56 protein-coding genes, 2 pseudogenes and 1 riboswitch (1 of these 59 running past the window's edge) are annotated in these 57,671 nt (G+C 37.6%); of the genes and pseudogenes, 12 read left to right on the top strand and 46 right to left on the bottom strand.

Annotation, left to right across the window (positions count from 1 at the left end; translation table 11 throughout):
- A protein-coding gene (locus tag C8K15_RS15640) for a MurR/RpiR family transcriptional regulator (RefSeq protein WP_108587312.1) crosses the window boundary here: on the top strand, positions 1-276 show its end. It extends 585 nt beyond the left edge of the window; only the last 276 of its 861 coding nucleotides appear in the window; its start codon lies off the left edge, out of view; it ends in the stop codon at positions 274-276.
- An 870-nt stretch (positions 277-1,146) separates the two neighbouring features.
- Here C8K15_RS15640 and C8K15_RS20395 read toward each other — a convergent pair.
- The 13 genes from C8K15_RS20395 to C8K15_RS15570 all read right to left on the bottom strand — a co-directional run bounded on the left by C8K15_RS20395 (position 1,147) and on the right by C8K15_RS15570 (position 15,010).
- Positions 1,147-1,299: a hypothetical protein gene (locus tag C8K15_RS20395; RefSeq protein ID WP_158268335.1), complete on the bottom strand. Its 153-nt coding sequence runs from the start codon at positions 1,297-1,299 to the stop codon at positions 1,147-1,149.
- A 74-nt stretch (positions 1,300-1,373) separates the two neighbouring features.
- A complete protein-coding gene (locus tag C8K15_RS15630) occupies positions 1,374-2,096 on the bottom strand; it encodes a GntR family transcriptional regulator (protein ID WP_108587310.1) in 723 nt (240 codons plus the stop codon).
- Positions 2,086-2,841, bottom strand: a complete 756-nt coding sequence (gene nagB / locus C8K15_RS15625; protein WP_108587309.1) for a glucosamine-6-phosphate deaminase — start codon at positions 2,839-2,841, stop codon at positions 2,086-2,088. The genes C8K15_RS15630 and nagB overlap by 11 nt, the downstream gene beginning before the upstream one ends.
- Positions 2,832-4,007 carry an N-acetylglucosamine-6-phosphate deacetylase gene (gene nagA, locus C8K15_RS15620; protein WP_108587308.1) on the bottom strand — a complete coding sequence of 392 codons (1,176 nt, stop codon included), beginning with the start codon at positions 4,005-4,007 and terminating at the stop codon, positions 2,832-2,834. The genes nagB and nagA overlap by 10 nt, the downstream gene beginning before the upstream one ends.
- A gap of 66 nt (positions 4,008-4,073) precedes the next feature.
- Positions 4,074-5,978, bottom strand: a complete 1,905-nt coding sequence (gene nagE / locus C8K15_RS15615; protein ID WP_108587307.1) for an N-acetylglucosamine-specific PTS transporter subunit IIBC — start codon at positions 5,976-5,978, stop codon at positions 4,074-4,076.
- Positions 5,979-6,271: 293 nt separating this feature from the next.
- A complete protein-coding gene (locus C8K15_RS15610) occupies positions 6,272-6,568 on the bottom strand; it encodes a hypothetical protein (protein WP_108587306.1) in 297 nt (98 codons plus the stop codon).
- A gap of 1,300 nt (positions 6,569-7,868) precedes the next feature.
- Positions 7,869-9,056, bottom strand: coding sequence for an aspartate aminotransferase family protein (locus C8K15_RS15600; protein WP_108587305.1), 1,188 nt, complete (start codon positions 9,054-9,056; stop codon positions 7,869-7,871).
- On the bottom strand, positions 9,049-9,900 hold the full coding sequence (gene argB / locus C8K15_RS15595) for an acetylglutamate kinase (RefSeq protein WP_233260526.1): 852 nt from the start codon (positions 9,898-9,900) through the stop codon (positions 9,049-9,051). Before argB ends, C8K15_RS15600 begins: the two co-directional genes overlap by 8 nt.
- Positions 9,863-11,095 (bottom strand): bifunctional ornithine acetyltransferase/N-acetylglutamate synthase, encoded by a 1,233-nt coding sequence (gene argJ, locus C8K15_RS15590; protein WP_108587303.1) that lies wholly within the window; start codon positions 11,093-11,095, stop codon positions 9,863-9,865. The genes argB and argJ overlap by 38 nt, the downstream gene beginning before the upstream one ends.
- An 11-nt stretch (positions 11,096-11,106) precedes the next feature.
- Positions 11,107-12,144 (bottom strand): N-acetyl-gamma-glutamyl-phosphate reductase, encoded by a 1,038-nt coding sequence (argC, locus tag C8K15_RS15585; protein ID WP_108587302.1) that lies wholly within the window; start codon positions 12,142-12,144, stop codon positions 11,107-11,109.
- A 337-nt stretch (positions 12,145-12,481) separates the two neighbouring features.
- Complete coding sequence (locus C8K15_RS15580; RefSeq protein ID WP_108587301.1) at positions 12,482-12,769, bottom strand: hypothetical protein; 288 nt, start codon at positions 12,767-12,769, stop codon at positions 12,482-12,484.
- 151 nt (positions 12,770-12,920) lie between these two features.
- Positions 12,921-14,084 carry an MFS transporter gene (locus C8K15_RS15575; RefSeq protein WP_108587300.1) on the bottom strand — a complete coding sequence of 388 codons (1,164 nt, stop codon included), beginning with the start codon at positions 14,082-14,084 and terminating at the stop codon, positions 12,921-12,923.
- 98 nt (positions 14,085-14,182) lie between these two features.
- The gene (locus tag C8K15_RS15570; RefSeq protein ID WP_108587299.1) at positions 14,183-15,010 is read right to left on the bottom strand and encodes a MerR family transcriptional regulator; all 828 of its coding nucleotides are present in this window, start codon (positions 15,008-15,010) and stop codon (positions 14,183-14,185) included.
- Between the two features lie 295 nt (positions 15,011-15,305).
- Here C8K15_RS15570 and C8K15_RS15565 point away from each other — a divergent pair, with 295 nt between their 5' ends.
- Entirely contained in the window at positions 15,306-15,728 is a 423-nt protein-coding gene (locus C8K15_RS15565; RefSeq protein WP_108587298.1) for a hypothetical protein, read from the top strand.
- A 170-nt stretch (positions 15,729-15,898) separates the two neighbouring features.
- Here the strand turns inward: C8K15_RS15565 and C8K15_RS15560 are convergent, their stop codons facing one another.
- Positions 15,899-16,357, bottom strand: coding sequence for a putative iron-sulfur cluster-binding metallochaperone (locus C8K15_RS15560; RefSeq protein ID WP_108587297.1), 459 nt, complete (start codon positions 16,355-16,357; stop codon positions 15,899-15,901).
- A 314-nt stretch (positions 16,358-16,671) separates the two neighbouring features.
- On the opposite strand from C8K15_RS15560, the gene C8K15_RS15555 reads away from it, so the two are divergent.
- Both C8K15_RS15555 and C8K15_RS20900 read left to right on the top strand, forming a co-directional pair.
- Entirely contained in the window at positions 16,672-18,129 is a 1,458-nt protein-coding gene (locus tag C8K15_RS15555; RefSeq protein WP_199224126.1) for a flavin monoamine oxidase family protein, read from the top strand.
- Positions 18,130-18,348: 219 nt separating this feature from the next.
- Positions 18,349-18,578 (top strand): annotated as a pseudogene (locus C8K15_RS20900) (histidinol-phosphatase); the annotation flags it as partial.
- A 267-nt stretch (positions 18,579-18,845) separates the two neighbouring features.
- Here the strand turns inward: C8K15_RS20900 and eutH are convergent.
- From eutH to C8K15_RS15500, 9 genes and pseudogenes are all read right to left on the bottom strand, one after another.
- Positions 18,846-19,934: an ethanolamine utilization protein EutH gene (gene eutH / locus C8K15_RS15545; RefSeq protein ID WP_369973767.1), complete on the bottom strand. Its 1,089-nt coding sequence runs from the start codon at positions 19,932-19,934 to the stop codon at positions 18,846-18,848.
- A gap of 177 nt (positions 19,935-20,111) precedes the next feature.
- On the bottom strand, positions 20,112-20,861 hold the full coding sequence (locus C8K15_RS15535; protein WP_108587296.1) for an anti-sigma factor: 750 nt from the start codon (positions 20,859-20,861) through the stop codon (positions 20,112-20,114).
- Positions 20,851-21,435: an RNA polymerase sigma factor gene (locus C8K15_RS15530; protein WP_108587295.1), complete on the bottom strand. Its 585-nt coding sequence runs from the start codon at positions 21,433-21,435 to the stop codon at positions 20,851-20,853. The genes C8K15_RS15535 and C8K15_RS15530 overlap by 11 nt, the downstream gene beginning before the upstream one ends.
- A 317-nt stretch (positions 21,436-21,752) precedes the next feature.
- A pseudogene (locus C8K15_RS15525) lies at positions 21,753-22,076 on the bottom strand (COG4315 family predicted lipoprotein); the annotation flags it as partial.
- Complete coding sequence (locus C8K15_RS15520) at positions 22,063-22,203, bottom strand: hypothetical protein (RefSeq protein WP_369973766.1); 141 nt, start codon at positions 22,201-22,203, stop codon at positions 22,063-22,065. The gene C8K15_RS15520 and the pseudogene C8K15_RS15525, both read right to left, overlap by 14 nt.
- A gap of 353 nt (positions 22,204-22,556) precedes the next feature.
- Entirely contained in the window at positions 22,557-23,276 is a 720-nt protein-coding gene (locus tag C8K15_RS15515) for an ABC transporter ATP-binding protein (RefSeq protein WP_233260525.1), read from the bottom strand.
- A 13-nt stretch (positions 23,277-23,289) separates the two neighbouring features.
- The gene (locus C8K15_RS15510; RefSeq protein ID WP_199224125.1) at positions 23,290-24,054 is read right to left on the bottom strand and encodes an ABC transporter permease; all 765 of its coding nucleotides are present in this window, start codon (positions 24,052-24,054) and stop codon (positions 23,290-23,292) included.
- Positions 24,051-24,344 carry a thiamine-binding protein gene (locus tag C8K15_RS15505; RefSeq protein ID WP_108587291.1) on the bottom strand — a complete coding sequence of 98 codons (294 nt, stop codon included), beginning with the start codon at positions 24,342-24,344 and terminating at the stop codon, positions 24,051-24,053. Before C8K15_RS15505 ends, C8K15_RS15510 begins: the two co-directional genes overlap by 4 nt.
- A complete protein-coding gene (locus C8K15_RS15500; protein ID WP_108587290.1) occupies positions 24,345-25,352 on the bottom strand; it encodes an ABC transporter substrate-binding protein in 1,008 nt (335 codons plus the stop codon).
- A 228-nt stretch (positions 25,353-25,580) separates the two neighbouring features.
- Positions 25,581-25,690, bottom strand: a riboswitch (TPP riboswitch).
- Positions 25,691-26,045: 355 nt separating this feature from the next.
- Between C8K15_RS15500 and C8K15_RS21440 the strand changes: the two genes are divergently transcribed.
- A complete protein-coding gene (locus tag C8K15_RS21440; protein WP_369973768.1) occupies positions 26,046-26,327 on the top strand; it encodes a PAS domain-containing protein in 282 nt (93 codons plus the stop codon).
- Here C8K15_RS21440 and C8K15_RS15490 read toward each other — a convergent pair.
- From C8K15_RS15490 to C8K15_RS15440, 11 genes are all read right to left on the bottom strand, one after another.
- Positions 26,249-27,241: an NAD(P)-dependent alcohol dehydrogenase gene (locus C8K15_RS15490; protein WP_108587288.1), complete on the bottom strand. Its 993-nt coding sequence runs from the start codon at positions 27,239-27,241 to the stop codon at positions 26,249-26,251. The genes C8K15_RS21440 and C8K15_RS15490 overlap by 79 nt on opposite strands.
- A gap of 421 nt (positions 27,242-27,662) precedes the next feature.
- Complete coding sequence (locus tag C8K15_RS15485) at positions 27,663-28,529, bottom strand: hypothetical protein (RefSeq protein ID WP_108587287.1); 867 nt, start codon at positions 28,527-28,529, stop codon at positions 27,663-27,665.
- Positions 28,530-28,698: 169 nt separating this feature from the next.
- Entirely contained in the window at positions 28,699-28,989 is a 291-nt protein-coding gene (locus C8K15_RS15480; protein ID WP_108587286.1) for a hypothetical protein, read from the bottom strand.
- A 79-nt stretch (positions 28,990-29,068) separates the two neighbouring features.
- Positions 29,069-29,434: a YxiJ family protein gene (locus C8K15_RS15475; RefSeq protein ID WP_108587285.1), complete on the bottom strand. Its 366-nt coding sequence runs from the start codon at positions 29,432-29,434 to the stop codon at positions 29,069-29,071.
- A gap of 483 nt (positions 29,435-29,917) precedes the next feature.
- Positions 29,918-31,099 carry an NAD(P)-dependent malic enzyme gene (locus C8K15_RS15470; RefSeq protein ID WP_108587284.1) on the bottom strand — a complete coding sequence of 394 codons (1,182 nt, stop codon included), beginning with the start codon at positions 31,097-31,099 and terminating at the stop codon, positions 29,918-29,920.
- Between the two features lie 300 nt (positions 31,100-31,399).
- The gene (locus tag C8K15_RS15465; protein ID WP_108587283.1) at positions 31,400-32,914 is read right to left on the bottom strand and encodes a succinyl-CoA:acetate CoA-transferase ScpC; all 1,515 of its coding nucleotides are present in this window, start codon (positions 32,912-32,914) and stop codon (positions 31,400-31,402) included.
- Between the two features lie 125 nt (positions 32,915-33,039).
- Positions 33,040-33,684 (bottom strand): LytTR family transcriptional regulator DNA-binding domain-containing protein, encoded by a 645-nt coding sequence (locus tag C8K15_RS15460; RefSeq protein ID WP_108587282.1) that lies wholly within the window; start codon positions 33,682-33,684, stop codon positions 33,040-33,042.
- A 476-nt stretch (positions 33,685-34,160) separates the two neighbouring features.
- Positions 34,161-35,273 (bottom strand): o-succinylbenzoate synthase, encoded by a 1,113-nt coding sequence (gene menC / locus C8K15_RS15455; RefSeq protein ID WP_108587281.1) that lies wholly within the window; start codon positions 35,271-35,273, stop codon positions 34,161-34,163.
- Positions 35,274-35,293: 20 nt separating this feature from the next.
- Positions 35,294-36,112, bottom strand: a complete 819-nt coding sequence (locus C8K15_RS15450) for a GNAT family N-acetyltransferase (RefSeq protein ID WP_108587280.1) — start codon at positions 36,110-36,112, stop codon at positions 35,294-35,296.
- 4 nt (positions 36,113-36,116) lie between these two features.
- Positions 36,117-37,253: a M20 peptidase aminoacylase family protein gene (locus C8K15_RS15445; RefSeq protein WP_108587279.1), complete on the bottom strand. Its 1,137-nt coding sequence runs from the start codon at positions 37,251-37,253 to the stop codon at positions 36,117-36,119.
- Complete coding sequence (locus C8K15_RS15440; RefSeq protein ID WP_108587278.1) at positions 37,250-38,110, bottom strand: MurR/RpiR family transcriptional regulator; 861 nt, start codon at positions 38,108-38,110, stop codon at positions 37,250-37,252. Before C8K15_RS15440 ends, C8K15_RS15445 begins: the two co-directional genes overlap by 4 nt.
- A gap of 442 nt (positions 38,111-38,552) precedes the next feature.
- Here C8K15_RS15440 and C8K15_RS15435 point away from each other — a divergent pair, with 442 nt between their 5' ends.
- The 6 genes from C8K15_RS15435 (at position 38,553) to menC (C8K15_RS15410) (ending at position 45,292) form a co-directional block, all read left to right on the top strand.
- Positions 38,553-40,118, top strand: a complete 1,566-nt coding sequence (locus C8K15_RS15435) for an ABC transporter substrate-binding protein (RefSeq protein ID WP_233260524.1) — start codon at positions 38,553-38,555, stop codon at positions 40,116-40,118.
- A gap of 132 nt (positions 40,119-40,250) precedes the next feature.
- A complete protein-coding gene (locus C8K15_RS15430; RefSeq protein ID WP_108587277.1) occupies positions 40,251-41,201 on the top strand; it encodes an ABC transporter permease in 951 nt (316 codons plus the stop codon).
- A 16-nt stretch (positions 41,202-41,217) separates the two neighbouring features.
- The gene (locus tag C8K15_RS15425; protein ID WP_369973764.1) at positions 41,218-42,117 is read left to right on the top strand and encodes an ABC transporter permease; all 900 of its coding nucleotides are present in this window, start codon (positions 41,218-41,220) and stop codon (positions 42,115-42,117) included.
- 20 nt (positions 42,118-42,137) lie between these two features.
- Entirely contained in the window at positions 42,138-43,169 is a 1,032-nt protein-coding gene (locus C8K15_RS15420) for an ABC transporter ATP-binding protein (protein ID WP_108587276.1), read from the top strand.
- Positions 43,132-44,142, top strand: coding sequence for an ABC transporter ATP-binding protein (locus tag C8K15_RS15415; RefSeq protein ID WP_233260523.1), 1,011 nt, complete (start codon positions 43,132-43,134; stop codon positions 44,140-44,142). The genes C8K15_RS15420 and C8K15_RS15415 overlap by 38 nt, the downstream gene beginning before the upstream one ends.
- 19 nt (positions 44,143-44,161) lie before the next feature.
- Complete coding sequence (gene menC / locus C8K15_RS15410; RefSeq protein WP_108587275.1) at positions 44,162-45,292, top strand: o-succinylbenzoate synthase; 1,131 nt, start codon at positions 44,162-44,164, stop codon at positions 45,290-45,292.
- Between the two features lie 411 nt (positions 45,293-45,703).
- Here menC (C8K15_RS15410) and C8K15_RS15405 read toward each other — a convergent pair whose 3' ends face one another.
- The 4 genes from C8K15_RS15405 to C8K15_RS15390 all read right to left on the bottom strand — a co-directional run bounded on the left by C8K15_RS15405 (position 45,704) and on the right by C8K15_RS15390 (position 49,763).
- Entirely contained in the window at positions 45,704-46,120 is a 417-nt protein-coding gene (locus C8K15_RS15405) for a GNAT family N-acetyltransferase (RefSeq protein ID WP_233260522.1), read from the bottom strand.
- A 138-nt stretch (positions 46,121-46,258) separates the two neighbouring features.
- Positions 46,259-46,489: a hypothetical protein gene (locus tag C8K15_RS15400; protein WP_108587273.1), complete on the bottom strand. Its 231-nt coding sequence runs from the start codon at positions 46,487-46,489 to the stop codon at positions 46,259-46,261.
- Positions 46,490-46,807: 318 nt separating this feature from the next.
- Positions 46,808-47,632, bottom strand: coding sequence for an ATP-binding protein (locus C8K15_RS15395; RefSeq protein ID WP_233260521.1), 825 nt, complete (start codon positions 47,630-47,632; stop codon positions 46,808-46,810).
- 1,177 nt (positions 47,633-48,809) lie between these two features.
- A complete protein-coding gene (locus tag C8K15_RS15390) occupies positions 48,810-49,763 on the bottom strand; it encodes a N(5)-(carboxyethyl)ornithine synthase (protein WP_108587271.1) in 954 nt (317 codons plus the stop codon).
- Positions 49,764-51,001: 1,238 nt separating this feature from the next.
- Between C8K15_RS15390 and C8K15_RS15380 the strand changes: the two genes are divergently transcribed.
- A complete protein-coding gene (locus C8K15_RS15380; protein WP_108587269.1) occupies positions 51,002-51,352 on the top strand; it encodes a hypothetical protein in 351 nt (116 codons plus the stop codon).
- 278 nt (positions 51,353-51,630) lie between these two features.
- On the opposite strand, the gene C8K15_RS15375 is transcribed toward C8K15_RS15380, so the two are convergent.
- The 8 genes from C8K15_RS15375 to C8K15_RS15340 form a co-directional block, all read right to left on the bottom strand.
- Entirely contained in the window at positions 51,631-51,849 is a 219-nt protein-coding gene (locus C8K15_RS15375) for a helix-turn-helix domain-containing protein (RefSeq protein ID WP_108587268.1), read from the bottom strand.
- A 10-nt stretch (positions 51,850-51,859) separates the two neighbouring features.
- Entirely contained in the window at positions 51,860-52,339 is a 480-nt protein-coding gene (locus tag C8K15_RS15370) for a DUF2975 domain-containing protein (protein WP_146173666.1), read from the bottom strand.
- Between the two features lie 35 nt (positions 52,340-52,374).
- Complete coding sequence (locus C8K15_RS15365; protein WP_108587267.1) at positions 52,375-52,857, bottom strand: DUF2975 domain-containing protein; 483 nt, start codon at positions 52,855-52,857, stop codon at positions 52,375-52,377.
- An 872-nt stretch (positions 52,858-53,729) separates the two neighbouring features.
- Complete coding sequence (locus tag C8K15_RS15360; RefSeq protein ID WP_108587266.1) at positions 53,730-54,236, bottom strand: hypothetical protein; 507 nt, start codon at positions 54,234-54,236, stop codon at positions 53,730-53,732.
- Positions 54,237-54,603: 367 nt separating this feature from the next.
- Positions 54,604-55,062, bottom strand: coding sequence for a DIP1984 family protein (locus C8K15_RS15355; protein ID WP_108587265.1), 459 nt, complete (start codon positions 55,060-55,062; stop codon positions 54,604-54,606).
- A gap of 334 nt (positions 55,063-55,396) precedes the next feature.
- The gene (locus C8K15_RS15350; protein WP_108587264.1) at positions 55,397-56,140 is read right to left on the bottom strand and encodes a hypothetical protein; all 744 of its coding nucleotides are present in this window, start codon (positions 56,138-56,140) and stop codon (positions 55,397-55,399) included.
- A gap of 261 nt (positions 56,141-56,401) precedes the next feature.
- Positions 56,402-56,761, bottom strand: coding sequence for a hypothetical protein (locus C8K15_RS15345; RefSeq protein WP_108587263.1), 360 nt, complete (start codon positions 56,759-56,761; stop codon positions 56,402-56,404).
- Positions 56,762-56,825: 64 nt separating this feature from the next.
- Complete coding sequence (locus C8K15_RS15340) at positions 56,826-57,077, bottom strand: hypothetical protein (protein WP_108587262.1); 252 nt, start codon at positions 57,075-57,077, stop codon at positions 56,826-56,828.
- Between the last annotated feature and the right edge of the window lie 594 nt (positions 57,078-57,671).

Raw genomic sequence — 57,671 nt, 5'->3', positions numbered from 1 at the left:
AAAGAAGTTGTCGACATGTTAACCATTGCTAAAGAACGGAATGTTTGTTGCATTTTGCTTACTCAAAATGGTCCCTCACCTGCTCGCAGACTAGCTGATCTTGTTTTAACAATGTCTGAAGAAGAACATAATATCCGCATCGGCACCATGACAGCCCGTATTGTACAACTTGCGATTATTGATGCGTTGTTTGTAGGCTTATGCTCTAAACGCGGACAAGAAATTTATGAACGAATAATCGATACACATCAAGTGGTTCAACACTTAAAAAATTAAAGCTCTGTTAAATGATACTGTCGTCTATCGCCCATTTGCGCTAGCCGAACGTTTCGCATGAGCCAACAAGTATGAAAACCACATACTTGTGGGTCTCATTCTTCACGCTCTTGCGGCATGCTAGGCGCAAATGTACTCTTTCGTTTGTTCTTCAATATCAACAGCATTCTTTAATAATAGCTTTTCTATAGACTCCATTAAATTGTGTTTGAATAGTAAGGGAGCCGATTCCCTCTTTTTATCGCCCATTTGCGCTAGCCGAACGTTTCGCATGAGCCAACAAGTATGAAAACCACATACTTGTGGGTCTCATTCTTCACGCTCTTGCGGCATGCTAGGCGCAAATGTGCTTTTTCGTTTGTTCTTCAATATCAACAGCATTCTTTAATAATAGCTTTTCTATAAACTCCATTAAATTGTGTTTGAATAGTAAGGGAGCCGATTCCCTCTTTTTATGCACTCTGTCGTTTATTTTTGATATCAACAGCATTCCTAAACTTAGCAAAATAAAAAGCAGGAAGAGGCCGAAATAGCATCTTCGGGCGAACATCTACTTAAAGAAACCTTCTATTCTATAGTAATCCAAACCAAAATTACAGCGTGCTCCCAGGTTACAAGGGAGCGAAGGATGCACACCCGCCACAGGATCTACAAAAAGAGAGTTGGGCGAGTGACGCAGTCACAAGCCCATCTTCATTGTTCTCTAGAACATTGTGCAGCAGGTAAACCATCCTAACCGCACTGGAAACCTGTCATCCTCAGTGAATGGAATCAAGGTTTCAGTTAATACTCAAAAAAGGACACCAATTCACATGTGAATTGGTGTCCTTTTTTAATGCTATGCTAGCCTTCTTCTTGTTTATCCTAACATTAAAATAAATTCCGAATGAAAAGTATGATCATTCTTGGAATGAAAAATAAGATTCTCCAAGCTACTTCAAACATGACTGAATCTCGAATTTCATCGAATATCCACTTAAGAATACCCTCTTTTTTCTTTCTAATCTTTACTTCTTTTTTCATCTAATTAACTCCCGAATTAATAGTTCATTGTGATACATGGGTTCGACGACTTTATTCATCAACGATTCAGCCCATTACCTCCGAATCTCGCTAAGGAATTGATAACGATCTGCTCGATATGTGCTATGAACGATTTCAAAAGGGAGTCCGTTCGTTAAGTAACTAATCCGTTCGATAATTAAAATGGCGGACGGCATATTAATTTGAAGAAAATTCGAATCCTCTTTTGTTACTAACGCTGCTTCCATTCGCTGCATGGCATGACCAATCGTCATTTGTTTATCCTTTTCGATAAAGGAGTAAAGTGAGCCATTTAACGCATCTTTATTGAGTTTAGGAACCAGCTTCACAGGAAGATACGTCTTTTCAATAGCCATTGGTTTTTCGTCAGCATATCGAATTCGTTTAACGAGGAAAACCTCTTCCCCTTCACCTAACTTGAGCTTTTGTGCAATATCCAGCTCAGGAATCATTTTCTCAAAACCAACTAGTACGTTGCTCGGCGTCAATCCCCTCGCAAGCATATCTTCCGTAAAGCTCGTAAGTCCACTGAGAGGCTGTTCAACTTTTGGCGCTGCAACAAATGTTCCACGTCCTTTTTCCCGATAAAGTAGCCCACTATTCGCCAAATTCGTGATGGATTGACGTACAGTCATGCGACTAACACCAAACATTTCCGTTAACTCACGTTCGGAAGGGATGGCCGCTCCTATTGAAAATTCACCTTGTTGAATTCGGAGCTTTAAATGTTCTTCGATTTGGACATACATTGGTACTGGAGAATGTTTATCGAGCAACTTCTTCACTGCCTTTCTGGCTCACCAACTTGTATGCATCTTGGTCGACGATAAGCGTTACATCATCATGTGTCCACAGATGGGATGCTGGAAAATTCTCGCTAATATTTTCACTTAACAAGCGCTGAACCGATTCAGCTTTTCGTTTACCAGAAGCCAATACAAGAATTCTTCTGCTTTTTAATATTGATTGAATACCCATCGTTACCGCATGAGTCGGTACTTCTTCAAGCGAACCGAAAAAATGTGCGTTGTCTTTTCGAGTAGATTGAGCAAGTTCGACGACATGGGTTGTACTATTTGGATCCGATCCTGGCTCATTAAATCCGATATGACCGTTCGATCCAATTCCGAGTATTTGTAGATCGATTGGACCAAGGCTGTCAATCACTTGGTCGTAACGTTTGCATTCTTCTTTGACTGAGCTGGGCAGACTATCTGGGATTTGTATGTGTTCCATCGGGATATCGATATCTTTAAATAAGTTCTCATACATAAATGTATGGAAACTTCCTGGATGATTTTTATCTAGACCAAGATATTCATCCAAATTGATCGAGTGTATATGTTTGTAGGAAACTCCACGTCTTTTGTAACCTTCAATCAATTTCTCGTAAAGTCCAAGCGGTGTCGAACCTGTCGCAAGTCCAAGTATCGAACGGTCGCTTTTATAGATTTGCTCTTCTATTATACGTGCCGCCCGTTCACTCAGCTCAGAGTAATTTTCAACTAGGATTACTTCCATACTATCTCTTCCCTTGTATATGCTATATTGCCTCTGCAAATGGTCATTTGCACATTCCAGTTTTCATCAATGATGGTCAAATCCGCGTCTTTTCCAGGTTCGATCCTTCCTTTATTCGAAAGGCCAAGCTGTTTTGCCGCGTTTGTTGATGTCATTGCCACCATTTCAGATAATGTGCAACCAGTAGCGAACTTCATATTTTTCGTTGCAATTTCCATTGTCAAAACGCTTCCCGCGAGCGTTCCATCACCAAGACGCGCTTCATTATTGCTAACAAGGACATTTTGCCCACCTAAATCGTAAATTCCAGGTTGGAGCCCTTTCGCCCGCATCGCATCCGTGATTAGAATAATGCGTTGTGCTGTTTTTTGACGAAAGGCAAAGTCTAGTGCCTTCGGATGACTATGAATATAATCGGCGATCAGTTCAACCGTTAAATCATCTTCTAACAAAGATGCTCCAACTACACCTGGTTCTCTATGATGAAAAGGGCTCATTTGATTGTATAAATGCGTGACATGACGAGCACCAGCTTCAACCGCTTTGCTTATAATTTCCGCTGATGCATCCGAATGTCCAATTGATACAATTGCTCCGGTTTCATTAAGTTCTACGATAAAAGCTAGCCCATCCTCTATTTCAGGAGCAATCGTTACAAGTTTAATGCGGTTTCCACTTAGTTTTTGCCATTCCTTAAAAAGAGAAATAGAAGGTTTAACAATATGTTCGAGTGGTTGCGCACCAGCTCGGTCTGGCGAAATAAAAGGGCCTTCCAAGTGAACGCCTAGCATTTCTGCTTGATTGTCTTCCGCTTGAAAAAGACTGGCATTAATTAAGGCTTTTGAAATTGCGTTATTCGATTGTGTCATTGTCGTTGCCAAAAAACTGGTAGTGCCTTCGCAAGGAAGCGCGCTTGCCAATCCATTCAGTGCTTCCGGTGTCGCGTCCATTGCATCAAAACCGGAAGCACCATGAATGTGCACATCAATATATCCAGGAACGATAATCCACTTTCTACCATCATCATTAATTTGAATATCTGCCATTGTTTCTATAGAAGCTGCAACTTCTTTAATTTTGCCATTTTCTATATAAATGTCTCCAACAAAACTGTCCTTTGTTGAATCAGCAATTGTGAAATTTGAAATCATCATTGTATTGCTCATGAATTGTCACTCCTTGCAGAAAACCAGTATCGATATAAAAAGCTTTTCCTAGTTAATCTTTTGTCATTATTGGATTTTCACAATACCAGTATCTCCATGACGCTGGAATCCATTTTTTAATAAACTCAACTTTTCGGTAGTCAAGTTCGTAAAGATGATTGGAATAATAGACGAAGGTGCATTGGATTCAATATAAGCCAAATCGATTTTCAATAATGCATCTCCACGCTGAATTAACTGACCATCTTCGACGAGCAAGTCAAAACCTTGTCCTTTAAGTTTTACAGTGTCCACTCCGACGTGGATCAAAACTTCCACGCCCGTATCCGTTTCTAGACCAATCGCATGTTTGGTCGGGAAAATGCTGACGATTTTTCCGTCGACTGGAGAATAAACAGTATTTCCTGAAGGCACAATTCCAAACCCTTGGCCCATCATACCTTTTGCAAACACTTCGTCCGGTACTTCAGCTAGCGGAATGATTTTTCCGTCAATCGGCATCGCGAAATCTTTTTCTAAAATTTCTTTTACCATAATTGATTCTGTCGCCACATCGGACTCGATCGTTTTCTCTGGTACAGGGTTACCGTTCTTCATTCGTTTTTTCATCGCTTCCGCTAGAAACTCAACAGATGTACCTATAACAACTTGGACATTTGTTTTGTTGATTTTCATCAATCCCATTGCACCATGTCGTTTGAGTTCTTTATCATTAACTTGATCTGTGTCTTTTACTTGCAGACGAAGACGTGTCGTGCAGTAATCGATCGTTTGAATATTCTCGGTTCCACCAAGTGCAACAATCGTATGGTACGCTTTGTTGTCTGCTGCATTATTGCCATAGTCGACCGCACTGTCTTCCGTTTCATCATCATCTTCACGTCCCGGAGTCTTCAAGTCGAGTTTTATAATCAAGAAGTAGAAAACGACAAAGTAGATAACCCCCATGAAGAGTCCGATTAACAGCAAGATCAATGGATTTTGGGCAAGTCCGTAATTTAATACAAAGTCTATCGCGCCGGCAGAAAATCCGAATCCGTGCCGTACGTCCAACGCAAAAGCAATCATCATTGCTACACCTGTCAACAAAGCATGAACAACATATAAAAGAGGCGAAAGGAACATGAAGGAGAATTCGATTGGTTCCGTAATTCCTGTCAGAAACGCTGTAAAGGCAATACTGATAAACATACCACCAACAATGGCTTTTTTCTCTTTTTTAGCTGCCATATACATAGCTAGACAAGCGGCAGGGAGACCGAACATCATAATCGGGAAAAACCCGGCTAGGAAGGGACCAGCTGTTTTATCTCCATTTAGAAAGCGGTTGATTTCTCCGCGCACAACTTCTCCGTTTGCGTTCGTAAACGTTCCGAAATCAAACCAGACAACTGTGTTAATAACGTGGTGCAATCCTACCGGTATCAATAAGCGGTTCAAGAATCCGTAAGCGCCAACTCCTAGCATCCCTGCATTTAACACCCAATCGCCAGCAGCGTCAATTCCCTGCTGAACAGGCGGCCATAAATAGCCGAGCAATCCGGCCAAAATTGTCATCGCTACCGCTGTGATAATGGGTACGAATCGTCTTCCTCCAAAAAAGGCAAGAAAATCAGGCAGTTTTACATTATAAAATTTGTTATAGAGAAGTCCGGCGACTACACCTGAAATAATACCTGCGAAAACGCCCATGTTGATTGTTTCGTTAATCACGACAATTGATTTAGTTAATACGAGGTAAGCGACTGCACCCGCTAACGCAGCACCACCACCTCCATCATGGGCAAGCCCCATCGCAATCCCGATCGCAAATATAAGTGCAAGATTGTCAATAATCCCACTACCTGCAGCAGCAAGGAACGGACTATCCAGCATATCTGCTTGACCAAAACGTAAAAGTAATGCTGCCGCTGGGAGCGTGGCGATTGGGAACATCAAAGACTTCCCGATTTTCTGTAGAAAACTAAACATACTCATTTCACTCCTTTTTAATAGTCTTAATTTTCACTATATATAACAAAGGTATAGTTGTCTATACCAATTTGGGGGGTTTGAAAATGGAAGAAAGTCTGCCCTCCTTTCCTGTTCGCTGAACCTAATATAAGTTCAGTTCAAATTTAGCTTTCAACTACTTTCAATTCAATGATATGAATGAAACCTCTGATACATTCCTTTTACTGTAATATCTAAAGATCTGGATGTTTGTTTAATTTTATCCATAAAAAAAAGTCACACTCAATTGAATGTGACCGACTCTATAGTAGTTATACGTTATTCATTTCTTTACTTTTCAAACTGATAATTTTTTCATAGGATTGTTTAAATGAGTCTAATTCTTCACCTAAAGAATTAATATAGGGTATTGCTACTTCATAAAAACTAGTCAAATCTTGTTCCTTATTAGAATCCCATGTATTAGAGTCAGACTTACTACCAATTAATGCCTTAACTTCAGTTGTCAATTCTTTATTTCTCCTATCAATATCTTCAATTGAATCTGCAATATCACAAATTTCTTTATAAATTTCCTCATTGTTTTTAAACTTTTCTACTTTATTCAAATCAATCACCTCTCCTATCCTAGAGTCTCCAAAACGCAACATGTTTTCTACTTCAATTGCATTCTCTAGTCATCTACAATCCTCTTGCATTTTATCCGTCATCTTTTAATAATTTCTTTTTTGTGCAATACCTATTTAATGAGGAGAAAGCGACCAAGATATTTAAAACCATTATTACTGATTTGGGCTGTAGCCAACATCCTTTTCTGTTGGTGACATCCTTCGTTCGGATGTTTAGAATATCTCGATTCCAACTTGGAGTGCAATTTTTCCAACTTGGCTCTCAGATTTTCCAACTTGGCTGCCCTTTTTTTCAACTTGACTCTCATATTTTCCAACTGAGCAATCGCTCACCAAAAATTTCAACAGAAAAGCCCACTAAGCGATAGCGTGTGGGTCCATTCAAGAACTAATAGTTCAAGATCTTTATTACTGATTTTGGCTGTAGCCAAAATCCTTTTCTGTTAGTGACATCCTCGTTCTTGTTTTGATTCCAACTTGGAGCGCAATTTTTCCAACTTGGTCATCAAATTTTCCAACTTGGCTGCCCTTTTTTCCAACTTGACTCTCTTATTTTCCAACTGAGCAATCGCTCAGCCAAAAGATCCCAACTGAAAAATCCACTAAGCGAAAGCGTGTGGGGACATTCAAGAACATATAGTTCAAAGTCGTTATTACTGATTTTGGCTGTAGCCAAAATCCTTTTCTGTTAGTGACATCCTCGTTCTTGTTTTGATTCCAACTTGGAGCGCAATTTTTCCAACTTGGCTCTCTTATTTTCCAACTGAGCAATCGCTCAGCCAAAAATCTCAACAGAAAAGCCCTCTAAGCGATAGCGTGTGGGTCCATTCAAGAACTTATAGTTCAATATCTTTATTACTGATTTTGGCTGTAGCCAAAATCCTTTTCTGTTAGTGACATCCTCGTTCTTGTTTTGATTCCAACTTGGAGTGCAATTTTTCCAACTTGGCTCTCAGATTTTCCAACTTGGCTGCCCTTTTTTCCAACTTGACTCTCTTATTTTCCAACTGAGCAATCGCTCACCAAAAATCTCAACAGAAAAGCCCACTAAGCGATAGCGTGTGGGTCCATTCAAGAACATATAGTTCAAAGTCACTGATTTTGGCTGTAGCCAAAATCCTTTTCTGTTAGTGACATCCTCGTTCTTGTTTCCCATCATTTTACTATTAAAACTAAACTCCTCATTCTTACAATTAAAAATGATAATCCGCAAAAAATGCACATAACAAAAGAGGAGCTAAGTGACTCGTCACTTAACTCCTCTTCGCTTCCTATTTAGTTACTCCCCTGAAAGAACATTCTCTAAAGTTTTCACAAATAAATCAACTTCGTCTTTTGACGCGTTTAATGGCGGTAGTATCCGTAACACATGTTCTCCAGCTGTCAGTGTTAGTACCTTTTCAGCCAATAACTTCTTAACTACATCAAGTGCACTTCCTTCAAATACGACTCCTACTAATAGGCCTAAACCTCTGACTTCCTTTATTTGAGGATAATCTTTCTGTAATTCTTCCAATTTCTCAACTAAATAGCTTCCAAGTTTTTGAGCATCTTGGGCGATTTGATTTTCGACTATATATTGGACTGTGGCAAGACCCGCGCTTGTTGCTAAAGGATTGCCTCCAAAGGTGCTGCCGTGACTTCCAGGGTTAAAAGCTTGAGCTACTTCATTTGACGCGATAAGTGCACCGATTGGAAAACCCGATCCAAGTCCTTTTGCAAGTGAGACAATATCAGGGATGATTCCATATTGTTGATATGCGAATAATGAGCCCGTTCTGCCCATGCCAGTCTGTATTTCATCAATCATTAGTAATAAATCATTCTGCTTACAGATTTCCGCCAGCTTCAAGACCCACTCTTTATTTGCCGGAATTACGCCACCTTCTCCTTGGACGAGTTCTAGCAATACTCCACAAGCTTCAATTGTTTCTAACACTTTCAAATCCTCAAAGCTGTTAAATTCTAAATGTTGAAATCCTTCTACTAAAGGAGCAAAACCTTGTTGAAGCTTCTCTTGTCCAGTTGCGGATAAGGCAGCTAGTGTCCGACCATGAAAGGAATGTTTAAAGGTAATGATTTTGCGGCTATCTTTCCCGCGCATCTCCGCATGCTTTCGGGCAAGTTTTATCAGAGCTTCATTGGCTTCTGTTCCGCTATTGCAGAAAAAAACCTGATCGCCAAAGCTGTTGTAAATTAGCAACTTCGCAAGCTTTTCTTGAGAAGGAATATGATAGAGGTTCGAGCAATGCCATAATAATGACAGTTGTTCCTGGACCTTGTCATGTACATAGCCAGGAACATGACCCAAATTACACGTAGCGATTCCAGAGGTGAAATCCAAGTATTTGTCTTCTTTTTCATCCCAGATAAAGCTACCCTTCCCTTTCACCATCGTGACTGGGAATCTCGTATATGTATTCATCACGGGCGATTGTTCTACAGAAAGCGTCAGGTGATTAGACATGGAACAGCTCCTTATCTTTAACTAGTTTTGTACCTATACTTTCTTCATTACAATAATGGGTTAACCCATTTTCTTGGCGGCCGTCCATGATAACAACTTCCTTAACCCCTTTGTTCAAAGCATCTTTTGCACCATTTACTTTAGGGATCATTCCGCCGGTAATTGTACCATTGTCTATTAGTACATTGATTTCATCGATGGATAGAGATGAGATGGTTTGTTTCACACCGTCAATCTCTTTATATATGCCAGGAATGTCACTCATTAACACCAATGGACACATTAACTTACCTGCAATCTCAGCCGCAGCTGTATCGGCATTGATGTTGAATCGTTGCCCACCTTTATCCATTCCGACGGGTGATACTACTGGAATATAGTTCATGTAGCACAACTGTTTGAGCCATGTTTCATTTACTGATATCACATCCCCTACATATCCTAGCTTCGAATCGGCCTGCTCTGCTTCTAAAAGCCAGCCATCGATCCCACTGAGTCCAACTGCTTGCCCACCTGCCTGTAAGATACTGCGAGTGATTGATTTGTTTATTTTGCCGCTAAGCGCCATTTCAATCACGTCTAGCATTTCATCAGTCGTGACCCTCAGTCCATTTTCAAAAACAGAAGGAATAGCTAATTCATCGAGCAGACTGGTAATTAATTTGCCACCACCGTGGACGATAATCGGCATGTATTTCCCCGACGCTTGTATGTCACACAACTCTTGATAAAAAGACGCTGGCACCTCGTCGATTACACTGCCACCACACTTTATAACTAGAAACTCCACTAATAAAAACCTCCTTTTAAGTCCGATAAGATGCATTAATTCGAACGTAGTCATACGTCAAATCGCAGCCCCACGCTACTGCTTTTTCATTGCCCTCATGTAAGTCGACAACAATTTTCACTTGTTCGTTCTCAAGATATGTTTTAGCCATTTCCTCACTAAACTCTTGAGGTAAGCCGTTCTTAACGACTGTTATTGGGCCAATTTTCACCGTAACTTTTAATGGATCGATCTTTTTTCCGCTATACCCGACTGCACAAATGATTCTTCCCCAGTTCGCGTCACTGCCAAAGATTGCTGTTTTCACCAAGCTCGAACCAACTATTGACTTACTGATTACTTCAGCCGTCTCTTTTTCAAGCGCACCCGTAACCTCCACTTCGATTAGCTTTGTCGCTCCTTCACCGTCTCGTGCGATTTTTTTTGCAAGTTCCTCACAGACCATTTTCAGCGCAGACATGAAGCCATTCCATTGTGGATGATCAGGGGATAATTCATTATTTTCCGCAAGACCATTTGCCAAAATTAACACCATATCGTTCGTACTCGTGTCACCATCTACGGTAATCATATTAAAGCTGTGGTTGGTGATTTCTTTTAATGCCATTTGTAAGGTATCCGGTGCGATAGCCGCATCAGTTGTAACAAAACCAAGCATAGTGGCCATATTCGGATGAATCATTCCAGAACCTTTTGCAGCTCCACCAATAATCACTTTTTTTCCATCAATTTCCAGACTAACGGCCAGGTGTTTGACAGTAGTATCAGTTGTTAAAATCGCTTTTTCAAAATGACCAGACTGATTATTCGTGATATCAATTTGCTTAATCCCATTATGAATTTTGTCGATCGGCAACTGTTGTCCGATAACGCCTGTCGAAGTCACTGCAACATAATGTTGAGGAATTCCGAGTGACAAGGAAAAATGATCTCTCATTTCAAGTGCGTTTTTCATTCCTTCCTCCCCAGTGCACGCATTCGCATTACCAGAGTTCACAAGGATTGCCTGTATCTTATTTTCAACTGCTATGCTTTCCTTTGTTACAGTCAAAGGGGCTGCCTGGAATAAATTTGTTGTGTAAACGCCTGCAGTAATTGCAGGAACTTCCGAGTAAATCCAACCTAGATCCAACGCTTTTCTTCTAAGACCGCAATGTAAACCTCCCGCTTTAAATCCCTTTGGAGATGAAACGGTTCCTTCTAATACAGTTTCGAGTTGCTGTGTTTGTTGAATAAGTGCCTGTTCCATTGTTTTGCCTCCTATGGATAAAGTGGTGATAATTCTAATCCCGTTGTTTCATTCCACCCCATCATGATATTTACATTTTGCACGGCTTGACCTGCCGCACCTTTCATCACATTGTCAATTACAGAAACGATGATTAATTGATTAGTTCGAACGTCAAGCGCAAATCCAATATCACAGTAATTGGAACCATATACTTCTTTCGTCGATGGGTAACTCCCGTCTGTTCGAATACGCACAAACGGGCTATTTCGATAAAATTCTTTATATAAGGAAACGACCATCTCCATTGTTACCGATTCTGTTAGTTTCATATAAATCGTACACATGATTCCCCGCGTCATTGGCACCAGATGTGTGCTAAATGTCAGTTGAATCGCTTGCTTAGCAATACCAGATAGCACCTGCTCCATTTCCGGAATATGCTGATGTTTGCCTAGCTTATAAGCTTTTACATTTTCATTCGTTTCGGAAAAATGCGTACCAAGTGAGACCCCTCTGCCGGCACCGGACACCCCTGTCTTTCCATCAATGATGATGGAGTCCTCATCAATCCAACCAGTCTTAAGAATTGGAATAATCGCTAATAAGCTTGCCGTCGGAAAACAGCCTGGATTTGCAATCAACTGTGCTCCTTCGATTGCCTTTCCATTGATTTCACTTAACCCATACACTGCTTTGTTCAAATCTTCTTGTGTTGCAGATGCTTGCATATACCATTCTTCATAGACAGTTGGTGAATTCAGCCGGAAATCACCGGACAAATCAATGCACTTGATCCCTTTTTCAAAGAGCTGCGGAATAAATTCCTTACTAACTCCCGATGGCGTGGCGAAAAAAACAGCTTCTGCCCCGTCCATTAAAACTTCCAAATTCATCGAGGTGAGAATAGGCATCTCCACACCGGATAAATGAGGATAAACATCTTCAACCTCTTTTCCTGCATAAGAGTTCGATACAACGGAGTGAATATTTATGTATGGGTGGTTTTTTAAAATTCGTATAAGTTCTAAGCCTCCATACCCAGTAGCGCCTACAATATTGACTTTCAATTAATCATCTCCAATATCCAATTAATTCTAATTTTTATTATTATACATAAATTAGAATTTATATTCAACCTTTTTTGAAAATCAATTCTAATTGAATGCTCATGCAATCACAAAAAAAGGCACCAAACCCTATACTAACCCATACAGTTATCTTGTAAAAAAACAAATTAAACGTACACAAAAACACCCAACCAAGAGGCTGAGTGTTCGCACTAAAAATTATAAGTTTTTTTCAACTAAAGAACTCGTTAAGTTAAATTACGCTCCATACTTGAAGGATGATAATAATTGCAAAAATAAGGAATTGAGGTATTTTAGCTTTAAACATAAAAAAATTTCATATCAGTAATTCGACGTTATTGCGATAAATTTTACGTAACATAAGGATTTGTATAATAAACCAAACTAATAATAAATACATAATATACTCGAAATCCATAGTAATTATTGCTAATACATTCGGAAGAAAAATAATTACACTTATTAGGATAGCCTTCCAAGAATTCTTTACTACTCCAATGATAAAAGTAACGATTGAAGCAGCTAGTAATATCCAAAAGATAAAACCAACATACCAAAAACCAATTACATCCCATAACCAAGATGTTGGTATTGTTTGAACCATCAGTTACCCCTACTTTCTCTACTCTATTTCTATTATAACTAAAATATAATTTTGAATTCTTCAACAATACTGCCGTTATTTCAATAAGAAAAAAGCTTCACTCCGGTTCTTCAACTAAAGCACCCGTTAGTTGAAAAACTACCCAAACGGATTAGTAAGATTTAATTAATTTTTTCCAAAATATCGTCATAACAACCCCTATGACTAAAAAGACGGCTGCAAAATAATAGGGATAGTTGAGGTCAATGTCAAACAAAATCCCACCTAATATTGGTCCAACGATATTTGCGAGACTTGTAAACATAGAATTCATTCCACCTACAAATCCCTGCTCATTTCCTGCAATTTTCGATAAATGCGATGTAACTGCCGGGCGGAAAAGATCAAAACCAACAAATAACATAAATGTCGTAAGAAGAATCGATAAGTAGGAATGAATAACAGTCATTGAAAATACTAATACAGCGGATAAGATTAAACTATAACGAATTAATTTAATTTCTCCCCAAAGATTTGTTAGTTTTTCAAACAGAAGTAGCTGTGCTATAGCACCGACAATGGCTCCTCCCGTAATAATAATGGCAATATCTTTAGGGGTAAAACCGAATTTATGGTCAACAAAGAGGCTAAAAAAAGATTCGAATGCCGCTAAACCAAAAGACGCTATAAAGATTAACAAAAATGGCATTAGGTACATCGGTAATAAAATACTTTTTAAACCAGAATACCGGCTTTCCATTGTGTCAATTTCTTGATGATTTCTCTTTGTTTCTGTTAACACTATACTTGAAAAAATTGCCGCGATAATCCCTAAAACGCCTGCAAAATAAAACGGAACACGTGTACCAATATCAGCTAAAAACCCACCAATACCAGGACCAATAATAAATCCTGTACTAATTGCTGCAGACATATAACCAAGTGCTTTAGAACGGGTTTGTAAAGTTGTAATATCCGCAATAAAAGCAGTTACGGCAGGCATGATAAAAGCAGCACTGATCCCACCAAATATACGAGATATAAATAATACCTCAACGCTTTTTCCTATTGCGAATAGTAGTTCAGAAAAACCAAAAATAAATAAACCCATTACGATCATTATTTTTCTACCGAATTTATCAACGGCCTTGCCTGCAAGAGGAGAAACAATTAGTTGGGCTATTGCAAAAGCTGCAGTTAAATAACCGACAATGGTCCCTGTTAAATTCATTTCATTCATTAAGGTGGGTAAGACAGGAATCACAAGCCCGATACCTAAAAAGGCAATAAACAAATTAAATAAAAGTAAACCAAGTATAACTTTGTAGTTTTGCATCATTGTTAGCTCCTTAATTAAAATCCATGTTACTTATCAGAAGATAAACTATATAGTTACTATATAGTCAAGTGGATTTAAATTAATTGCTCAAATGATTAAAGAGTAGATTTTACTTGGAGCATAATTTTCGTTACATAATCCTTTTCAAATTCTTTCATAAGTGAATCGAATATATATTCTTCTAATGCAAATGCACCCATTGCTAAGTTTAATCGTTTCATTTCATTATTGATCCGTTCGTAAGTTTGATAAATAGTAACTTCAGAACCTACATGATAACCTACTAAAAAAGTACCGGAGAATGCCTGTATTTTATCATCAAAAGGAACATCATGAAATTGCTTAATATAAAGTTGACTATAGTGATTATATTTATTATGCAGCAAGCTATCTTTATTGATTACTACCCCAATTGGATATCCCGTATCTAATTTCTTTTCATTAATTTCTTTAACAAAATGCGAGACTGCTTTTACGAACTCTTCCTCAGTATTATTCCTAATAACATCTCCTAAATAAAGCTTCTCATTTTTTAGTTCCATTAATGTAAGGGAAGAAAAATCAATTGTTTCAGCTTGTTTAGCTAATAAAATTTGTGTATCAATCATTATCTCCATTATTTCTAATTGTTTTTTCTTTTGAGTAATTTTTTCCTTTTGTTGTTGCATAACAGTTAGAAAATATTCAGGAGACTTATTTTTTATAAATTCTTGAATTGCATTCAAGGACATACCTAATTCTTTTAATAATTCAATCACGCTAAAAAGTTCATATTGATGAATTGAATAATAGCGATAGCCATTTTCAGCCTTGATATTTGGAGAAAACAACCCAATTTTGTCGTAATAAATAAGCGTTTGTTTATTTACATTACAAATTTTTGCGAATTCACCAGTAGTAAAATTATTTTTGTTATTTTTCATTTGTATAATTCCCTTAACAGTATAGTTACTATACAGCATATCATGATTACCAGTAGTTTTTCTGGATTAACGATAAGAAAACACCACCATTAATCCCCAAACCTTTATTCATCTAACCTGTCGCGTTATTTAAATAAGAAAAAAGAGCTGACTCGGCATCTCACAAATTTTCAACTCAAGCACCTGTTAGTTCAATAAAATCCATTCATTCTAAGAAATTTTCAATCTAACTCTCCACTCGGGAGTCATTTGAAACATATCTTATTAGAAATGTAGTTCGAAAGGTGACAAAAGTTTGGAAAGTCAATTAAATTCATTTATATACGGATTGCAACCTAGAACCCCCAAACAAGCTGTGGAATTATGGATATTGGGTGTAGAAAATCGAAGTGGTGCTGTTCAATATGCTGTGCTATCACCATCTCTTCAAAAACTTACACAGAAACAGTTCGAAGAAAAAGGTTGGGTGACTGGACAATCAAGTCCGTGGGTTGCTAACGTTCATTTTGTAAAAGTAGATAGAATAAGTGATACAAAGGTACAATATACAATTGCATATGATTTACTAACTTCATATGAATATTTCGGCAGAGGACATAAAATTATTACGGTGGAAATGAATCCAGAGCCCTATAGAACAAACTGGTTTATTACTAAAATAATAACAACTTATTTTCAAAATGAAGGAGTTACTCCCGCCGAAACGGTAAACAAATGAAAGTAAATTAAAAGTATATTATTCGTAATAGAAAGCTATCTTCTACACTGCCAATACAAACACTTTCCTTATTGAACTATCCTGCCCCGTTAGTTCAATAAGAAAAAAGCGTAAGTAGCCCAATCATCTTCAACTAAAGCACCCGTTAGTAAAAAAATATATTGCTTTAGTTAAAGACTTTTTATATATTTCATAACATTCCCCATACAGCAACTTCCTTGAGGATTATTTACCTCACACCCGCATCTGTCTGCTTTTACATTTACTCGAATGTGTTCTAAAGGTTTAGGAGAAAGTTCTTGTTCTTCATATTTCTTAATTTTCTCTTTTGTCCAACTAAAGCAATAGCAAACTGGTACTGTGGAAGAATCATCTTTTTGATGCACAGATACCTTTACTTCTGACTTAAGGTACAATTTCTTCTCTGTATCAAAATAGACAACATCACAATCTTTCGTTGAACAAAAGTAATGGGTCAGACTCGGATTCAAAGAATCTAAAACTGGTGGTTTAAGCATTGATTTCAACGTAATAATTTTCAACTTTTTCCCTTTGGTATTACAAGATGGACAAAACTCAGTATCATTACTTTCAGTAATTTGTTCTTTTGAAGCACAACAATCAGTCATTTCTACACCTTCCCTTTTAGCTCTCTAATATTAAAATTATCACATCTATACTTCAACTAACCTGTCCCGTTAGTTTAATAAGAAACATTCGCATTTCGAAGGTGTTTTTTACTTACAATAACTCTGGTTATCATGTTCAACAAGATCTTCCTCATTATCCATTTGGTTATAAGGGACCAAACCGATGAATTCATGACTTTACCTGCCTCCTTGTATTATCTTACACACAGGATAAGCCTAGTGTGAATAGGATGATAGTAAGTCTCGTAAAGGATGGCTTACAATACAAACAAAGGAGAAAGAGTCTGACTAACATGTTTCCTTCTGTATCACCCGATCAAATGATTTCGACGATTCAACATGGACTAAATAAAGCGTATACTCCCAAAAAGATCATCATTGTCGGCGCAGGTATATCTGGACTGGTTGCTGCCTCTTTGTTAAAAGAAGCCGGACACAATGTTACCATCCTTGAAGCTTCTAAAAGAGTAGGAGGACGTATCTATACGAAACGATCCCCGTTTATCAATGGACAGTATATGGAAGCAGGGGCGATGCGTATTCCAAGCCTTCATTATTTAACTTTGGAGTACATTAAAAAGTTCCGCTTACCAGTAAATTCATTTATTAACAGTACGCCTAACGACCTGATTTATGTGAATGGGATCAAAACACGCCAATATCTGTATAAACAGAACCCTGATATCCTTGACTACCCAGTTGCTCCTCACGAAAAGGGAAAAACAGCTGTGGAGTTGGTTCAATCAGTACTCCAACCGGTTATAGACTTTATCAATCTAAATCCGTTGGAAAATTGGAGTTGGGTAATAAAGGAGTATGATAAATACTCGATGGATGGGTTTTTAAGATATAACCCAAATGGGGTGACTTTATCTCCAGGTGCAATTGAAATGATTAAGGTACTACTTGCAATCGAGGGCTTGTCTGAACTCGCTTTCCTGGATTTATTACGTGAATTTATGATTCTTTTAAACCCTAATACTAGTTTCTATGAGATTATCGGAGGAAATGACCAACTTCCAAAAGCCTTTCTCCCACAATTAAAAGAAAATATTTTATATGGGCAACAGATGACCAAAATTGTTCAGCATAATAACCAAGTTACACTTCATTCTAAGAACACAGAGTCGTTAAAACAAATCGAAACGACATGTGACATTTGCATCTTGACCATTCCTTTCTCGATCCTGCAATTCGTTGAAGTTGAACCCCATGATTCTTTTTCCCATAACAAGTGGAAAGCGATTCGAGAACTTCATTATGTGACTTCTACAAAGATTGGCCTTCAGTTTAAAAGTAGATTTTGGGAGGATGAAGGGATACAAGGTGGTCAAACGGTGTCTGATTTACCCATCCGATTTAGTTATTATCCCAGCCATGGAATTGGAAAGAACGAGTCTGGCGTAATTTTAGCTAGCTATACTTGGGAGGATGATGCCATTCCATGGGACAGCTTGAGTGAAGAAAATCGGATTCAACTAGCCTTAAAGAACTTGGCTATCATCCATGGAGAACAAGTATATGATAAATTTATTACAGGAGCTTCTTATAGTTGGGCTCTAAATCCATTTTCAGGTGGAGCTTTCGCGATGTTCAAACCAGAACAAGAAACAGAACTTTTTCCTTACCTTGCCACTCCCGAAGGAAAGGTCCACTTTGCCGGGGCACAAACAGCACTGCCACACGGTTGGATACAAGGTGCAATTGAGTCTGGAATACGTGTAGCACATGAAGTCAATGGCTTGCCTTGAAAAAATATTTACTTTGGGTCTGAAAAGTAGTTCAAATTCTTCTATCTAATTAATTTCCTTTTTCATCTAAATGATCAAACTTTTTTATAAAATTTTAATTCTAATGTGAAAGAGAAGAATCCATTTTGATCAGACTTTTTTCAAAATGGATTCTTTTTATTAGCCATAAAATGCGACTTCGCCAAATATTTTTGATCAAACTTTATTTCAAAGCTACACATAGAAATTAATACTTCTGGTAAAACGAAAGATGTAGGGGGCTGGTATCCTTCAGATGACATTTTGGAATTAGCATTGCACCATGGAGTAAAAGTACCTTTGGTTCGGATACACATGTTCCGGATCGAGTGGGGGATGAGTTTGAACTAGTTCAAACACACCTTGTGGAAATTGGCTATAAAGAATGGGTTTATTTTAAAGAAAAGAAGAGAATTCCGGTCAGTTTATAGAAAAATTTCATATATTTGGACCTAACATCACTCTGCTAGGTCCTTAAAGTTTGCAATCAAAAAATATGAGTCTTTAATTCAACGCCAATATTTCCTTTAGTTGCTTTCGAAAATGGACAAACTAGATGTTTTTTTCAACTATTGCTTCGGCTTCTTTAAGTTTAATACCATAAATAGCAACTGAAACTACTTACGCTAACTTGAATCCTCTATAAACGTAAATCCATGATTATTTTATGCTTATAAGCTATTAAAGATTATTCCTAATTAAGTTCTCTTTGTCGCGATCAAGGCTACTGCTGCAGCTAAAAATCCTGCTGTAAGTTTACCGACAACTAATGGAATAACAAAGCTCTTCTCTAAGCCGGCTACAAAGCCTAAGTGACTACCAAATACAAATGCACCACTAACGGCAAACGCAGTATTCACGACTTTACCACGGTTATCCATGTCGTGCAATGTAGCAAACATAGGAATGTGATGAGCGAAGGATGCGATAAAACCACCTAATGCTTGTTGATTCATACCTGTCTTATTTCCGAGTAGTACAAAAGGCTTCTTTAATACTTTTACTAACACAAATACAAACGGAAACGCACCGGCAAGCATGATGGTTATTTTTCCAACTGTTACAAAGCCTTCTGAAAGCGGCATCATACCAGGAATAAGAACTATACCTGTTAAAGTTTCAATGATAATCGAGACAAGACCAATGATAATAACTATTTCAATCCCTTTACCAAACCATTTAAAACCACGAATCATCACGGATTGAGCGGATAACATCCCAATGCCGATCAAGACAGAAATGAGGATAGAAGGAAGCAGATTTTTCAACATCCATATCAAGTCAAATCCTGCTACGAATCCCCCCGCTAAACATCCAAATGGAATAGTCATGAGCCCAATTAAAATTCCTTTAGCAAAAAAGGGATGATCATTTTTATGAACGATGCTTAAAGCAACCGGAATGGTAAAAACAATAGTCGGCCCCATCATCGTTCCTAAAAACACCCAAGAAAATAAAGCAGCATCACTCGATTGAGCCATTTCATTTGCTAAAGAGTATCCACCCATATCAAGAGCTAAAAACGTGGATGAAAACATCGATGGATCTGCTCCAAGAAATTGGTAGACAGGGGATACAATCGGTGTTAACCATTTTGCCAATACAGGCGATAGTGAGATCATTCCAACCATTGAAAGGGCTAGTGCTCCCATGGAATGGAAGGCTTCCTTAAATTTTTGTCCGACTCCATACCTATTACCCAACAGATAATCTATTGCTCCTAGAACCATAAATCCTGTCATGATAAATATGATGATTTCATTCATATCGAATACGACCTCATTCAAAAGAAAGGTCATCTTTATAAAAATTCCTTGGATGACCTGTTCAATATTTTTTATAAGATAATTAATTGCTTAGGAGAATGGGTAATGATTTCATAACCATTCTCTGTTACTACAATATCATCTTCAATCCGGCAGCCACCCCATCGGGCCAAAAGTATTACTTGTTATAGTAAACCCCTAGGTGGTTCCCATCACTTTATGCCCCTGAGGCTGAGTGTTATTTGGATTCGGTTCGAGTGTAATCCCAATATCATCAAACGAGTGATTTTTTGGAAGGCGGTAGGTGATCAGGCCGTTACCGTTTTCATCAGGCTTTAAAGTACCAGCGTTTTGACGATTACCGTTTTTCAACAGCCACACTTGGTATACTTCATCATCTTTTGTTCCTGGCATATTGTTTAACTCAATGACAAGGCTGTTGTCGCGCCCATCTTGAAGAAGGTAGGCGATTCCGTTTGCCGAAGTGGCTAAATCCTGTCCTTTTAAATTAAACGTCCTAACAATTTGAGTAGGGGAAACAGATTGGTTTTCTAATGCTATAATGGTATCTTTCAATTGGAGGTTACTCCACAATAATCCGATTAAGCCCATTATTAAAACGGCCGTAATACCTGCAGATAATGGTGAGAATTGCTTAGTTAAGAGTAATTTAAATCGTTCAAGAAAGCTATGTTTTTTATCTTTTACTTCGTTTGTTTTTAATGAATTTTCTTCTTCAAAAATAAAGTTCATGACTTCTGCTTTTAGTGATTCTGGAACATCCGTTTCTTCAATATCATATGAAAGCACCTGCCACGCTTCCTGTAAGGAGTCTATTTCATTTTGACAGGGGATACATGTTTTTAGATGGCGTTCAAATTGTTCTTTTTCATGTTCAGATAGCTCGTCGATAATATATAAAGACAGGTTTTCGCATTTATTTTCCATGCCGAACCCCTCCTGTTTCTTCACTGAAATAATTTCGCAGTTTTTTTAAGGTTTGATGCAGCCGGCTTTTAATCGTACCGAGCGGCTTTTTTTCAAGCTCTGCAATTTCGCTTAAGGAGTAGCCTTCCCAGTATAATAAATTGATAAGGCGCCGCTGTGGCTCAGAGAGATGCTGTTTTGCTTCTTGAATTTGGTGCTTCAATAAATTTCTTGAAACTTGCTGTGGTACATCTTCTGTTTGCTGATCAGGTATTTGTCGCCATTCATTAAGCTCTAACTGAATTGCACCCGTATGTTTTTGTTCTTTACGAATGAGATCGATAGCAATGTTTCTGGTAATGGTGAGAAGCCAGTTCGCAAATTTTCCTTGTGCCGAGCTGTATGTTCTTTTTGTTGTCCAAAGCCGGAGAAAGACTTGCTGCACAATTTCTTTTGTTTTCTCTCCGTCACCTTTTGTCATTTTTAAAGAGAAGCTGTAGACGAGCTTTACATAGCGATCATACAATTCTTCAAGTGCCGGGCGATGGTTTTGGACAATTAATTCGATCAGTTCTTCGTCCGTCTTAGATTTCACTACAAATTCTCTCCCTTATTGTGCGTGTTCAAAAAGGAGGATAAAAAGAGCCGAGAAGTTCGAGGAACGATAGACTCGAGGACCTGAGAGGCAGAGTGACGAAGTCCGACTAAGAACCGCCAAGTCCTGTGGCGAACGTCGGATCAGCACTTCCTGTGCAAATAAATTCGACAGCTATTTTTCCTGGACTTTTTGAACATCCTCTTATTAAACCGTTTTTTATTAGTATAAATCATAAACTAGGTTGTGGTAAAAATATTAGTGGGGAGAGAAAAAAAGAACTGCCGAGCGTAAGGCAGTTCCTTCAGTAGCATGCATTATTGTGCAAATGTTGTTTCACTGTTGACAATAAACCAAACGTCTTTGACGCCTTGTCCGTTTACATCACCAGATGCTTCGTCTTTTACAAAGTAGTAAAGCGGGTAGCCTTTATAAGTCGTTTGCTTTTCGCCAGTGTCTTCGCGCGTAATCGTACCGAAGTCGTCTTTGATAAATCCTTCAGGAGCTTCAAGGTTTTCTGCATAGAAGGCAGGCCAGTTTTCAAGACATTCGCCGCTGCAGTTTGTTGTATTTGGCTCATCTTTTGTAAAGTAGTAAAGTGCCATACCTTCAGAATCTGCGAGATATTTACCTGCCCTTTTTTTCTAAGTTTCCAATTACAGCAATGGCTTCTTCCATCACATCTAACCCAAGGTCAGCTGCCGCGCAACTTGCATAATAACTTCGCATATCCAGACACGCAATGGTCCGATTCGGTACTGTTTTCATAAATAATCCCCCTCACAACAAGAACGTTTGTTCTTATCGTGAGGGGGATTCAATTATTTGTCTAGTTCGAATGTCTGTTTTTTATCGGTAAATCATGGAGATAGGTCTCGATTTCTTCTTTAAGCCAGTAAGGTTTCCCTCCAATTAACGCCGTTTCTGTTAGGAGTTTCCCTCTCTTACGTAGCATGTGAATCTTTTGGTATCCATGTTACCACCATGTCCATTCATCAAATCCCCAAAGTCTTTTTGACTTAATAAGTCATTTGGATTCATTATGATCAATTGTTTGGGTGATTTCGCAAGGTAGGAATCGGTGTAAAAATAGATGAGCAATCGATTTTTACAACTAAATTTTAAGTACCCCGTAATTCATTGTAGATGTTTCTCTTCCATTGCAAAAATTCATCACTTAAGATAATTGACTCCTGTCTAGGTCTTGGAAAAGGAATGCTAAACTCTTTTTTAATTTTTGCAGGCTTTCCAGATAAGACGATGATTCGATCGGATAGATACAAGGCTTCCTCGATATGATGTGTCACCATCAAAATGGAGCGCTTGTTTTCTTCCCAGATGGAAAGTAACCAATTTTGCATTTCCATTCGCGTAAATTCATCAAGCGAAGAGAAGGGTTCATCTAAACAAATAAGTGATTGTGGACTCATGAGACTCCTGATAAAAGACACTCTCTGTTGCATCCCACCTGATAATTCAGAGGGATACGCTTGTTCATATCCCTTTAGACCGGCTCTTTCAATCATTCGAAGGGCTTCTAATTCATATTTTTCTCCATTAATTTCTCCACTAAGCAGAATATTGTCAAGGACTGTCCGCCATGGCAATAAGGATGGAGATTGAGGCGTATAACTGATGGCACCTCTTTGTCCATTCATTCGTTCCCCGTCCATTCGGATATCTCCGGAGTCTGGGGTATAGAGACCGCCAATCAAGTGAAATAACGTGCTCTTTCCACTTCCTGAAGGACCTACAATTGTAACAAATTCGCCCTCATTTACATGAAAAGATAACTCTTCTAGTACCTTATTTCCCTCAAATGATTTCGTTATATTTTCCACACTGAGCTTAGTCTTAATTTTTTCCCTCTCCTTTAGGTTTCCATTTCACGATGATTTTCTCCAATGAAGAAATTAAAGCGAAGAATATTAAGCTTAAAATCATAATGAGAAAGATTGCTACAAAGACACGATCTGTCCGAAATGAAGATGACGCAAGAGTCATAAATACTCCAATTCCTTCTTTGGCACCCAGCCATTCAGAGATAACAGCGCCCATCACGCTGTAGGTAGCAGCTATTTTCAGTCCTGAAAATAATGAAGGTAATGCATATGGCCACTCTACTTTCCAAAAAATCTGCTTCTTCGATGCACCAGCCATTTTCATATAATGCGTAAGCTCAGCAGTCGTATGTCGAAATCCATCCAAAGCAGCAACAGTTATTGGGAAAAAACAAACTAATGTGATGACAATGATTTTGGGTAGCATTCCAAATCCAAACCATATTACCAACAACGGAGCCAACACAATGATAGGAATGTTTTGTGTCAAAATAATAATTGGATAAAATGCCTCTCTAAGCTTTGGTAAACTGTGTAAAGTGACAGCTATGATAATGCCAACTCCACTACCTATCAAAAGCCCCATAAAGGACAACTTAACCGTTGATACTAAATGACTCCTGTAATTTCCCCAGCCTGTTATTCCTTCTAACCATATTTCAGATGGTGCTGGCAGTAGCCACTTCGGTATTTCGAATAACCAACAGGATAGTTGCCATATGGCAACTAAAAGGATGAGGACCAATAATGGTCTCCACCCTCTATGGAAAACTTTCATGATCGGTATTTCTCTGTCAATTTATCCATCGAAACACCGCTTGGCTGATAAAGGATTTTTACTTGGGAAATGACATTTACACAGCCAGCCTCCATCATTCGCTCATTCATTTTCTCGATAACAGAGAAAATTTCTGTCAAATTCCCTTCCAATGTGGTTTCAAGTGGATGGACCTCATAACGTATTCCTGAATCCTTTATGACGGCAATCGCTTGATCAACATATGGAATTGAATCTTCACCATTTTTTGTTTTCGGTATGATCTGAATGCTAACTAAAGAGTTATTCATCTATTCATTCTCCTTTTTAGGTAAAAATTCATTCGTAAAGGCTTTCTCTACGTCTAGTTTGCCTTCTAATAATCCATTATCATACATCCATTGTGCGTAGTTTTCCCAAACCTTTTTATCTTGTATTCCCCATTGTGATGCATCATCTTGATACTTTGGAGACAACCATTTTTGACTTGCTTTAACCAACTCTGGATCTAACTCTGGTACTGCCTTTATTAAAACTCCCGCCGCTTCTTCTGGATGATCCATTGTGTATTCATAACCTTGGGATGTTGCTTTTACAAAAGCACGAACGGTATCGGGATCTTCTGCTATCAACGTCTCATTAGTTATCAGAACAGGCGTATAGTAATCTAGCTTATCTGAGTAATTGGTCAGATATTGCATATTCAATTTCTCTCCACGAAGTTCAGCTTCAATACCTGTCCAAGCGTAATAGATCCATGCAAAGTCTACATCTCTTTTTACGGCTGTAAAGAAGTCTGTATCGCCCATATTTACCATATCAACTTTCTCCACATCTGCACCCTGTTGTTTCATTAAAGAAGAAATCACTGCTTTTTCAACTGGAGCACCCCAGCCTCCATAGGCTTTACCTTCATAATCTTTTGGTGAAGTAATCTCTTTTTCAGCTGGAGACGCAAAACCAGATGTATTATGTTGAATTACGGCAGCAATCGAAACTATTGGTACATCTTGTACACGTGCTTCTGTTAAGGATTCCTGATAACTAACTCCGAATTCAGCCTTTCCCGAAGCCACAAGTTGATTAGCACCGGCTTCACCTGGCATGATAATTTCTACATCAAGACCCTGTTCCTTAAAATAGCCTTTGTCTCTTGCTACATATAAGCCTGTATGATTCGTATTCGGTGTCCAATCCAATACCACTGTTACTTTCTTCAACTTTCCGCTCGAATCATTGGTTCCAGAGCTAGCGTTGTCACCATTGCCGCAAGCGGTTAACATCATAATAATTAGTAATAATCCTAACCATTTTTTCATCATTTTCTCTCCCTTTTCCAAATCTGTTGAGAGCATTAAACGACGGTACGGAACGAAAGGAGGAAACATATTCTTAAGTAAAGCCAAATTCTTTCTCAGAAACGCAGAATCACACCAAAATCTAACTAACCAGGTGCTAAGAGGCATATCGACTAATAACTTAAACATTTTTTATTTAAATGAAAAAGCGCCCTAGGTAGGTACCTAGGACGCATATCAACACAAATAAAAATGTTTAAATATGTTCCCTACGCTGGTGTTATCCAGATCAGGTTCCAAGGGTGTGTATCTTAAGGATACGGTCTCAACCAGCAACACTGGCCCCCCCACATGTTTCAATTATGAAATTCGTTTAATGCATTATCATTATTAACATTGACACAGAATTGCATAAGTTTCAAGAGAAAAACAGAAATATAGAATTAAGAGCAAATTAATGTGCCTCATTACACATGTCTAAAGCACCTACCCACCATGCATCAAGGGAGGTATCATCATGATTAACTGGAAACTCACATCAATCTTATTGTCCATCCTGCTCGGCATAACTATCTAAACAGGAAGCTGAAGCTACATGAACTATACCCCCGAATCTCGGACACTCATAAAAAGGGGCCAAAGGATGTATGGAATGTGACCTCATTTGTTCCTTTACAAGCTAGTAATTACCTAGATACACTTGAAAATCTATCCATGAAACCTATGATACGAATCAGCCCGACTCTTAAATTATTGCTTTGGCGGGCAAGTGAACGGCATCTCGGTGGTCTGCTTACAGATTTGGCTTTAGAAGTACTACAAAGCAAAAGCTATTTAACGGAAGCTCCTATTACCAACTATAAATCCACGCTTCAGGACGGTAGAATATGTCGATCGTCGAGTTATTTGTGCTTCAGTTATTTGGATTTGTTGTTATATGTTCCCACAGTTATGACGACATTTCCCTTTTTGTGTCCTTTCTCGACATATCTATGAGCCTCAACTATCTCTTCAAACTCATAGTACCTATCAATGACCACTTTTAACTTCCCCATTTCAACAAGTTCTTTAAGGAAGTTTAGTGCTTCTGAAGTTTCAGGTGAATTTCGACTCAATAATAATTTCTTGCTGCTTGTCAATTTAGTCCATAACATTCGGACACCTGGTAACGGTACAGTGACATTTATATAGGTTCCGTTATTCTTTAGCGATTTCATACAAGCTGAAAACGAACTCTTGTCTACCGCTTCAAAGATAACATCATAAGTCTCGCCTTTACTAGAAAAATCTTCTGCAGTGTAATCAATTACCTGATCGGCTCCCAGAGATTTTACCAATTCTACATTCGTGGTACTGCATACTCCTGTAACGTTTGCTCCGAAGAACTTTGCAATCTGTACTGCATAAGTTCCTACACTTCCTGAAGCTCCATAAACAAGGACCTTTTGGCCACTCTGAATATTAGCTTTTCTAAGAAAATACAATGCTGTTCGTGCGCCTATGGGAATGGCTGCGGCTTCCTCATAAGTGATGTTGGAGGGTTTAAGAGTGACTGGGCCATCTTCTGGAAGACACTTATACTCGGCATAGGCACCAAAACTGGTCAGTGAAGCCGCAAAAACCTGGTCACCTTCCTTAAACCTTTTGACATCTTTCCCAACTGACTCAACTTCTACAGCTAACTCCATCCCCAATATCTCTTTTTTGGGTTGTCTGAAACCAAGTGTTATTCGGGCAGGCAGCCAAAAAGCGGGAGGAACTGTAAAACTCCGTGACCGAATATCTGCTACTGTTACGGTTGTCGCTTTTACTTTTACCAGTATTTCATTTTCCTTAGGAGTAGGCTTTTCTACTTCTTTCAATTGAAGTACGTCGGGGGGACCGTACTTTGTGTACACAATTGCTTTCATGTATCCTCCTCCAATTCGTTATATTCATTAATATCATACGAATAACACGAATAAATAGAACAATGGTTCACTCTTCAATAACTGTTATTAAACTATCCTGTTGCTTCGTTAGTTGAACAAGAAACTAGATGGTCCGTTCATAAAACCTCGATTCAATTACTCAAATGGATTGTAAATTCCATGCCTGACAGGTTGACATAACACTACGATTAGAAAGTATTCGACTACATTACTTAATGTGAAAAGCTGCCCTGTATAGGCAGCCGATTCTCCCATATATAAAATTGTTTGTGTGAAGTAATCTTTCTGAATAACATAGGTAATCTTTATTTTTTTTGTCTGTGCAGCCTTGATTGCATAAACAAAGAGAGGCTTAGCTGCAATGTCGCGTTAGTTAAATAAGGAGGAAGCCCTCCTAATTTTAAAACGATTGTGCCTTCGTTTTAAATTCCTCGTAACTCCGTTTAAATTCTTCTTCAGTTACAGCATGAAACGGTAGTTTTTGATTAGCCGTCCAAAACGTCAGATCAAAACCAGTGGCAGCCTCATAAAAATTTCCTGTCAACCTGGTTTCTTTTCCGTCTACGATGGTGAAGAAACGCACCATTTGTCCGTCTGTTATTCCGTTCAAAACATATCTGGTTTCTTCGTACGGGTTGTTTTTATTCCCCGTGTCATTCATCAAAAGAAGAGAACCTGTCAATTCGCCTTGGAGTAGGGCTTCATCGATTTTCAGGAACAGCTGGAACGATCCGTTCTCCGTGGAGTAAAGATATCCATAAACACTATCAAGCTCGGAGAAAAATTTTTTTATACGGTTTTTTTCTTTTTCTTCCGAATGATAGAATTGTATAGATTTTACATATTCATCGAGTTCTTCCTGGTCAACAGGATTGTATAATTTGTTGTCTTTTTCCCCTTGCTTTTGTACTAAAAGATGTGGCCCAGAAAACCAAGCGTCAAAACTCATGATTTCCCCGCCATTATTCACCTTAAATTCATACCCTTTTTCAGTTGTTTCTCCAGTCAGGGGGAATTTTTTTTCTTCCATAAACGGTGCTTTCCCGATTTCTTCTATGAATTTCTGTTGATGAAGTTTACCTTCCACTTTCCCTTTTCGACTCGTTAGTTCGAACCAATAAAGTATACCGTTATCACTGTACACAAATGCGTCAGATTTGTTTAGCGGGTCCTTTCGGTCTTTCACCTCGGATGTTGCCCACCAAAATGCTACACCAATCAGCAACCCAATTACCGCCGCCACTCCCCAATATTTTAATTTCTTCATTTTGTTTCCCCTCCTATGATTAACATAAGCCTGAAAATATTAATGTGGTGAGAACTGTGCAACGGCCATAAGATATACCCCTTCGAGCCGAACATGGGATGGAGGGATTCGAGTGATTTTTTTCTTTCTCTGAAACTGAACTGACCTGCCCTGTTATTTGTATTAAAGCTTATTCGACGTTCCTAGTAATATACATGATATGTTCTGCTAAACTCAGCATATCTTCGCGTTCACATACTTGCCCTGCCAAGTCCAGCCATGCAGCTACCATTTCAGGTGACTGGCTAAGAAGTTCTGCCTCACGGAGATATAAAAAACTTTCGCAACTAATCAAATGTAGCTTTTCAAGATTAAATTGTTCGAAAAATGGAAGGACATCTTTAGGGCGGATAAAGAAATTATCTGTAAATCCCCGTCCCACAAAATTCTCATCATCTAGATAGTTGTGATTTTCGCTCATTGTCCAAAATCAATCTGGATTTCGTATTAAATAATCCCAAACGAATGAATAGGATGAAACGAATGCCACAAAAATAGTACTATTGGGGCGAATGTATTACTTTGACCAATAATACTCTAGCCCTTTCAAAGTTTTTCAATTCATTATAAAAGTGCGGATACTTACTAATCGAATGTTCTATAAATTGATATTGGGGATACTCGGTAAAAAAATCCTTATTTAAGAATCTGCGTTGATAGTTAGGGATTTTTTTATCAGCAATTACATATAAACAACTACCTGCTATTAGGTCACAAAATTCATTGAAATCACCTATAAAACAATCTATTTCCTCTTCTCTCTCTTGAAAATCTTTCTCCATTTTCACAATATCATCTGAAGGGAAACTTGCAGATAAATCTTTTTCATAAAGCAATTTCAATTCTTTTATAGGATCTTTTGTCAACTTTGATTCCCCCAAGGTTTGCTTTGAATAGCAGTCAACAATATCCATTAGTTAAAGATTATTTCCAATTATGTAGAGATAAAGAGCAAAAAGATAAATAGCTATATGGAGAATTGAATATATTCTTCCTATGAAAATATAACAGCCTTTATCTTCACGCAAAAAAATCAGATATCCAATACATAATATTGTCACTATGATGTACACAGGTGAAACTGCAAGCTGGGAAAAGTGCATATTAAATCTCCTAATATAAAATTATTGTTCTTCATACGATTAAGCATAGACTAAGTGCTTATTAAATTTATTATCTTTTTTATTAGTTAATTACTATCTCTTCTTCAACTAACAGTTGGTAGTACCTAGAAACGATTCGGAAGTATTTCTTCATAACTAAATAAGAAAAGCTGCCCTGTAAAGGCAGCCAAAATGATTATTACTAATCTCACAGTATTCTACATGCATCTAGAACATTTTTTGTATTTACTTAACTAACGCTACACCAGTCTCAACAGCTGCTTTACTAACTGCTTCTGCGACAGCTTTTGCAACGTTCTTATCGAAAGCATTCGGAATAATATAATCTTCCGTTAGATCAGCTGTATCTATTAAAGATGCGATGGCGTAGGTGGCAGCCAACTTCATGGTTTCATTAATGTCAGTGGCACGGACGTCGAGTGCGCCTCGGAAGATTCCCGGGAATACCAACACATTGTTTACTTGGTTTGGAAAATCCGAACGGCCTGTAGCAATTATTCGCACACCGAATTCTTTTGCTATATCTGGCATAATTTCAGGTGTAGGATTTGCCATTGCGAATACGATTGGATCTTCATTCATGCAGCTAATCATTTCTCTCGTAAGTATGTTCCCGACTGAAACACCAATAAAGACGTCAGCGCCAGACATAGCATCTAACAAAGAACCTTGAGTATGAGTTAAATTCGTTACTTCAGCAATTGCATCTTTCGCCGGATTCATGCCTTCAGGACGTCCTTTGTAAATAATCCCTTTTGAATCACATAAAACAATATGTTTAAAACCAATTTTAATCAATAGATTTACAATCGAAATACCCGCTGCTCCAGCTCCATTAACAACTAGTTTAATTTCATTCATTTTCTTATTCACAACTTTCAGCGCGTTGAGTAAACCTGCGCCTACTACGATTGCGGTTCCATGTTGATCATCATGGAACACAGGGATATTGCATTCCTCTCGCAAACGTTTTTCGATTTCAAAACATCTAGGTGCAGAAATATCCTCCAAATTAATGCCGCCAAAAGTTGGGCTAATCATTTTTACAATATGAATGATTTCATCGACATCTTGCGTATCAAGACAAATAGGAAACGCGTCAATATCAGCAAACTTTTTTAGTAGCAATGCCTTTCCTTCCATTACAGGAAGAGCTGCTTGAGGGCCGATATTTCCCAATCCTAATACAGCTGAACCATCCGTAACGACAGCGACAAGATTCCCTTTAATTGTATAGTCATGAACTGATGAAGGTTCTTTTACAATCTCGAGACAAGGTTCTGCAACACCTGGAGAATAAGCTAAACTTAAATCTTCGTTATTATTCAAAGGCACCTTCGAGACGGTTTCCATCTTCCCTTTATGTAGTTGATGCAATTCTAATGCTCGACTAATCGTTTTCTCCATTAAAGAATCCCCATCCTTCCCTTAATAAAATTTAAGTATTCTAATTATTACCACAACTGCATAGAACACTCAACACTTTTTTAACTTCAAAAAAAGCCAGTAGACTATAAAAGCCACTGGATTTCCAAATACTACAATATAAATCACTATATCGTACTATTTTAGGGATTTTCATATTTTAATACCGAATTAGACATTCATTAAAATACCCACAGCCAATCAAAGAGTGGATGGGGGGATTTTATTAATTTGCTTCAATGTAATAAAATCAATCTATTCTGCAACTATCAATAAATAAACTTACACCAACTGGCTAACTTCCTGCAGCATCGTCCCATGTTCCTTAAGGTTCGTATGCCAAGAGAAAGCTTTCTCAAGCACGTGTGGTGTCTGACCGCCACGTGACAATGCTTCCGTGTTATATTCCCATAACTGTGCTCGATAAGTTGGATGAACACAGTTTTCAATAATTAACGGTACTCGTTCACGTGGAGCTAAGCCGCGAAGATCAGCGTAACCTTGCTCGGTTACAACGATGTCCACATCGTGTTCTGTATGGTCAACATGTGATGCAAACGGTACAATACTTGAAATCTTACCACCTTTTGCAATGGACTTCGTGACGAAAATCGCAAGACGTGCGTTCCGAGCAAAATCACCAGAGCCACCGATTCCGTTCATCATTTTCGTACCTGATACATGCGTCGAGTTAACATTTCCATAAATATCGAACTCAAGTGCAGTATTAATCGAGATGAGTCCAAGACGACGTATGATTTCCGGGTGATTCGATATTTCCTGTGGACGCATGATGAGTTTATCACGGTACTTCTCGAAGTTGCCAAACACCTGGTGCATCTTGTCCTCTGATAACGTAATTGAACAGCAAGAAGCCGAATTCACTTTTCCAGCATCAATCAAGTCGAATACCGAATCCTGTAACACTTCCGAGTAAACGTCGAGATTCGTGAATTCCGAATCAATCATCCCATGTAGCACTGCATTTGCCACCGATCCAATGCCTGATTGTAGTGGTGCGAGTTTATCAGTCAGTCTCCCTTGACGGATTTCTACACGAAGAAAATCTAATAAATGGTCAGCCATTTGCTTTGTTTCAGCGTCTGGAGCCACGATTGTAGATGGTGAGTCCATCTGATTTGTGAACACGATGCCTTTAACTTTTGCAGGATCAATCTTAATGCCCGTTGTTCCAATCCGATCGTTCGGATTCATTAGTGGTATCGGTTTGCGTACACCTTGCTTGCCCGTGTCATAAATATCATGCAGCCCTTCAAGCATTTCTGGCTGCGCCATGTTAATTTCCACAATGATGTGCTTTGCATGTTCCGCAAATATTGATGAATTTCCAACCGATGTCGTTGGGATAATAAAGCCATCTTTAGATATTGAAACCGCTTCCAAAATAGCAAAGTCAATTGGTCCAATGACTTCAGTACGAATAAGTTCCGCTGTATGAGACAAATGTTGGTCTACAAACATCATATCCCCATCATTTATTTTCCCACGCATAACTGGATCTGCTTGAAATGGCAGTCGTTTTCCGACGATACCCGCTTCAGCAAAGGCCTTGTCGATATCTGACCCAAGAGATGCTCCCGTAAATATATTCACTTTAAATGTTTCAGTTTCGGCACGCTTAATTAGCGCAAATGGAACCGCTTTCGCATCACCTGCACGTGTAAACCCACTTAAGCCAAGCGTCATACCGTCAGTGATCCACGACGCAGCTTCTTCTGGCGTAACAACGCGTTCTTTTAATTCCGGATGTTTGATTCGTTTCAATTTTGTTTCCATATTCTCAACCTCTATCTTATGACTATTTTAATAATTCTAACAAACAAACTCATGATCTAGAGATTTAGGGAAAGAAACAGGGATTTACCCGCTGAAACAGGTAAACCCCTAACTGAAACAGCTTATTAGAAATCAAGTAACTTCCGGAAATAGCTAGCGTAAGATTGACTCACCGGAATTTTCGTCCCGTCATTCATTAATAGGACGAGTGTAGAATGCGTGTCAGGAAAAACCTCGCGGATATGATGGACATTGACGATATACGATCGATGGCACCGAACGAATAACTCTCGAGGCAAAACGAATTCAAAAGCCTGGAGTGTTTTCCGATGGGTACCCGAAACGCCATTAGCCTCGACATGCGTTTTCTTCCCACGTACTTCCAAATATTTCACATCCGTAAAAGGCACCGGCATCCACCCGTCTTGCGTCTTCACCATCACAACAGACTTACCTTCTGTGAACGAAGGATAAATGGCTGTCACGCTTCCTATGACCTGTCCATCTCGGTGGAAAGGAACAGCCATGCCATGATATGGAACTGCAAACACATCTCGGTTGATAAAGTCTGATACCTTTTGTCCAGAGGATAGCGCCTTATGAGCAAGCGATCCTGGCTTCACCAAATCACCTGCATTTATTTTCAAATCCACTCGGACGCTTGGACGATAATACACATAGTGTTCACCGTCTGATACAGCAATCGAGATTTCATCCGAAAACAACTCCCCAATCACGTCCAGCATTTCATAATCTTGAAAATCTTTCATCTAGCATAAGCACCTCTTCCTAAACTATCATTCCGTTATTTAATTATAACGGTCAATCAGGAGGAAAGGATAAACCTTGCCCAATGCCTTTATTTGAAAACCGTTTTTTTGAATGAAAGAAATGACACCTTTCTATGCAAAAAGAAGCGGCTGAAGATGAAATTTCAGCTGCTCCTTGCCTTCTATTCATATGATTTCCGAAAACCAACGCCACTTACCCTCATGAGCCTTAAAGGGTCATTCACGGATCGTGTGTTATTTGATATCTCCTGCTTAAATACTTCGTTGTTTACAAGAGGAGTGGATGGGGCGCTATTAGTCGTTTCTCATTCTAGTATCTAAAGCCAGTAAATCACTGTTGCTTCATCCTTGATTCCAGGTTGAAAATTCAAGTGATAGTGGAAAGCTCCAGCGTCCTTTCCTTCTGCAACCATATTTTAATGTCAGACTTATTTTCCTTTCGGTGCATTCATTATTTATTCAGCTTTAAATTGCATCTTCTCGACAGTATATTTACCAATTGCTTTCATTTTAGGTTCGTATCCGATTCCATATGCGGTCGGAATCGTAATGTAGCCATCAACCACGATGATTTCTGGACTGATGACATCTTCCTCCCAGTAACGGGATGATGCTGCTGTGTCTCCTGGGAAGATGAAGTTTGGAAGGGTCGTAAGTGCGATGTTATGCGCGCGTCCGATTCCCGATTCCAACATGCCACCGCACCACACTGGAATCTGGTGTTCCATGCAATAATCATGTATTTTTTTCGCTTCTGTAAGGCCTCCAACACGACCGATTTTAATATTAATAATTTTAGTACTTCCCAATTCAACCGCTTTTCGCGTATCTTCGAGTGAATGAATACTTTCATCCAAACAGATAGGCGTTTCCAGATATTTCTGCAACGCCGCGTGATCGATAATATCATCAGATGCGAGTGGCTGTTCAATCATTGTCAAATTGAATTCGTCTAGCTCTTTTAATAGTTCAACATCTTCAAGTGTATAGGCTGAATTCGCATCTGCCATGAGTGGAACGTCCGGGAAGTTTTTGCGGATTTCACGAATAACTCCAACGTCATTGCCCGGTTTAATCTTCACTTTAATGCGCTTGTAGCCTTCATCCACAAATCCGCGGACAGTTTCGATCAAATCGGCAACATTTTCATGGATTCCGATACTGATTCCAACTTCGATTTTATCTCGCTCGCCCCCTAGGGCTTTAGCCAACGTCATTTTGTTACGCTTTGAATAGAGGTCCCAAATCGCGCCTTCAACAGTGGACTTGGCCATATTGTTTTTGCGGAGCGCAGTAAACAATTCACTTACTTCGTCGGGATGACCGATTTTTTTTCCTAATACGAGAGGAATCAGGAAATCCCGAAGCATATGCAAATTCGTTTCCATTGTTTCTTCGTTATACCAAGGCGAGTGGAACGCTACCGACTCTCCCCAACCCGTATTTCCAAGGTCATCTTTCACTTCTAGTAACAGGAAATCTTTATCTTGAAATGTACCAAAACTTGTCGTGAACGGGCTTTTCATCGTCATTTTCATTTTTCGAATATTAATTTCTTTAATTATCATTCGTTTACGCCTCTCTCTATTCAATTCAATGGAATTGTGCTTCGTTTGACGAACTGGTAATATTGTACTTCTTCATCGGTCTTTCTCAAACCGACCACTGCATACCCTGCGCTAAATAAAGTTTGAAAAATGGTCCTAATTTTCATTCGCCAATCTAGCGCCAGTTCAGGCTCATTCTTTTTAAGCATTTGAAAATGTGTTGGAACCGGAACTTCAATTCCAACCCTGTTCAAATGAGTTTCACGCGGCTCCACTTCAATCGTCGGATTTCCATTTTCAGATTGTCCTACTGCAAACGGACGTACATATTTAGAAATTTGAGGCATCCATTTCCTCTCTACCCGTTCACTTAAAAACCACCACTCTATTTGAAGCCGATCTGAAGGTAATCCTTTATTCAATCCATCTTCCATTTCACCGTAATAATTTTCCAAATAGGTATCGCTGATTGCATAGAGTTTCGACAAGTTTAAGTAAGCATTGCGGCTTTCAAGAGGATCAAATGTCCATGTAATCAAGTCATAGCCTATTTCTTGTGCCCGTTTCCGCTGTTCATCCTTCAACCATTTTCCGATACCCTTCAGCTGATAGTCCGGATGAATGCCGAGCATATGTGAGCATAAGTAGGATTTGCCATTGGCGAAACCTGGAAAACCATATGAAAAACCTACAAGTTTATCGCCGTAGAAAGCACCTAATAACAATCCCCCATTCTTCGCTACTGTAAATGTTTGATGCGTCGGAATTGGATCCCCATTCCAAACTTCCCTTTCAAGCGTTTGGATGAGGCGCAGATCTTCTTTTTTTTCCAATTTGCGAATGGATATATTTGTGTGCATAAATTTACTTCCTTTGCTCTAAACGGTCAAATGAATGGTTAACCGTTCGAACTAAAATTTCAATTCCTGTCAGTAAACTATCGTGGTTGAATGTCATTTTCGGGTGATGAAGACCTGGTGATAAGTCGCAACCGAGACCGAGCATGGTCGTTCTGACAGAAGGTCTTTTCAATGTATAGAAATGAAAGTCTTCTCCGCCTGGTGTGGCGATGGGAGCGGCTAAGAATTGTTTTCCAACTGTTTCAATAATAGCTTGTTCCATCAGTTTGACTGCGTTTTCATCCACTTCTGCAGCTGGAAGATCAGCCATGACTTCAATATTGATTGCAACGGCAGACAGTTCCGCAACCGAGCTAATCACTTTCTCCAACTGGTCCATCAGTGTATCCATAACTTGGTTGGTCTGAGCACGTACGTCTATGCTGAACACCCCATTTCCTGGAATGATGTTTGCCGACTCGCCACCCGATTGGAACATTGTCACTTTTGCTGAATGCGGAACCATGGGATCAACGTGGATGGAGCGGATTGCCTGTACGAGAAGTGCCATTACTTCAATGGCATTTTGCCCTAGATGCGGTCTTGCCCCATGTGCATCTGTCCCGGTGATTGATCCATTAATCATTTTTGCGGCACCGTGCATAATAGCAGGCGATGAATAACCGTGCCCGATTTCTTGAATTGGTCGAAGATGGACGCCATACAAATAATCGAAGTCGTCCACTATACCCTTATCCAAAAATGCCAATGCCCCTGTCCCTTTTTCCTCAGCTGGTTGAAAAATCACTTTCAGTCGTCCTGATTTCGGAAACCCTATTTTTTTCAATACAAGTAAAGCACCAACTGCCATTGTCGTATGTGCGTCGTGTCCACATGAATGGTTCGCTTGAAAGACCCCGTCGACTTGTTGCCAAAGTGCATCGATATCCGCTCTGATACCTACACAATAATCCCCAGATCCTACAGTGACAACAAGTCCCGTCGAATCTTCGAATGTCTCCACTTGAAAACCTTCATATTCCAGCAATTGCTTTAAGTATTGAGTGGTCTTCACTTCTTTCCAACTGATTTCGGGATGAGTATGCAAATGATTAAATACATTTTCAACAATTGGTTTCACTTCTTGTAACGCTGTTTTCATTTTCTATCCACTCCTTCTACAAATAAGAATTCACTATTTAATGCCCGGTACGTTTCTTGCCTTGTTTTGAAACTGTCCTTTTCCTTCACTGACAAACCCGCAACCACCGCATTCACGAATGAAAACAGAGAAGCCGTTGCATCAAGTGTTGACCTGTTCGGTGAATAAATCGGAAAAAGTAAATGACTGTATGCATGGATTGGAGCCAACAATGAATCGGTTATACCAATTATGAAAGCTTGTTGTGTATGGGCTAATTCTGCAATTTGAATCGTTTCTTTTAAATAGCGGTGAAACGATATAACAATCACAACGGACTTGTCATTCATTTGACTCAGCGTTTGAATAACATCTTCCGTTTCTGGTCGCAATAGCCTCACATTTCCTCTCACCAAACCGAGTGTGTAAGATAGCCAATTGGCGGCTGTAAACGAAGAACGAAGGCCAAGAATATAAACAGTTTCGGCTTTCGAGAGACGTTCAATTGCCTTTTCATAATCTTCTTCTTTTATTTGTTCTATTGTCGCCGCTATCGTTGCCCTATCCTCTTCCATTACTTTTGCGAAAAAGTGTGGTTCCTGTTCAAGCTCTAACTTGGATTGTTGATAGTTTGTAAAGCTACTCTCGTTAATCAACAATTTTTCTCGAATGACCTTTTGCAATTCGGCATAGCCGGAAAGTCCCAAGCTATAGCAAAATCGGATAACCGTTGTTTCACTAACACCGATGGTCGTCCCAATATCTTGTGCTGACGCCATGGCAATTTTTTTCGGATGATCCATAACGAACTTAGCGACCTTTTTCTGGCTCTTCGACAGATCATTATAATTTTGGTGTATTAACTCTTTTATTTTCATGTTTACTCTTCCTTCATGAAGTTTTTACGTCTTTATTTAAATGTTTGAAGTAAAAACTTCTTAAATTGTTCGTTAACTAACTTACCACGCGATTTAACAGAATACAATGATTTTTCAAAAATTAATCATATTATCTTTGATTCCACTGAGAAAATTGAGTTGGTTGTGTTTTCCTAATAAATTGCTTCCGCCAATGCATAATGCAACTGTGGCAATTTCTATGATTAGTTAGCCATCAACATAGTTAGTGGTTATTAGTTGGTTTTATTTGAATGCACAATTGTAGTAAATAGAAAGAATTGTTTTCATCAAGCTAATATCTTTTTAATATTATCTGAGCTATTGAAATTATTTGAATAGCGTGTTAAATTGTTATGAAAGTATTCCCTTCAAAAAAAATATTTATGAAGGGAATACTTTTTTACATTCGAGGGGGAATATTATGAAGAAGAAGAAAAAATTTGGTTTTATGGCATTAGTTGTTTTAGTTGTTTTGTCCTTAGTGGCATGTTCTTCAGAGGGAGGTTCTGAGGAAAGCGATTCAAACGAAAAGAAAGAACTTCAAGTGGCATATAACGCTCAGCCTCCTACGCTTGACCCACTAATTTCAACTGCAGTTGCAACACGGGATGTCATGAGAAATGTATACGAAACACTACTAACACTTGATGAGAATTTCGAAGTTACTCCTTCACTAGCAGAATCCTATGAGCAAAGTAAAGATGGAAAAACGATTACTTTCAAGTTAAGAAAAGGCATTAAATTTCACAATGGAGATGATATGACAGCTGACGATGTTGTTGCTTCTATGACACGTTGGGCAGAAACTACTTCTCTTGGAAAAGGTTCCTTTGCTGGTTCTACATTTTCAAAGATAGATGAAGAAACAGTTGTCTTAGAAATGCCAGTAGCACAATTCACAGTATTGCACATGCTTGCTGATCCTGGACAAGCCGCAGTTATCGCACCAAAATCAACAATTGATTCAGCTACTGCTGAAGGTCTAACCGAATTTATCGGTACTGGTCCATATAAATTTGTTGAATGGAAAAGCGATCAATATGTACTTTTGTCAAAATTTGAAGACTATCAATCTTTAGATGAAACTGCAAGTGGATTAGCGGGAAAAAAAGAGGCATTTATAGATGATATCTATTTCCAATTCGTAACAGATGCTTCGACTAGATTAGCAGGAATTCAATCAGGAGAGTATGACATTGCAAATGCAATTTCTTTTGATAACGTAGAACAACTTTCTACTAATACCGACGTAAAAAATTCAATTGACCACAATGGATTCAATGGAATTGTTTTTAATAAAAAAGCTGGTTTATTCCAAAATGTATTGGCACGTCAAGCTATAAATACTGCTTTGAATGAAGAAGCCATATTAACTGCTGCTTTTACAAGTCCCGATTATTATGAACTTGAACACGGCTTAATGATTAAAGACCAAAAAGAATGGTATAGCGAAGCAGGAAAAGATAAATACAATCTGAATGATTCTGAAAAAGCTAAAGCAATGTTAAAAGAAGCTGGATATAACGGCGAAGAAATTGTCATACTTTCTACTCGCGATTATGAAGATCACTATAACTCTGCGGTAGTTGTTCAACAACAACTTGAAAGCATTGGAATGAAAGTAAAACTAGACATTTACGACTGGGCTACTGTATTACAAAAAAGAGCGGATGAAACGGCATATGACATTTTTGTAACTGGTTTCCCTACAGAGCCAATCCCTAATAAGTATGTATTCTTAGATTCTTCAACTGAATGGCCAGGTTGGACAAATGATCCAATCATTGATGACTTGCTAAACAAAATCAATACTGCATCTTCACAAGATGAAGCGAAACAACATTTTGATGCTTTACAAGAAGAATTTTATGAGTACCTACCAATGGTTAAATTCGGAAATAAAACTACGATTACAACAGTACGTTCTAATGTCGAAGGTATGGACTTCCTTCAAGGAATTATCCTTTGGAATGTAGATAAAAAATAGTGCATCAGCATTTTAAAAAAGAATACAGTCGTTGAGATATCTGTTGTAACGACTGTATTCCCCAATTCTTAGAGGTAATTTGACAAAGCGTAAGTGCTAAGAAAAGAACTAAATCATCGAGGAGATGATCACTTGAAGGGCTATATTTTAAGACGTTTATTATCTTTAATACCAGTTCTATTTGTAGTTGCAGTTGTTGTTTTTTTATTAATGCATATAACTCCTGGTGATCCTGCCGCTGTTATTTTAGGTCCAGAAGCATCTCCTGATGAGATTGCTGAACTCAGAGAAAATCTCGGTTTAAACCGACCTGTTACTGAACAGTTTGTTTCATGGTTTGGTGGTGTGCTTCAAGGAGATTTAGGTAATTCTATTTTTATGAAACAGCCAGTATTACAAGCTTTTTTTGAACATTTAGGACCCACTCTCTCTTTGGCAATTATGGCTCAAATTCTAGCAATTGTAGTTGCAATTCCTCTTGGTATTCTTGCTGCAAAATTTAGAGGGTCTTTCTTGGATCAAACCTTCATGGGCATCTCATTGTTAGGTATTTCCATTCCAAGCTTTTTGTTAGGGTTATTTTTAATCCTTTTGGTTGGTGTTGAACTAAAATGGCTTCCTGTTGCAGGATATAAACCACTTAATGATGGATTATGGAACCATATTAAATACCTAATCCTTCCTGCAATAGCACTTGGTTCTATGCAAGCTGCCCTTATTGCACGAATGACAAGATCCTCTATGTTAGATGTGTTAAATGCAAACTATATAAAAACAGCACGTTCTAAAGGTGTTAAAGAGAGTTTTATCGTTATCAAACATACTTTAAGAAATGCTTTTATTCCAATACTCACTATTATTGGACATACATTTGGAACTCTTGTTGCAGGTGCTGCTGTTGTTGAAACAGTTTTTAACATTCCGGGAATTGGGCAATTAATTATCAATTCTGTTGAACGACGTGACTTTGCTGTCATACAAGGTTCCGTTCTGCTAATTGCTGTGAGTTATGTACTGATTAATTTAGTCATCGACTTACTATACGGCGTTATCGACCCTCGAGTTCGATTGGGTAGAAAATAGAAAGGAGTTGACATAAGTGCAAAACTTATTAACTACTGAACAATTAAACTCATTAAAAAGCGAAATGAAAAAGAAGCATAGAGATTTGTTAGTGAAAAGATTTTTTTCTAACAAACTTGCGTTATTTGGTTCAATATTAATGACTGTTATTGTTTTACTCGCGATAATTTCTCCCTTCTTTACTTCCTTTACGCCCTATGAGTTAGATCCAGTGAAACGACTTCAACCTCCTGGTGCGGAACACTTTTTTGGAACAGATAATTATGGTAGAGATCTTTTTAGTCGAATAGTAAACGGTGCCAGAGTATCTCTTATCATCGGTTTTGCTGTTGCGATAATAACATCCATCTTAGGAATGATTATTGGGCTTTATTCCGCTTACTATAAAAAACTAGACGGAGTATTAATGCGTATTTCAGATGGATTAATGGCTTTTCCAGCAATTTTATTAGCCATTGCGATTATGGCTTCACTAGGACCTAGATTAGAAAATGTAATTATTGCTCTGGTCATTGTTTTTACACCTTCTGTAGCTCGAACGGTTCGCTCTGCTGCATTGGTAGTAAAGGAACAAACCTATGTCGAAGCTTTAAGGGCGCAGGGTGCAAGCGCATCTCGCATAATCTGGTTAAACATAGCAACAAATGTTTTATCTCCACTGATTGTCCAAGCAACGTTCATTTTTGCGGATTCCATCATTATCGAAGCCGCACTAAGTTTCTTGGGTGCTGGAATTCCTGCACCTGATCCAAGTTGGGGAAACTTATTGTACGATGGGAAAACGGTGATTTTTAACGCTTGGTGGATGACACTATTCCCTGGTATCGCCATCATGCTTAGCGTTTTTGGTCTTAATCTATTTGGAGACGGCCTGAGAGATTTATTAGATCCACATACTACTAAGGCAAAAAAATAAAAAAACTGCGTGGTGATACAATGTCCGACTTACTTTTAGAAGTGAAAAATTTAAAGGTTCATTTTGATACTGAAAATGGTCGTGTCACAGCCGTTGATGATGTATCCTTTTCTGTTAAACAAGGAGAAACAGTAGGGGTTGTAGGCGAATCTGGTTGCGGAAAAAGCGTTACTGCAGAGTCTATACTTCGTCTCTTAGACGAAAAACATACAAATTATGAAGGAAATATTTTTTTTCAAGAAAAAGATATCTTAAGATTTAGATACAGTGAACTACAAAAACTTCGTGGAAATGATATTTCAATGATTTTTCAGGATCCAATGAGTTCTCTAAATCCCGTTTATACAGTTGGGAATCAAATCGTTGAAGCACTATTACTTCATCAAAATTTAACAAAGAAAGAAGCAGAAGAAAAAGCTGTAGACATGTTACGTTTAACTGGGATCCCGCTTCCTGAAAAAAGGGTCAATGAGTATCCACATGAGCTTTCTGGCGGTATGAGACAACGTGTCATGATAGCAATGGCGCTATCTTGCAAACCAAAGTTATTAATTGCAGATGAACCAACTACGGCACTAGATGTAACAATCCAATCTCAAATATTAGATTTAATTAAAGATTTAAAAGACGAATTTAATATGGGAACTATCATGATTACTCATGATTTGGGTGTTGTTGCAGAGGTTTGTACGAAAGTTGTTGTTATGTACTTGGGACAAGTAATTGAAGAAGCTTCCGTGGAGTCTATTTTCTCCTCCCCTCTTCACCCATATACCCAAGGGCTTTTAAAATCTATTCCACATATTGAAGGTCCTCGTGATGAAAAGCTTTATGTCATTGAAGGAAAAGTTCCAACTTTAAATCAAATTCCAGCGGGTTGTCGTTTTGCCCCTCGTTGCGAATTTGCAACTGATTTATGTAGAACAGAGAAGCCTCAATTAGATTCTTATGAAAATGACCGAAAAGTACGCTGTTGGCATTTCAAAGAGATTCAAGAAAAAGGAGGTGTAATGAATGGTAACCGAAATGAGTCAGACAAAGTCAGATCCTAAAATAGAAGTAGCACAAAATATTATATTAGAAGTGAAAAACTTAAAAAAATATTTTCCTATAACAGGTTCTTTTAATAAAACTGTTACTCATGTAAAAGCAGTAAATGACATCTCTTTCAGTCTAATTCAAGGTGAAACCTATGGATTAGTAGGAGAATCCGGATGTGGAAAAAGTACTACTGGACGAACTCTTCTAAGATTAATCGAACCTACCGAAGGTGAAGTTTTCTACCGTGGACAAGATATCAATAAGTTAAAGAATTCTAATCTCCGAGATATTCGAAGAGAACTACAGATGGTTTTCCAGGATCCTTATTCCTCTCTTAATCCAAGGAAACGTATAGGGGCCATTTTAGAAGAAACATTGAAAATCCATAAAATCGGAACTAAAAAAGAACGTACAGAGCAAGTAATGAATATTTTAAGTAAAGTTGGTTTTCAAAGAGAACATTACTACCGTTTTCCACATGAATTTTCAGGTGGTCAAAGACAACGAATTGGTCTTGCACGGGCATTAATCATCAATCCTAGCATCATCATTTGTGATGAACCTGTATCCGCGTTAGACGTATCGATTCAATCTCAAGTATTAAATTTATTAGAAGATATGCAGCAGGAATTCAACTTAACTTACTTGTTTATCTCTCATGACTTAGGTGTAGTTCGGCATATCTCTGACCGAATTGGAGTCATGTATTTAGGCAAGTTAGTAGAGGAATCTCCTACAGATGAGTTATATGATAATCCGTTACATCCATATACAAAAGCTCTACTGTCTTCAATTCCGGTGCCTAATCCATTCATAAAACGAGAAAAAATAAAATTAATTGGTGAAATCCCTTCACCAGTCAATCCTCCAAGTGGTTGTGTTTTCCACACTAGATGTCCGTTTGCGATGGACGTATGTAAAGAAATTGAACCAATAATGAAAAAGATGGAACATGGACACAAAGTAGCTTGTCATCTTTACTAACTCATACGGAGGTTATCATATGCTAATCGAAAAAGTTGTTGTACGGAAAATGAAAATGGATTTGAAATTCCCTTTCCAAACGAGTTTTGGAACAGAACAAGAACGTTTATTTCTCATTACTGAAATACACAGTGGTAATCAAATAGGATATGGCGAATGTGTCGTTAGCTCTAATCCATATTACAGTGAAGAAACTGTGTCTACTGCATTTTCAATCATAAAAGAATTCCTATTACCTCTTATTCTTGGAAAAGATATTCAGCATCCGGATGAAGCAAACAAAATGTTTAGCCGCATTCGCAGAAACAACATGGCAAAATCGGCAATTGAAGGTGCTCTTTGGGATCTTTATGCCAAAACGCAACATAAACCTCTTGCGGAAGTCATAGGTGGACAGAAATCTGAAATCACTGTTGGCGTAAGTATTGGGATTCAAGAAACGAAAGAAGACTTACTTGAAAAAGTAGAGGAATTATTAAAACAAGGATTTAAAAAGATTAAAATTAAAATTAAACCTGGAAAAGATATTGAATATCTTCGTAGTGTCCGAGAAAAATTTGGCGATATACCAGTCATGGCAGACGCTAACTCTGCTTACACTTTAGATGATCTTGAATTGTTTAAAGAAATGGATAGCTTGAATTTAATGATGTTTGAACAACCTCTAGCTCATGATGACATTATTGATCACTCTATTTTACAGAATGCAGTTCAAACTCCGATTTGTTTAGATGAAAGTATTCATTCGGTAGAAGATGCACGAAAAGCAATTGAACTTGGTAGTTGTAAGATTATTAACATTAAAATCGGCCGTGTTGGCGGTATTTCTGAAGCAATAAAAATTCATAATTTATGCCAAGAAAATAATATTCCAGTGTGGTGCGGAGGAATGCTTGAATCTGGAATAGGAAGAGCCTTTAACGTTGCAATCACTTCTTTACCAAACTTTACAATTCCAGGAGATACGGCTCCTTCTGCACGTTATTGGGTGAAAGATATTATAAAGCCAGAAGTAACTATGGATGCTGAGGGACATATTCAAGTACCCACAACTCCTGGAATCGGTTACGAAGTCGATCAAGAGGCTCTGGATCAGTATACATTGGAAATATTTGAGTTTACGAAAGAGTCCTTGCTACTATCGAACTAGCTAGCTAATCTTATAGATACCAAACTATTTCATTATATTTACCAGTAGTAACCTGTACATCCAATGCAATTCCATCGATACAAAAGTTCCAATTGGCAAGCGTTTGGAACTTTAGCGGTACCTATTGTCTCTCCTAGCGACAAGTAGGTGAGGAAGATCCACATGTCGCTAGTATGGACATAGAATTTTATCAATAGTTCCAGATTGAGGAAACATAATTAATCCCTGGGACGGAAATTGATGCACACAATATCGTCTATCCTAAAGAATGAAATAAACGAGCAATGTGACTCTGTCACATTGCTCGTTTATTTTCTTGTTTGCATTTTTGCCTCCTTCGCTCTCCTGTAACCTTACCGTTTAAGTGTTTTGTGTTTGGTAAAAGCATCATTCGTTACCTGTATGGTTTGATTAAAACTGCTTTTTGGTTCGTAAAACAGTAATAAACCCATCTAATATGTCATGACTGACACCAAAACCTTTACCTTTATAAAACTCCAAGGCGCTGTCATTGCCATTAGAGACAAAGATAAAATAATCTCCGACATCGTCAAATTGCTTCAACCACTCCATCGACATAGTGAAAAGCTTTGAGCCAATCCCATATTGTCTGTATTCTTCTTTTATATAAAATTGGGATAAACAACCTACATTGTTTCTGCAAACTGAAGACAAGTCAAAAAAAGTGGCAAATTCATTTGAATATGCTTCTTTGGGAGAGATATTTGAATAGACATAACCAACTACTTTATCATCATCTTTAACTATCACAATATAATTGTGAAGGGCATTTTCTATTGAAGGAATCATCCGTGTATCAAAATTCATGTTGTCAAACAGTTCCGGTTTTATGTATGCTTTCGACTTTTGAAAGACCATGAGTTCATTGCAAATATCTCTGCAACACTCGATCTGTTCATCGATAATTTCATAAGTTATATTCATATAGTTCATTCCTTTTTTATTTTATTGTTTATCTTCACCGGGTACCTTCTTCTCCATTTTAAACGATTTTTTCTTTCGAAGAAGTTGTCCTTTTTTATACGGTGGTTCATAGACAAATACTTTAAATATGGTGGGATCGATTGAATCAATAAATTGTTGATCGACAAAAGTGAAGTCTTTAAGATTTTGTACGCCTTTGACTAAACCATCACAAACATAAACGCTCTCTTCATTTTTATCTATTCTATCCATGTAGGAAATTTCAGATAATTCCAATACTATTGATAGAATCGTTTAGGTTAATGAAAAAAGGATTTGGATTCCCTTGCATAAAATAAGCGCCCGAACATGCAATTTCTGTATTGTTTACGTTGACTCCTTTGTACTAGTTGTAGTCTCAAAATCTTTTTCTTACAACGGTACATGTTTTTATACTTCATCACCTTGCATTGAATTAAAATATCGGTATGTAAGTTATCCATATAGTTATAGTTATATTCAAAACAAAGACAGGAAGCACTAGGTGATTTTACCTCGTGCTTCCTGCTTTTAATTAATTCACCTGAGCGTTCAGAAATTCATAGGAAACCGTACAGTCACAGTAGTACCTTGATTCACCGCACTCTGGAACTTGATTGTTCCTTTGTATTTTTCAACAATATTAAAGCAGATCATGAGCCCGAGTCCTGTCCCTTTACTTTTTAATGAGTAAAATGGAGTACCCAAGGCTTGTACCTGTTCTTCTGACATGCCAAAACCTGAATCAATTACTTTTATTTCAATTTCTTTGTTTTTTTGCTGCTCTGCCCTGATTATGACAGAATCATCTTTAGTAGAAACTTCAATTGCATTTTTCACTAAGTTCATGAATAATTGTTTAAATTCAATGGTATTGGCCGCTATGTATAGGTCTTCGTCTACTTGCAAGTCAATCTTATTTTGATGGTAAAGTCCATAGGACATGAGCAAACCTGTCACACTTTGCAAGGCATCCCGGACATTAACGGTTTCCATGTGTTGATGTTCATCCGGTTTTGCTATAGACAAAAATTGGGATAAGACATGTTCCGCCGTCTTCAGCTCATCAATCATCAAAGATAAGTGCATTTTCCCTTCCTTGCTGAATGAGTTGTTTATCTCATAAAACTGCAATAATCCCTTTACGACCGTAAGGGGATTTCGTATTTCATGTGCGACTGCGGCTGCTAATTGGCCGGTTGTTTTCAGTTTCTCTGATTGCTGCAACTTTTCAAAAAACATTTGCTGTTTTTTGATTCTTTCAGAAGATAAATGAAAAATGAAATAGAGAATGACTTGTGTCCCCATGAAATTGTTGATATTCCCGAATAAGTCCTGCTTGATATGCGCAAAATCATTCCCCTGGTCAAAGAACATAATATAAATGAACGTCGAAGTGATCAACAGTACATTAAAAACAAAAGAAAAATAAAACAGCTTCGAATCGAAAAACAAGATTGAAAACGCCGGAATAAAACATAGCAACGTAAAAGAAGACCATGTATCAGGATATAAAAAGAAAAGCATATAAAAGAAAATAGAGGCGATTGTAATAATGATCTTTCTAAAAAAGTGGCTTCCATACCTCGGATAAATAAACAAACTCGCTGACAATAATACGACTAATGCACAATGAAAAATGTATCCGAGATCTGTCTCTTCAGATCTCGGATTGAAGAACAAAATTCCAATCACCATCAGAACGGTGGAAACAAATGCGGTGAGGTAATATAGTTTTTGGTTTCTATCTTGTTTAAAATGCTTCACGGATACACACCTTTTGTTATCATTAATTCTTCAATTAGTCTAGTATACTCTTTTTGAAACTTTCTGACTATATAGCAAATTCCAAAATAGGAGGCTGAACCTATTTCAGGTTCTGTTATTCTCCGATTCGTGTCTCACAGATGGGTCGAATTCCCCTCCTCAACACTACTAAATGAACGGCAAAGACGGGCGAAATGAATTTTTAGTCTTCTTCGACCGTCTATTTCCCCCGGGGAAAAGTGACAGTGCTGGACAGGAGTTTCAGCTGTCCGTTTTCATAGCCTACTTCATAGTCAAGTTTGTACTAGGAATATGTGCTTCCTTCATTCATGAGCTTCTCTCCCGTGATGAAAATCGTCACACTCACATCATCCTTATTTTGATCGGTGAGCATTTCATCAATCGAAACCGCAGCTGTTCGCAAATAGCCATCCCGAAATAAATCCTTACATGTAAGTAATTTCTGTTAATTTATGAACAAACCTTCTTGGAAAATAATAAAAAGCGTCCGAATTTGCAATTGGACGCTTCTGGATTTTTCATTTAGCTTTGAGTGGCAACTTGAAGTCCCAGAAGGAATTAGCACCGTCTTCCTCCTGTGTGTTTCAGGAGGTTCAAAAGGTAATTTCTTCGACTTCTTTTGATGTTGTTATTTCATCCATTTCGGCCACAACTTCGGATACTGCTAGATTTCCTATATAGTTTTGACGGTCTCCAACGGACATTCTAACCTAAAAACACTTACAGTCAAAATATTAGAAAATTTTATGACACAGGAACTCAATGTTTATTTAACTAACAAGCCTCTAGCTTCTCTGAATTCTGTAATATGCTTATCAAGGATATGGCCTTTGTCGATGACAATTGCGTCATGAATCATATCCGACCAAGTCCCCTCAGAGAGCATATCTACCATTGTGCAAAACTCTTCGCTTAAAACTTTTGAAACTGTATGTGGAAACATTGCAGGCGTATTATCAACTGTATAATGTATAACTCCATCAACACTATAGACTGGATCATCGATGCTTGAAGGACGAGAAGTCTCAATTTCTAAATTAGGATCACAACTTACGTCTACAATCATCGCACCCTTTTTAAGGTGTTTTAAATCTTCTTTATATATAATTCTATCTGTTCTGCTTGTATCCCACATAACGCAGTTCACTAGAACATCATATTCATTCATATTTTTTCTAAAAAGAGATTCCAATTTTCTACCGTAAACGTCAACATTTGCGCCTAATCCATGGAGAATTCTAAGAGCCCCTTTTGCAGTGTGGCCATTCCCTAGTATCGCAACATTAGTTTCATAGGGCATCTTGCCACAGTATTGATAAGCTTGTAATATAGCAGCTTCTCCAGCAATTTCTCTATTCCGATAAAAGATATATCTTCCGCCATCAAACATTTCTTCCCAGGCAATAACTGTATGATTTCCTGCTAATACTGCATCTGTGAATTTAATATCTTGAACTGCATGTGCCCAGCCGATCAACAGTTTGCCAGGTGGCAACTTTTCAAAATAATCAGCATCACCTAATTTAACATCGACAATCGCGTCACACTCCAATACACGATCTCTAGAAACGATATGTACCCCATGAGTTGCATATTCTTCATCAGAATAGCCTAAATCAATACCATATCCCTCTTCAAAAAATAACTGTCCAACAAATGTTATTTTCGGTAAGTCCTTTGGTAGTATCGCTCTTCTTTTTTCATTGTTCTTATGACTTATTACGAATCCAATTGTATAAATAGTAAAACTCCTTTTATGAAATAATATAATTTTTAATGAATTAAATCTCTTATCTCTTACTTTGGCAAAAAATCAATTTGTCTTATTGAAAAGGACCACTCTTTATCTTACCATATATCGGAAAGAATATGAGAATTATGTAATATGGTTAGAAACGCTAAACTGAAGAATTTCGGTTTAACAAATCTGTCATCTCTTGTGGGGGGCACCTTTTCCCCTTTGGTATCTGTGCATCTTGGGTACGTATCAATCGGAGTTATAGTGATTATTATTCAAAAAAATATCTCCATGTCAGCTTATTTATGAAAAACGATATTACTCGAAAGTAACAGACTGGCCTTTCGCAGTTCTCGCCGTCAGCAGTTATTTCAACCGTAATCCGATTGTTACGAAGAAGCCGGTGGTCTAGCATCTAGTGGATTTTCCGTACAGTTCATTTCCTATGTATTGTTCAGAGGACCCAGTACCAAGTCGTGGATTGATTTAGACCTTCTGCCGACATTGTTACATGTTGGCATTGATTCTACACGGCAAATTGCTCTGGCTGAAAAGTACTTTGGAATTGAAGAATATACTATTGAACAAAGAGAAGAAGTCCTTCAGACATTTTCTGAGTTCGTGAAGAAGAATAAAAAAAGAGTTAGAGAAAAGATTTAAGTCAGTTAACAGTATTTATTGCACTGGCAGTTGTACTCGTAGTCAAAAATATTCAAATAGTTTACTTACTTTTCAAACTTGGTTTTGACTTCGATGTAATAAGGTTCTTAATAGCGGAATTATTACTGGCAGCCCTTGTATGTGTCAGCCTTTACGGTTTCGATTACGATATCCCATCATTCTTCATTTCCTCACTTATTCTTAGCTTGAAGCTAGAATTCCCCCTCGTGAATGCAGAGATCTAATTAAAAGGGTAATTTTTCTTTTACCCATAAGTTTGTCCAGTCAAGGATTTGATTTTTTCATATGATAAAGAGTTACGTACACATTGAAGCAGGGTTTTCTTTTCAATAATTGCTGTTTTGTCATTTTCATCATAATGAATGCAGTTCACGGTTATTCATGGCATTTTCTAAGAATTCATTTTTTAGATTGGAGGGAAGTAGTTATTCTTAGACTGTCTAGAAAATGCATTTAAATTTCTGCAGGAAGAAAGCACTTCTTTATCAGTCAAGCTAAGGGATAGACTTGAGAGCTATCTAAGAAGGGAGGTGAATAATATGCCATTTTATCCTCAAAATCCGAATCCATGGCCATACCAATCGTTCTCTAGACCAAATTATTGGGAACAAAGTCAGTTCCAACCTGTATATCAGGATCCAAGACAGTTCCAACCTGTATATCAGGATCCAAGACAGTTCCAACCGTACCCTGGGCCAACCTTTCAGGGACCTCGAGGTATTACACCAGGTCAAAATTTCGGACCACCCCAAGAAGATTATTACTCACAGAGACCTAGTATGTGGGGTAATATAAATCAAATGATGACAACCGCAGGGAAAATATCAAATGGAGTCAATACGTTAAGGCAGATGAGTTCTGTATTTTCATCGTTCAGGAGATTGCCATAAAAGTTTAATTAAGATTAGCAAAAAGAGCATTATAAAAAATATTCTTTTTGCTTTTCAAATTAAAATATAAGGACATGTCCCTATTTAAGGGCATTCTTTTTAATTGAAACACGTGGAATCAATATCGGCCGTACTGATTTTAAACGTCGTGTTTTTGCAATTCTCAATGGAATTCTCTGAGTAAATAACATCAATAAACGCAAAGAAGGGATAGCTTAATGGCTATCCCTTCAATTCTCTATCGACTCCCGTTAGTTAAATAAATTTGTTGTCTGTTTTTATTGATTGTCCTCATCGCTTTTGTACTCCAAAATATCACCCGGCTGACAATCCAAAGTCTTACATATCGCTTCTAATGTTGAAAAACGAACCGCTTTTGCTTTCCCATTTTTCAGAATGGAAATATTCGCCATAGTAATTCCAACCCTCTCAGAAAGCTCCGTTACGCTCATTTTTCGTTTTGCTAACATCACATCAATATTAATAATAATTGCCATATCCTCCACCTCAGACCGTAAAATCATTTTCTGATTTTATGTTAATCGCTTCTTGTAGAAGCCGTTGGAGGATAGCAGCAAAAACGGCGATAACCAACGAAGCAAAAATGATGATGAGTCCCATTAATACAATAGGAGGGTCAACTTTCTTCGCTATAAAATGAAAGAGTGGCAAACCTAATACATACAAACCACTGATTGTAATCGCACAGCACTTTATGTTCTTTAACGCCTTTACAGATAATTCCGAGAACGCTGTGTTTTCGTCAATGTACCGTAAAAGATTGAAAGCCTGATAGAGAGCAAAGTAAAAAGGCACAGCCGCTCCATACATCACGATGAAAACGAGATATTTCATTGAGCCAATATTTGGATACGATCTTGCTGCGAAATTCGCCATATGGGGCACTAAAAATATGCACAATGCAAGAACTGGGATTCCTATAAAAATAACAGCTAGCTTTAAAAAGAGTGTCGTAACTTGTTTCATAAAAATCACCTCGTTAATTAAATTTTCTCAAACCGTTAATCATTTTTTGACTTAATATCTGGGACATTTTTTAATGGCTTTTGAAGTGCATCCACAATGGCTGCGATGATACTTGTTGCTAAAATACCCATTAGACTTAGTGATATAGGACCTGCTGGGTCGTCACCTGTGAATTGAGCATGCACCCTTAAATAAACTATTGCTAACAAAATGAAGAAAATGACAGTAAAAGCACATTTTTTTATAACCTTCAAAGATTTAAGAGATAACTCAGAGAAAGCATTGTTCTTTTCGATATAGGTTAAAAGTTTAAATACTTGATACAACGCTACAGAAAACGTAATACATATTCCATATGCACATACCAAAAGTGGATATAGCGAATAATCACCTGGACGCTCTATCGCGTCTCTTCTGGCTGCTTCAGGCAACCAATAGATACATAAAGCAAGCATCGCAATCCCAATCAGAAAAATAATTACCTTTAAGAAAGTGGTTGAACCTTGTTTAACATTCATTTAAAGCACCTCACTGATTTAATAATAAATTGACTTTAACACATAATTTATTGTTTTGAAATAAACTTATATCGTTTTTAATTATATTATTATTGTTATTATTATATTCTTTTAATTTTGACAAAAATAAAAAGCATTTCTCATTACAAAGAAATGCTCTTATTTTAAAATGAAAGTAAGTTAAATAACTCCTCTTCATATTCAGGAATAATCGCATAGATATAACAGTCTTGCTTATAAATGCTATTGATTATTCCAACAAACTCCTGTTCATCAATTTCCTCACCAAGCAATATCTGCCTTACCTTCGAATCGCTTTCCAACCAAAATCACCTTTTTCTTAAGCTTATACAATTAAATGGGGGGGGTCCTTGTTCAACTAACCTGCCCCGTTAGTTGAACAAACGATATAGTATATAATTCTATTGGACCGATATAACTTTCCCTTCTGAATTTAACCCACGGAAAACAAATCCCCCGACATCAGAGGTGTGTAAATAACTATAATGTGCAGCATATCCATTTATAACATCCATCTCTACATACACGGTTGATTGTTCTTTTACTTCACTTAATGATAAATCATTTTCATTACTAACAAAAACGCCTAAAACCTTTATATATCAAGGGTTCTGGGCGTTCCAAGAATGGTGGGTCATTTGCGTTAAAGCGATACATGAGGAGTATTCCAATACAAGAAAAAGAGCAAGTGTATTAAAATAGTGACCTGTTCAGTTATCCAGTTCAAAATTTAAATATCAAAATACAACTGAGCCCAAATTCGCATATGAATTGGGCTCAGTTGTTTTTAGAAAGGTGATTTCTCTTTGGGTTGCTTAATCAACTAAAGCACCCGTTAGTTGAACAACGTATTACCCACTATGAATTTCAAAGCAGAAATATCCAAAAGGCAAATGTTCTTCTTTTAATTCCATTTCTGATTTTGCAATTCCCATCATTTGAGGCATGATTTCCCTTAAAGATTCTTTATATTTTTTAAGTGCTTTTTGATAAGAATCCACATCATTATTCTTACATAAAGGATATAAAATTGCCCCTAATCTTAAATTATTAAGTGTTCTTTGGGTATCAATGGGATCGAGACAATCTAAGATGTGCATCTCTTGAATTTTCTCATCAAACCAATCTCTACATTCTATATAAAACTTAAATTCCTCGAATTCAATTTGCATATCTACTTCTTCATTTTTATAGAATGGTGTAATCCTAATGTATTCGGTAGTTGAATCAGAACTAATAATCTCATCTAATATTCCTTTTAACTCTGTAATGGTTGGGTAATATCTATATTTCCCATTGTAGTAAACAGTGTGATTGTAAACTATTTCGTTAATTTCCCCTTTATATTTCCCTATCATTTTCATCGCCTCCTTTATTACATATTCTTCATAATATTAAGCCCACTTCTTCTTCAACTAACCTGCCCCGTTAGTTGAATATGAAAAAAGCTTTACTCCTAGTGACGTAAAGCAAGCGTTAGTTAAACAAGATGAGAAATATATAAAAACTTAAATAAATCTAGTCCCCTTACCCACCCTCACGAAATGAAAATCAGTACATGGTTGTAATTTGTATAATTATTATATACTCATGTAAAAGTAATGGGTATAACTTGTCAAAAGAGGACTTGAACCTCTAGGGTTACCCCGAAACCCTTGCTGAAGCCAACTTTACCCGTTGGTGGGTTTTGTACTCGCCTTTTCATTTCGTTACCGACTATTAAATTTATTCCACTAAGTTTGTAAGCCAATTTAATTCTTGAATTTTCGTATCAAACAATCTATATTTTCGAGACAACTCATCAACATAATTTTGTGTCTCTTTTACATTGATTGTTGTTATGAATTTAATTTCTGACCTAGAGTAACGGTCTTGACGCAAAGAAGCTTGTTCAAGTAACTCACTATAAATTTTTCTTTCTTGTCCCAGTATTTCACGTTCAGTTAAAGCATCTGCCAGTGATTGATTTGTATTAAATGGTGTTTGCAAATTTGTTCGGTTAATTCTTTTAATAAGATGCTTTAATTGACTTAACAAATTAGTTAGTTCTTTTTCTAATTCTTTCGGATCCTCATTTGGAGATTCGCCTTCTTGTATCTTTGCATTTTGAATTAATCGATTTTTTAATTGCTCTATTCTCTTTTGGCAATCAGTACGTAAAATTAGAGCTTCCGCTAATTTCATTGTGACATTCCCCTTTTCTATATTTCATTACCTAAAATTTAGTTCATTTGCGGCAAAGCTTTCTTTAACTAAAGTGCGTGCTACTTAATTTAAATAGAAACCTTCACATTTCTATGTTAATTTTAACATAAATATCCAAATGATCTTTAAAAAACCTTTACTCATCGTCCATATTTGGATTTTGCTACTTTTAAGCGTCTATGTAACTAAACTCAGGAGTTAATGAACACTCTATATTTACAGTGTTTTGTGAGGGTTAACTCTTTCATTAATGTTCAAGAACTCGTTCAACAATCTAAGTTCAGTAACCTATCCGACACTAAGTATTTTATCTTTACATAGGTGGAACAGATTTCACTTGTATAATATCCGGTTTTTTTCTATATTGATCTTCGTCCCCAAAAGAAGTCTCACCTAAGTATTTCTTAGCTTTTCGTTCATAAGAAGCGTCTCTAAGAAGTTCGTCTAATGGGCTTTCAGTTAAATATAAATATTGGCCATTATTGTGTCCCTTTTCAACCTTCCACCAAGGGTATTTTTGAATTTTCTCTTTACCAAAAAAGTTTAAAAATGATTCCCCAAAATAGTTGCACCAGAAAATTCCAGGAAGTCTGGTTTTTAGTGTTCCAGTTACATGTTGACGATCTTCAACATTACTTTCAGATATATAGCCATAAAACCCATTTGTCACTGCCAATGAGTCTTTAAACAATTTTTCTATATCGGAACGATGGCTTTTGAATGTTTGTTTTGTAAAGTAGAAGTCCAGCGTGTTGAAACTCTTTTTGTCAGGGCAATCCCACCAACTAACATATAGAGAAAAGTTTGGTTTTTTTATCTTTGCAATCATTCCCCCAGCTGTTCCAGTCATCCCCACTTCTTCGTCGTAACAGCCTGGGCTTTCATCCAACCACATTCTTATAAATTCTTGTTTTGTAAATGTCGTTTTAAGGGGTTCAAACAATCCAATTTTCTCTGGAGTAAAACCAGCGACGGACATTATATTGAGAATTGCCTCGGCAACTTCGCTGTCAGCGATATTTTTCCGGGTAAAAATAGTAGCAGACATACTTACCATTGGTATCCTCCTTTATTAAATAGTGTAATGCTTATTTTAACTTTCCTAATTAAGTAATGAAAGAATTAATACCTTTTAACCGTACCTCCACTACATGAAACTAAAATCTCCAATAAATTGAAGTGGTAACGGGATGATCCGTCCGTTAAATATCGATTCAATCACTGAACCAGCATACATCTCTCATACATCCTAGGTTGACATAACACCACAATTGGGAAGTATCCAACTAGGTTCATAAAAACTTTATTCACATCATGTTTACATTTTTTTATCTCTGTCAGGTTCTTTCATAAATACATTTTCATTCTCATCAAATCCTTCAGGCATCCAGTATTCCTCTGGTAATCCCTTTTCCTCAAATAACTTTCGAAGTTGCCCAATCGCTTCGTACCACGTTGCAAATACCTTGATAGAATATGGGGGTTGTCCTTCATCATTCCAAACTGCCCACTTTTTATTAGGGAGTTCTGTCACATGCCAACCTGCATCTGGTTCTATTCGATAAACATAAAACGTGTTTTCGTCGGCAACTTTCCAATCTGTGTAGCCTAAAACTATTGCAAATTCATCGTAATTTTTAAAGATGAGTGAGCGTAAAAACTTTTTTACTTTTTCCATTTACATCTTCTCCTTCTCTTTCTTCGTTACTAACAATCCTGCCCCGATAGTTTAAGAAGAAAATCTAGTGATATCCAATTAAGTCGTGTTTACAACCTTCCAATGGATCATCAATAAAACACCAATCTATATCTCTAATTCCTAATTCTTTACAGTACTTCTCTGCCTCTTCTATTGTTTCAAATGAAAAATCCGCAAAACAAGAAGTATCGCTTATGGAGTCATATAAGTACACAGCAACATCTTCAAATGACTCATATATCATTACTTTACATATCTTATCTACTACTTCTTTAAGAAGTACATATTTTCTCATTAAATCCCCTTCTTTCAATTGACTGGATACCTTCTTGTTAAAATAACCTGCCTATTAGTTGAAAAAGAAACTAGATGATTCGTTCGTAAACCTCAATTCAAATGCTCAGCTGGATTGTATCACGTATGCACCCTAGGTTGACATAACATATCGACTCGGAAGTAACTTTAAAAAACCGTTGTTTTTGTTCGTTTTTCATTCTACATTTTTACAGATTTTTTCTCCGTCCCATTTGTAACTCGTTTTATGTGCCAAAATGCATTGAAGCAGAACACCATTATTTGAGCTGGTTCCAATCCTTAGACACCATCAAACATATAAAAGATAACTTTACGATAACCAAAATGGTTTTAGACAGTTGTTCTTTCCCAGTTAACACAACCTATGGTAAACTAAGGTTATCAGAATTTTCCAAATAAAGGAACGTTCATTGTTCCGTTAAAGGGCCAGTTTAATTGAACAAGGAATTGGCATGACACCTTAATTAGTGAGCTATCTACAACACGCCGCAAATGAATTTTGACCAAAGGGATTATCTATTAAAGGGATTAAATTGGAGGGAATAGAAAATGGATGTAAAGACACTTTTGTTAC

The organism is Paenisporosarcina sp. OV554 (assembly GCF_003058165.1).
Taxonomy (GTDB): Bacteria; Bacillota; Bacilli; order Bacillales_A; family Planococcaceae; genus Paenisporosarcina.
This window is presented reverse-complemented; position numbering and strand designations above follow the sequence as displayed.

Bases quoted from the DNA above. Each gene is read 5' to 3' on its own strand.
- C8K15_RS15510 (WP_199224125.1), bottom strand. From the start codon at position 24,054: ATGAAAGTTTTCCATAGAGGGTGGAGACCATTATTGGTCCTCATCCTT.
- C8K15_RS15370 (WP_146173666.1), bottom strand. From the start codon at position 52,339: ATGAAACAAGTTACGACACTCTTTTTAAAGCTAGCTGTTATTTTTATA.
- C8K15_RS15340 (WP_108587262.1), bottom strand. From the start codon at position 57,077: ATGAGAAAATATGTACTTCTTAAAGAAGTAGTAGATAAGATATGTAAA.
- C8K15_RS15395 (WP_233260521.1), bottom strand. From the start codon at position 47,632: ATGTTCTTTGACCAGGGGAATGATTTTGCGCATATCAAGCAGGACTTA.
- C8K15_RS15480 (WP_108587286.1), bottom strand. From the start codon at position 28,989: ATGAGCGAAAATCACAACTATCTAGATGATGAGAATTTTGTGGGACGG.
- nagA (WP_108587308.1), bottom strand. From the start codon at position 4,007: ATGAGCAATACAATGATGATTTCAAATTTCACAATTGCTGATTCAACA.
- C8K15_RS15450 (WP_108587280.1), bottom strand. From the start codon at position 36,112: ATGCACACAAATATATCCATTCGCAAATTGGAAAAAAAAGAAGATCTG.
- C8K15_RS15445 (WP_108587279.1), bottom strand. From the start codon at position 37,253: ATGAAAACAGCGTTACAAGAAGTGAAACCAATTGTTGAAAATGTATTT.
- C8K15_RS15440 (WP_108587278.1), bottom strand. From the start codon at position 38,110: ATGAAAATAAAAGAGTTAATACACCAAAATTATAATGATCTGTCGAAG.
- menC (WP_108587281.1), bottom strand. From the start codon at position 35,273: ATGATAATTAAAGAAATTAATATTCGAAAAATGAAAATGACGATGAAA.
- argJ (WP_108587303.1), bottom strand. From the start codon at position 11,095: ATGGAACAGGCACTTATTCAACAAACACAGCAACTCGAAACTGTATTA.
- C8K15_RS15435 (WP_233260524.1), top strand. From the start codon at position 38,553: ATGAAGAAGAAGAAAAAATTTGGTTTTATGGCATTAGTTGTTTTAGTT.
- C8K15_RS15360 (WP_108587266.1), bottom strand. From the start codon at position 54,236: ATGATAGGGAAATATAAAGGGGAAATTAACGAAATAGTTTACAATCAC.
- C8K15_RS15345 (WP_108587263.1), bottom strand. From the start codon at position 56,761: ATGGAAAAAGTAAAAAAGTTTTTACGCTCACTCATCTTTAAAAATTAC.
- C8K15_RS15505 (WP_108587291.1), bottom strand. From the start codon at position 24,344: ATGAATAACTCTTTAGTTAGCATTCAGATCATACCGAAAACAAAAAAT.
- C8K15_RS20395 (WP_158268335.1), bottom strand. From the start codon at position 1,299: ATGAAAAAAGAAGTAAAGATTAGAAAGAAAAAAGAGGGTATTCTTAAG.
- nagE (WP_108587307.1), bottom strand. From the start codon at position 5,978: ATGTTTAGTTTTCTACAGAAAATCGGGAAGTCTTTGATGTTCCCAATC.
- argB (WP_233260526.1), bottom strand. From the start codon at position 9,900: ATGACTACGTTCGAATTAATGCATCTTATCGGACTTAAAAGGAGGTTT.
- C8K15_RS15365 (WP_108587267.1), bottom strand. From the start codon at position 52,857: ATGAATGTTAAACAAGGTTCAACCACTTTCTTAAAGGTAATTATTTTT.
- C8K15_RS15415 (WP_233260523.1), top strand. From the start codon at position 43,132: ATGGTAACCGAAATGAGTCAGACAAAGTCAGATCCTAAAATAGAAGTA.
- C8K15_RS21440 (WP_369973768.1), top strand. From the start codon at position 26,046: ATGAAACCTATGATACGAATCAGCCCGACTCTTAAATTATTGCTTTGG.
- C8K15_RS15355 (WP_108587265.1), bottom strand. From the start codon at position 55,062: ATGAAATTAGCGGAAGCTCTAATTTTACGTACTGATTGCCAAAAGAGA.
- C8K15_RS15400 (WP_108587273.1), bottom strand. From the start codon at position 46,489: ATGGATAGAATAGATAAAAATGAAGAGAGCGTTTATGTTTGTGATGGT.
- C8K15_RS15520 (WP_369973766.1), bottom strand. From the start codon at position 22,203: ATGAAAACAGTACCGAATCGGACCATTGCGTGTCTGGATATGCGAAGT.
- C8K15_RS15380 (WP_108587269.1), top strand. From the start codon at position 51,002: ATGCCATTTTATCCTCAAAATCCGAATCCATGGCCATACCAATCGTTC.
- C8K15_RS15350 (WP_108587264.1), bottom strand. From the start codon at position 56,140: ATGGTAAGTATGTCTGCTACTATTTTTACCCGGAAAAATATCGCTGAC.
- C8K15_RS15490 (WP_108587288.1), bottom strand. From the start codon at position 27,241: ATGAAAGCAATTGTGTACACAAAGTACGGTCCCCCCGACGTACTTCAA.
- nagB (WP_108587309.1), bottom strand. From the start codon at position 2,841: ATGGAAGTAATCCTAGTTGAAAATTACTCTGAGCTGAGTGAACGGGCG.
- C8K15_RS15575 (WP_108587300.1), bottom strand. From the start codon at position 14,084: ATGCAAAACTACAAAGTTATACTTGGTTTACTTTTATTTAATTTGTTT.
- C8K15_RS15470 (WP_108587284.1), bottom strand. From the start codon at position 31,099: ATGGAGAAAACGATTAGTCGAGCATTAGAATTGCATCAACTACATAAA.
- C8K15_RS15485 (WP_108587287.1), bottom strand. From the start codon at position 28,529: ATGAAGAAATTAAAATATTGGGGAGTGGCGGCGGTAATTGGGTTGCTG.
- C8K15_RS15580 (WP_108587301.1), bottom strand. From the start codon at position 12,769: ATGGTTCAAACAATACCAACATCTTGGTTATGGGATGTAATTGGTTTT.
- C8K15_RS15375 (WP_108587268.1), bottom strand. From the start codon at position 51,849: ATGGCAATTATTATTAATATTGATGTGATGTTAGCAAAACGAAAAATG.
- C8K15_RS15420 (WP_108587276.1), top strand. From the start codon at position 42,138: ATGTCCGACTTACTTTTAGAAGTGAAAAATTTAAAGGTTCATTTTGAT.
- C8K15_RS15535 (WP_108587296.1), bottom strand. From the start codon at position 20,861: ATGGAAAATAAATGCGAAAACCTGTCTTTATATATTATCGACGAGCTA.
- C8K15_RS15560 (WP_108587297.1), bottom strand. From the start codon at position 16,357: ATGACTGATTGTTGTGCTTCAAAAGAACAAATTACTGAAAGTAATGAT.
- C8K15_RS15465 (WP_108587283.1), bottom strand. From the start codon at position 32,914: ATGGAAACAAAATTGAAACGAATCAAACATCCGGAATTAAAAGAACGC.
- C8K15_RS15405 (WP_233260522.1), bottom strand. From the start codon at position 46,120: ATGAATTTTGATACACGGATGATTCCTTCAATAGAAAATGCCCTTCAC.
- C8K15_RS15460 (WP_108587282.1), bottom strand. From the start codon at position 33,684: ATGAAAGATTTTCAAGATTATGAAATGCTGGACGTGATTGGGGAGTTG.
- C8K15_RS15570 (WP_108587299.1), bottom strand. From the start codon at position 15,010: ATGAAAAATAACAAAAATAATTTTACTACTGGTGAATTCGCAAAAATT.
- C8K15_RS15555 (WP_199224126.1), top strand. From the start codon at position 16,672: ATGTTTCCTTCTGTATCACCCGATCAAATGATTTCGACGATTCAACAT.
- C8K15_RS15500 (WP_108587290.1), bottom strand. From the start codon at position 25,352: ATGAAAAAATGGTTAGGATTATTACTAATTATTATGATGTTAACCGCT.
- menC (WP_108587275.1), top strand. From the start codon at position 44,162: ATGCTAATCGAAAAAGTTGTTGTACGGAAAATGAAAATGGATTTGAAA.
- C8K15_RS15600 (WP_108587305.1), bottom strand. From the start codon at position 9,056: ATGTCTAATCACCTGACGCTTTCTGTAGAACAATCGCCCGTGATGAAT.